We start from the raw sequence: 57,671 nt of genomic DNA, 5'->3' as shown, positions 1-57,671 counted from the left end.
AAAAGCCGGTGTCGCCCACCAGGTTTTGAAACGGGACCCGGTAGATTGCACTTAAGACCTTCGCAATGAACGCCGCACTGGATAAGACCAAGGCGCCCCTTAGGGTTTGAGTTACGTTGCGTGCCCCCATGGCCGCCCTCCTTTACTGTGACCTTATTTACTCGTCGATGATTGGTCGGTCGACTTTTGCGGGGCCGTGGTCTGCACCACGATGTCGCGTAACGCCGACACGAACTGTTGCACTTGTGGCAACCAGTCATCGACCGTCATCTTCGGTTGGATGACCAGCTTCACGTGCAGCCGGTCGTCGTTGATGGTGACCGTCGCCTTCAGCTCAGTTGCGGCCAAGGCCTTGAAGACGTCTTCGCCGCCGAGAATATCGGTCCCCTGTTTAGAGACCGTGACGAAGACATCGCCGTTGACCCGCCGCAGCTTTTCAATCAATGCCAAGTCGGCAGCCAGCTTCAACTGGCCAATCGTTAGCAACTGGGCCACGGGCTTCGGGTAGTCGCCAAACCGGTCAATCAGATCAGCTTGAATCTCACTGACTTCATCGTCACTATCCAACTGCCGAATCCGCTTATACATCTCGATTTTCTGTTGTTCGTCTTCGATGTAGTCGCTCGGCAGGTAGGCTTCCACACCCAGTTCTACGGTGGTATCCGTCTTCGGTTGCGCCGTTTGTCCCCGCTTCTTGGCCACGGCATCGCTGAGCATCTGGGTATACAAGTCGTACCCCACGGAATTGATGAACCCGTGTTGTTGCTTCCCCAGCAAATTACCCGCGCCCCGAATCGAGAGGTCCCGCATGGCAATTTTAAAGCCGGACCCTAATTCGGTGAAGTCCTTGATGGCCTCCAGGCGCTTTTCACTGACTTCGGTCAAGACCTTATTCGGTTGATAGGTGAAGTACGCGTAGGCCACTCGGTTGCTTCGGCCAATCCGTCCGCGCAACTGATAGAGCTGTGACAGGCCCATCCGGTCGGCATTTTCCACGAACAAGGTGTTCGCGTTCGGGATATCGATTCCGGTCTCGATGATGGTCGTGGTGACCAACACGTCGTATTCACCGCGCAGAAAGTCAAAGAGGCCCCCTTCAAGCTGGGCCTCGGTCATCTGCCCGTGAATGTAGCCAATCTGCGCTTCCGGCACCAACGCCTGAAGCTGACTAACGGTCTTCTCGATGTCGTCCACCCGGTTATGCAGGTAGAAGACCTGACCGCCCCGTTGCATCTCCCGGCGAATCCCGTCTTGAATGGCCCCCGCATTTTGTTCCATCACGTAGGTCTGAATCGGGAACCGGTTCGCCGGTGGCGTCTCGATCACGGAAAGGTCACGGACCCCGAGCATTGACATGTGCAAGGTCCGCGGAATCGGCGTTGCGGTCAACGTCAACACATCCACGTTGGCCTTCAATTCCTTCAACCGTTCCTTATGCTTGACCCCGAAGCGTTGTTCCTCATCGACCAGCACCAAGCCTAAGTTCTTGAACTTCACGTCTTTCGACAATAACCGGTGGGTCCCCACCACGATGTCGAGTTTCCCACTTTCCAGGTCCTTTAATGATTGGTGGATCTGCTTGGTGGTCCGGAACCGGGAGAACATCTCGACGTTGATGGGGTACCCTTCAAAACGGCTGACCATGATGTCATAGTGTTGTTGCGCCAAAATGGTCGTTGGCACCAGAAAGGCCACCTGTTTGCCGGCTTCGACCGCCTTAAAGGCCGCCCGTAACGCAACTTCGGTCTTCCCGTAGCCCACGTCACCGACTAAGAGCCGGTCCATCGGCCGCGACTTCTCCATGTCGTGCTTGACTTCCTTGATTGACCGTAACTGGTCCGGCGTTTCCACGTACGGAAAACTTTGGTCAAAGTCGATCTGGAGACTATCATCCGGCGGGAAGGCATAGCCCTTTTCTGCCGCCCGCTTGGCGTAGAGGTCGACCAATTCATCGGCGATATCTTCAATCTTTGCGGCGACCTTGCGCTTAGTCTTGGCCCACTCGGAGCCGCCCAACTTGTTGATGCGGGGCTTCTTGTCTTCCGACGACACGTACTTTTGAATCAGGTTAAGTTGGGTGACCGGAATAAACAACTGCGCGTTGTCCTGATAATCGATGGTCATGTAATCCTGATGGACCCCATCGACGGTCAACGTCTGCATCCCGATGAACTTCCCAATCCCGTGGTTGACGTGCACCACGTAGTCACCGGGTTTTAAATCAGTGTAACTCTTTAAACGTTCCGCGTTGGCCATGTTCTGCCGTCGCGGCCGTTTCTTCGTAATCTTTTGAAACATCTCGGCTTCGGTGATGACCACCAAGTTAGCTTCCGGCAATTCAAAACCGGTCTGCAGCCGTTCCGGGACCAACTGGGTGATTCCTGGCTGGAGATTCTCCCGCTTGGTCAACACCACTTGAATCTCAAAGTCGTCTAGCGTTTTTTCAATCTTCGCCAACCGTTCTTCGTCCTGAACCAATAGCACCACGGTCTGCTTCTGGTGGTGCCAGCGGTCGATTTCAGTCTTCATCACGGGTAACTGGCTAAAGAACTGTTGCATGGCCCGCGTCACCACGTTGGTCACCGCCGTGAATCGGAGATTCCCCATCCCCTTTTGAAACAGGGCCAGCATAATCTGCGCATGGGGATCATCGCGCACGATGGGCCGGAGTTCCCCGCCGAAGGTCTGCTTGGCAAAAATCTGGTGGTGGGCCAGCTTATCAGTCGCCCAATTGGCTTCGTCTTCTAAGAGCTGACGTTCACCATCTTGCAATCGAGCGTAATCGCCGAATAGCACGGTCCCGTCCGCCGCCAGGTAATCCAAGATCTGGTGATGGTCCGGAAACAAGTAATCGGCAAATTCCATCAGTTGCGGGTCGATGGATCCCTTCTTCAAGCCATCGATCAATGGTTGGACCTGGGTGGTCAACGTCGTGGCATCGTCCGCTGATAGCTCAGCGGTCTGCGTCGCTAACGCCTGGCTCAACGCCTGGGCCCCTGCCGTCCGTTCCGCTGCCGTTAAAATAAAGTCGGTCGCGGGTAAGATTTCAACTTGGTCGATGTTTTCCACACTGCGTTGCGTGGCTGGATCGAAGTATCGCAGCGAATCCACTTCGGTATCGAAGAAGTCGATGCGGACCGGATAGTCCGTGCCCAACGGATAGATATCGACAATTGACCCGCGGACCGCGAAGTCCCCGGGTGCTGCGACTAATTTTTGGGGCGTATAGCCCATGGCAAAAAGCTGTTGCTGTAACTGTTCTAGGTCCATGTCGGCACCCACTTTGACGGCAAATCGTGCCGCCGCAAAGTTCGCGGGGGCCGGTAAGAAACGCCGCAAGCCCGATAAGGCCGTGACGACTACGACCGGCCGGTCACTTTGTAACGCCCGTAAAGCAGCGATCCGTTCCGCCCGGTACTCTGGTGAACTGGTCGCGACTTCCGCCGCTAACAATTCTTCCACCGGGAACTCGTACAATTCGTCGTCACCTAAGATATTGGCCAGGTCTTCCACCAATTTCCCGGCGTGGTAGAGAGTATCCGTCACGTACACGATCGATCGTTGCTGGTCATGAAGGAGGCTAGCAATCAGCAACGTCTCGGCCGAACCGTTGAGCCCGGTCACGAGTTGTCGCTGACCCGGCGCAACCGCCTGCCGAATCGCCGTGTAGGCCGGTGTTTGGGTCAAAAATCCTTCTAAATTCACACGAATAACTTCCTATCTTAGTTGTACTGGTTCATTAACTGCGTAAATTCGGTCCCCGCAACCCAGTCTTCCAAGGCAGCAACGGCGTGGTCACTGGCTTGATTGAACAATGGTTGTTGCTCGGCCGTAAAGCGCCCCAACACGTAATCCACGACGGTGTGCTGTTGCGGGTGGGCAATGCCGACTCTGACCCGAGCAAAGTTCTGAGTGCCTACGTGCGCAATCAAACTCTTGATGCCGTTATGGCCACCGGCAGAGCCGTGGTTCCGGAGCCGAATCCGCCCTAATGGCAAGTCCATATCGTCTTGGACGACAATCAAATCACTGACGTCTACTTTGTAGTACTGCATCAGCGGGTGAACGGCCCGACCCGACTCGTTCATAAACGTCGTCGGTTTCACGATCATCACTTTTTCACCGTTGACTAGGCCCGTGCCGTACCGAGCGTTCATCTTGCGGGTCGTCAGGTCAATTTGGTGAGCCCGGGCAAACGCATCGACCACCATAAAGCCGGTATTGTGGCGCGTATTATCGTACTGGGGCCCAATGTTACCCAAACCAACAATCATTTTCATTTTAATTAAGTTCTCCCTTAGCATGCGTTAGATTTTAGACTAGAAACAAAATAGCTGGACGGAAAAATTTCCCGTTCAGCTGGCTGTTAGCCTTACCGTTCTTAGTCAACTGCTCCCAGTATAGCACAGTCCCTAGGCAAGTTCATCCACCACGACCGGGCACAGTCGTTCACCTGGTATTCCCCCTTAGTTTGTGAAATTTCCTCGTTCCAGTCGTAGTCGCTGGTTACGGAACATGTTATACTTACTGATGGGTATTATAGCGTACCTGGATGTCAAAATTTATTAGGAGATGAAGAATTTGACTGCTAAGAATCATCAAAAAGTTGTTTTAGTCGGTGACGGTGCCGTTGGCTCGTCTTACGCCTACTCAATGATGAACCAAGGTATTGCCGAAGAATTCGTAATTGTGGATGTGATTAAGAAGCGGACTGAAGGAGACGCATTGGACCTTGAAGATGCCCAAGTCTTTACCGCTCCTAAGAAGGTTTACTCCGGTGAATATTCTGACGCTAAGGATGCTGACGTTGTTGTCATCACTGCTGGTGCCCCACAAAAGCCCGGCGAAACACGGTTGGATCTGGTCAACAAGAACTTAAAGATCTTGTCTTCCATTGTTAAGCCAGTCGTTGATTCCGGTTTCGATGGTATCTTCGTCGTTGCTGCTAACCCAGTCGACATCTTGACCTACGCTACTTGGAAGTTCTCTGGCTTCCCAAAGGAAAAGGTTATTGGTTCCGGGACTTCTCTGGACACGGCCCGCTTACGGGTTGCTTTGGCCAACAAGATTGACGTTGACCCTCGCGACGTGAACGCCTACATCATGGGTGAACACGGTGACTCCGAATTCGCCGCTTACGACGAAGCAACGGTTGCCGGCAAGCCATTGAAGGCCATCGCCAAGGAAAAGGGCTTGACTGACGATGATCTGACTAAGATCGAAGACGCTACCCGGAACAAGGCCTACGAAATCATCAACCGCAAGGGCGCAACTTTCTATGGGGTTGCCACCTGCTTGATGCGGATCACGCGCGCTATCTTGCGTGATGAAAACGCCGTCTTACCTGTTGGGGCCGCATTGAACGGCGAATACGGGTTGGATGACATCTTTATCGGAACGCCGGCGGTCATCAACGCTAACGGTTTGGCTAGCGTGGTTGAAATCCCACTTTCCGACAAGGAAAAGGAAGCTATGGCTAACTCCGCCGCAACCTTGAAGAAGGTTACGAAGGATGGCTTAGCTGCCCTTGAAAACAACTAATTACCACCGTTAAATGCGTCCCGCGAACTACTGGTTTACAGGGCGATAGCAGGCTACCTTGACAGAACATGTTGAGGTGGCCTGTTTTTTTGTGGCGTACAGGTTCCCCGCCCCAGCGGGATTTCTCCACCAAACTAACTCTTCAAGCTGAATGATAATGCCCAGCCAGGATAATTCATCAGCAAAACTTTCAGCCTGCCAAAGTTTTTTCAAAATGAGATGAAGCCTGTTATATCAACGTTGCAACCCCTCACAAAAACTGCGTTTACATTGTCTTTTAAGGCTATTTGAAGTAACCTGATGATATGATATTGGTGACAGTTAAGGATGACGATTTTTCCTCCACTGGCTCATTTCTAGGAGGGGTAATAATATGAAAAAACGAAAAGCAATCGTGATTGGCCTGGTCACCGCCTGTGTTGCGGTGGGCGCCATTTACGTTGGAGAAGCACTCCATTATTCATCCGCTAACGCCTTTTTTAAGGATACAGAAATCGCGGGCGTTAACGTTGGGGGCAGCACAGCCCAACAAGCGGCAGCCAAACTCAAAAGTGCAATGCGTAACCAATCGTTGACGTTGAAGGACGGTAACCAAACCGTTGCCACGTTCAAGACCCAGCAAGCCAACCTCAAGGTCACGTCAACGAAGGCCCTTCAACAACTTATCAATCGACAAAACGTCTGGCAGTGGCCGGCGCATTTGACGACTGCGACCGCGGATAGTTTGAAACTCAACGCTAGCGATCAAAACCAACAAAGCATTTTAGCCCTTGCCAAGCGGCTGACGGCGAAAGCCAACACCAGTCGTAAGGCGGCAAAAGACGCTTCGTTCACCTATCAAAACGGCCATTTCAACGTGACGAAGGAAGTTAAAGGGAACCAATTGGACGCTACTAAGGTCGCCGCGTCCATCACCGCCGCCATCGAAAAGGGAACCTCGACGGTCAACGTGGCGGGTGACTACAAGCAACCCAAGGTGACGACAACTAGCAAGACGTTCAAGACAGCCAAGACCACGGCCGAAAACATCACCAAGCAAAGTTACGTGTACAAGTTAAGTGGCCACAAGATTACCATCCCGGCGGCCACTCTGGGCAGTTGGTTGACCTTTAAGAACGACAAGTTGACGACGAATACCAAGGCCATCAAGACCTACTTGACTAAGCTCAGCCACAAGTACGGGACCATCAACAAGACCCGGTCCTTCAAGTCTACCAAGCGGGGCACGGTCAAGGTCAAGGCAGGTTTGTATGGTTGGAGCATCAACGTCAAGAAGGAAACGCCGGTCCTCAACAAATTGGTCTTAGCTGCCAAGGGGATGTCCCGGACCCCTACGATTCAAGGATCCGGTTACCACAGTAACGGTACGGATATCGGCAACTCCTACGTGGAAGTTGATAAGAAGAACCAGCACATGTGGGTCTACAAGAACGGCAAGGTCGTTGTTTCTACCGACGTGGTCACAGGTAAACCAACTTCAGGGAACCACACGCCATCTGGGGTATGGGTCATCTGGAGTAAGCAACGCAACACTACCCTCCGCGGTGAAAATGACGATGGCTCCAGCTACGCGTCGAAGGTGAAGTACTGGATGCCCGTTGATGACACCGGAGTCGGAATTCACGACTCCTCCTGGCAACCAAAGTATGGGGGCAACTGGTACGTTAAGCACGGCTCCCACGGGTGCATCAACACGCCACCTTCCAAGATCGCGTCAGTTTACGCGAACGTTAAGGTCGGCACGCCCGTCATTATCTTTTAATTAAATTCTCAAAAAGTCAGGTCAAGGTGACCTAGTATGATCACCCTGACCTGACTTTTTTGTGATCCACCCCAATTCGCGCCACTCCTGATTTAGATGGTCACTCACAGTGGGGGAGTTCCCCCCACCTTTACCAACAATTTACTACCGTATTTCGACCGGATATGGTATGATTAGGAAAGATTATGAGAGTTTTTCTAATTTTTTAGGAGGTCATCTGCTATGTTGCTTAAATCCCTAGTGAAACCGAAAGAACGGTTAGTGACGGTTCGCGAGGATATTACCCTGGAACAGGCCTTAAAGGTCTTGGAAGATTCCGGATACCGTTGTGTGCCGATTCTCGATGAAACCGGGCAAATTTTTCGGGGAAACATCTACAAGATGCACATTTACCGCCATAAATCACGGGGCGGCGATATGCAGTTACCCGTGACATCCCTACTGAAGAATGCGACCAAGTTCATTTCTGTGAACGCCGCCTTCTTCAACGTCTTCTTTTCCATTAAAGATTTACCTTACATCGCGGTGTTAGACGACAAAAACGCCTTTTACGGTATCTTGACGCATACTCGCTTGATGGACATGCTGTCCCAATCCTGGAACGTCAACATCGGCAGTTACGTGTTGACGGTGGTCTCCGCCGGTGAACGCGGTGACCTTGAAGGCATGGCTAAAGTCATCACCAAATACACCTCGATTGCCAGTGTGATTAGTCTGGACGCTCAGGAAGGCGAACTGGTCCACCGCACCATGTTCACCTTGCCCGCCGAGGTCGATGAAGACAAACTCAACCGCATCGTCCACGCTCTAGAACGTAAGGAGTTCCACGTACCTGAAATTGAAGACCTCCGCCACGAAAGTTAACTAACGCTAACCAAAATAACCTGAGACGATTTGTGACCAAATCGTCTCAGGTTATTTTGGTGGCCGCACCAACGTCAAAACGCGCCCGCTACTGCACGCGCGTTTGCCGGTTCGGCTGTTGATTGTTATGTAATTTACTTTTATTTCGATTAGGCCGTTTCTTCCGGGACCGATCCGCTAAACCAATGCTGGTCGCTAGCGCGGCATCGACCGCTGCCATCGTCTTGGCATCTAGATGTGTCACCTGATCTTTTAATCGTTGCTTATCGATCGTCCGTACCTGCTCAAGCAAAATGACGGAATCCCGCTCGATACCGGTATCATCCGCCGAAATTGCGACATGGGTCGGCATCTTCGGCTTCTCGATCCGGGCGGTGATTGCCGCCACGATTACGGTTGGACTATAGTGGTTCCCCACGTTGTTTTGAATCACCAACACGGGGCGCATGCCACCCTGTTCCGAACCAACGACCGGTGATAAATCGGCGAAGAAGACGTCACCGCGTTTTATTTCAACACGGGCCATGGGCCGCCATCCCCTATCTTCAATTATAGTTAATGTTGTGTCATCCGAAATTGAGTTAACCGGCGCTCCGCTTCTTCCTCGCAGGGCGTAAAGGCGCGCGTTAAATCCCGATTGATCAACGCCATCGCCTGGTAACCAATAATCAATGCCAACCGCTGTGCAGCTGCCGCGGGTAACGGAACTAACGCCTGACGCCGAACACGGCGAGAAATCTGCACCCGAATTTTAGGGTGGACTGCTTGTTGAGACCGGATCATGGTAACCCTCCTTGTTATGAGACAACCTTCCCATATAGTTTACCACGAATCGCGTACCCGCGAAACGACAATCCTTGTCAACGACTTATCTGCTGACCTAATTACGTCGTAAGCCCAATCCCCCGGGCACACCAACTGGTTTAGCCACCAGCCAAACGTTCCGCATGGTCAAAACGGCTGACCGAGATTTAATTCACATACCGCCGGGGTAACCGACTGGTAAAACCACAAGCAATTTCATAATGAATCGTGTCACAGTAATCGGCTACGTCCTGCAACGTGATCTGCCGCTGGCCATTTCTCCCGACTAACGTGACCCGGGTGCCCCGCACGAAGTTTTGGGGTAACCGAATCATCAACTGGTCCATGCAGATCCGGCCGATAATTTCACAGAACTGGCCGCCAACTAAAACGTGGAACCCTTGCAAACGGCGTTCGTAACCGTCAGCGTATCCAATCGGAACCGTCCCGACCCATTCGTCGGTTGGCGCGGTGTAGGTCGCCCCGTAGCTCACGGATTCCCCAGCTCGTAGACGTTTGGTATAAACCAGTTCACTTTCCAAGCTCATGGCTGGTTGTAACGGATACGGCGTGGTTGGAATCGCCGTACCGGACGGATTCAAGCCGTAACCGGCGACTCCGAAACGAACCATGTTGCCGTTGCAAGCGTCGTGCCACAGACTGGTCGCTGAATTCGACACGTGCACGTAGCGCGGCCGGAACGGCAAAATCGCCACCATTTCCTGCCACTTGGCTACCTGTTGCTTGAAGTAGGCCTGGTCGGGATCATCGGCCGTCGAGAAGTGGGTAAAGATGCCCTCGAAGTTGAAGTCATCCGCCTCGGCCCCCAAAAAGTTCAGGGCGGCTTGTAACTCAGCAGTGGTTCGGAACCCAATCCGCCCCATTCCAGTGTCTAAGCCCAAGTGCACGTTCAGCGGTCGGTTCGGTACCGTTAATTTTAAGTAACGACTGGCCTCGCGCATCCAGTTCAAGTCGGCCACCGTCGCCGAAATGCGGCTCTGGGCCATCAACGGTGCATCGGCTGGTCGGGTCACGCCTAACACCAAGATGGGCTCATTGAACCCAGCTGCCCGTAACTCTAACGCTTCATCTAAAATTGCAACACAAAACCCGGTCGCACCAGCATCTTTGGCGACTTGGGCCACCTGCACGGCACCGTGGCCGTACCCGTTAGCCTTCACGACCATGAATAATTCACAGTCGGCCTTTAAGCGGCTGACTTCTGCTTGAATATTCGCGTGTAACGCCTGACAATCGATCACCAACTGGGTTGGCCGATGTTGTCCTACTGCCATTATGACTGCCCTCTTTCTAAAATAACCTGCGTCATCACCACGGTCGCGGTATGCGAGATCGACACGTGGGCAACGCCCCCAAACGGTTGAAACTTCACGACGGGCCGCCCGGACTCATCGTCACGCACTTCCAGGTCTTGGAAGCTAAACGCGTGGCCGATACCCGTGCCGAGCGCCTTACCGTAGGATTCTTTCACGGACCAGCGCCCCCCCAAATACTCAATGGCGCGTGACCCACTTAATTGCTGATAGTCCACTAATTCACCGGGGGTCAGGACCCGCGCTAAAAAATCGGGGTAACGGGCCACGACTTCCTTGACGCGGGCGAGATCCGTGATATCGATACCGGTGCCATAAATCATGGTGTCACCCCCTAAACATCTAAGCCATATTTTACCACAGCCATCGCTCGATGGGGGCGGTGTTTGATTGGTTCCCCCGAAATATCCCCCAACTGTCCCCGGGAGTAGGCGGTAGACTGCGTCCTAATCTACCAGCCACCGTGTCCCCCAGTTGACAGCCCCTTGCTCTGCGCTACAATGGACCTTATACCTTTTATGAAGGAGTTGGCCTTATTTGAGTAAATTTATCGGTCTGACAGCGGACGTCTTTTTAGATCCCACGTCCGTCATCAATCAACAACGTGCCGATTTCGTCCCCCGCGCGGCCGTCAATGCCGTGTTGGCAGCCGGCGGCATTCCCGTTAGCCTGCCCTACCTTCCCGAAGACCGGGTCGATGCGCTTTTGGAAAAATTGGACGGTGTGATTTTGACTGGCGGCACGGACCTTGACCCGACCTTAGTCGGCGATAACCCCCTTCCCCAACTAGGTCGCACTTACCGGCCCCGTGATCAGTTCGAGATGACTTTGGTCACCCAGGCAGCCGCGCGGCAAATTCCCATCCTAGGCATCTGCCGGGGCATGCAGGTCTTAAACGTCGCGCTGGGCGGGTCGGTCTATCAAGACTTGCCGACCCAATACCCTGGCAAACCACTCTTGCAACACCACCAAAGCGCGCCGGGGGACCTGCCGACTCACCGTGTCACGATTCAGCCGTCCGCGTTGCAAGCGGCCATCGGCACCCACCCACTGGTCAACTCGCGCCACCACCAAGCCGTGAAGGCTCCGGCCGCGGCTTTACGAGTGGTCGCCACCGCACCTGACGGGGTCATTGAAGGGATCGAGTCGTCTGACGCCTTATTGCAGGGGGTCCAGTGGCACCCTGAAAACCTCTGGACGACCCGTCCGGAACAACAAGCCCTGTTTCAGGCTTTTGTTGACCGACTCAACTAAATCATTGATAAAGTAAAACTGGTAATCCTCACGGGGATTACCAGTTTTTTTCATCCCGGACGCGTGGTCATCCTTAATCGTGTGCCCACACGTCACCGCGCGACCGGGACTGATCTTGAGTCATTTCCTATTCCGCCGCAGCACTTGGGTGGACCAAATCCTTGGCGACTAATCGTTCGGCAATCTGGACGGTGTTCCAGGCTGCCCCCTTCAAGAGGTTATCCGAAACGGCCCAGAGATTGAACGCGCCCGGGTTCTCCAAGTCGGGCCGAATCCGGCCGACGAAGGTCTCGCGCTTGCCCGTGGCGTTGATGGGTTGCGGGTACACCTGGTGGGCCGGGTCATCTTCCAAGACCACGCCCGGAGCGGCCTGAATCGCCGCTCGTAAATCAGCGACCGTGGCATCAGGTTTACCGGTGTCAATCCAGATGGATTCCCCGTGGCTGATGGGGACGGGGACCCGCACGCAGGTTGCGGTGACCTTGATCTTTGGTGAATCCATGTCCCCCAACATGATCTTCTTGGTCTCGTGAATCATCTTCCATTCTTCGTGGGAGTACAGATTATCTTCCAAGACGTCGATTTGCGGCAACAAGTTGAAGGCTAACGGGTAATGGTGTGCCTCACCCTTGGTCGGGAAGATTTGCGCTTGCATCTCCTTATGGTCGAGGTAGTCTTGCGCTTCTTGGTAGAGCTCCGTCAACGCCGTTTGTCCGGCGCCAGAAGCGGCTTGGTAGGTCGACACGATAATCTGCTTTAAGCCCACCGCCTGGCGAATCGGCTCCAAGGCCACCATCATCATGATGGTCGAACAGTTGGGGTTGGCAATGATGCCGTGATGCTGGGCTAAAACGTCCTCGTTAACTTCCGGAACCACCAACGGAATTTCCGGATCCATCCGAAAAGCACTGGTGTTATCGACACACACCGCCCCGCGCTTGACAGCTTCCGGCAAAAATTTCTTCGACACGGATCCGCCAGCTGAAGCCAGCACCAGATCCACCCCCGTAAACGATTCGGGCGTCGCTTCTTCCACGGTCACGGGCGTGCCTTTAAACGTTAAGGTCTTCCCCGCTGAACGCTTCGACGCCAACAAATGTAAGTTGGCGACCGGAATCGTCGAGTCCGCTAACTGTTCAATCATGCGGGTGCCCACAGCGCCCGTCGCACCTAGAATCACAACCGTATACCCTTCACTCATAAACCTGTCATCCCTTCATTAATTCTCTAAACTCATTTGTCAAACGCGCTGGGTCAACTTTTCGGTAAAGACTGCCAAGCGCTGCATAGCCGTTTGGATATCGGCCATCGACGCCGCGTACGAAATCCGGAAGTACCCTTCGCCGCTGGCCCCGAAACAGTTGCCCGGAGTCACGCCGACCTTGCCGTCTTCGGCTAACTTTTCCGCAAAGGCCACGGAACTCAGATGAAACGCGGCCGGAATCTTGGAGAAGGTGTAAAACGCGCCGGCGGGCGTCAACGTCTCGTAACCCAACTCGTTTAGCTTAGCGACCACAAAATCACGCCGCTTTTCGTACGCCTCTTGCATGGGCTGCGCGTCGGCTAAGCCAGTCGTTAAGGCCTCTAATGCCGCGTACTGCGCGGGGTTCGACACGCTGGTCACGGCGAACCCATGGAGCTTAGTGGCGTTGGCGATAAAGTCCGCCGGGCCCACGAAGTAGCCGACCCGGTAACCGGTCATCGCGTGCGACTTCGACAAGCCGTTGACCAAAATGCTCCGACCCGGTAAGAGTTCGGCCATCGACACGTGTGGCTGCCCGTACGTCAATTCGGCGTAAATCTCATCGGTCAGCACGTACATCGCGTGTTGTTCGACCACCGCGGCAAGCTCTTCCAGTTGCGCGCGGGTGTATTCGAACCCGGTCGGATTGCCCGGAAAGTTTAAAATCAAGGCCTTGACCTGGTTAGGCCCTTCGCGGTCGATGACCGCTTGCAGGCGCTTGCCGGTCAAGCGAAACCCGTCTTCCGTGGTGTCGATTTCAACGGGGATCGCCCCGAAGAGCTTGACCACGGCCATGTACAGTGAAAACGTCGGCGTCGGAATCAAGACCTTATCGCCGGGGTTCAACATCGCCCCTAACGCTACGAAGATGGCTTCCGTCGCGCCCACCGTGACCAAGACTTCGGTTTTAGGGTCGTAGTTCACGTCAAAGCGTTGTTTCAGGTAACTACTGATAGCGGTCCGCAGGGGTAAGATCCCCTTTTGGGGCGCGTAATGGGACTTGTTGTCCACGATACTTGTGATGGCCGCTTGCTTGACGTGTTCGGGCACGTTGAAGTCCGGTTCCCCTAACGTCAATTTAATCAAGTCAGGAATTTGCGCGAAGTAGCGAATCGGCGAAATTCCGATAGGTGCGATTGTTTGGTTCACAATGGGACGCACGTTTGAATCTAATTGGGGCATTGGCCCTCACCTCGTTCATTAAAATTTAGTCGTTACTGGTCAGTTAAATCAGGTTCTCTAACCCCACAATCAAATCGTGGCGCGTCATCACCGCATCTAGCGCCAGCCGGACGCCCGTCATGAACGAACCCCGGTCGGTGGTACTTTGTTTGATGGTCAAGGTCTCACCCGGTCCCCCGAAAATGGCTTCTTCGTCCGCCACGAAGCCGGGCAGGCGAATCGCGTGAATCTTGATGCCGTGATAATCGCCACCCCGATCACCCAAGTCGTCTTGTTCATCAGGATTATGCGTCTCGGACTTGCCTTGGGCCTGGTAAATCAGTTTGGCGGTATTCAAGGCGGTGCCGGACGGGGCGTCGCGTTTATCGGCGTGGTGGTACTCGACCACCTCAGCGTGGTCAAAGTACTTGGCGGCTAGTTGAGCGAACTTCATCATCAAAACGGCGGAAACGCCGAAGTTGGCGGCGATGACGCCACCGACTTGGTGGTCGGCGGCTAGTTGTTGTAATGCCGCCGTCTGCTCTTCACTCAACCCACTGGTCCCAATAACCGGACGAATCCCGTATTCAATGGCGGTCTTGGTGTTGGCATAGACCCCACTGGGTAAACTAAAGTCGAGCCAGACATCAGCGGGCACGGCCCAATCCGTCAAAGTATTGACGACCTTGACGCTAGCGTCCAAACCGTAGGCGGCTGGATCTAAGTTGGTCACATGGGGGTTGAACACCCCAACGAGTTGTAAATCGTCGGCCGCTTGAATCATGGCCAGCGCTTTTTGCCCCATAGCGCCCGTGAAGCCGGACACGATAATCGAAATCATTGGCGCACTCCTTCCTGAGTCCCTAAGGCCTGGTATAACGTGGCCTTTTCCTGGTCAGTCAACGCCAGGATCGGTAACCGGCACCCACCGACCTGGTAACCCTGGTCGTTCAAGACCGCCTTGACCGGTGATGGTGACGGGTACATGAACAATGCCGCCATCTTCGGGGTCAGTTCCCGCTGGATGGCCCCAGCGTGCTGGACATCCCCCGTTGCCAAATCGTGATACATGGCTGTCATCTGCTCACCATACAGGTGGGAAGCTACCGACACGACCCCGGTCGCGCCAATCGTCTTGGCGAACAACGCTTGGGCGTCTTCGCCGGTGTAGACCAGGAAGTCGGCTGACACGTGGTCTACGATGGTCTGCACAGCCAACGATCCACACTGCTTGATCCCCGCAATATTCGGAACTTGAGACAACGCGATTACCGTTTCCGGTGTCATGGTGACGCCCGTACGACCCGGGATATTATAGATGATGATGGGTAAATCAGACGCCGCCGCGATGGCCTTGAAGTGGGCCTGCATCCCCCGTTGATTAGGCTTGTTGTAGTATGGGACGACCTCTAAGGCGTAATCGATGCCTTTGATTTGGGCTACCTTGCGGGTGAAGTCGATGGTCGCCTGGGTGTTATTGCTCCCAGCCCCCGCAATGACGGGCACCCGGCCAGCCACCATTTGGCCGAAGCGGGTGTACAGTTCTAATTTCTCGGCTTCCGTTAAGGTCGGCGTTTCCCCCGTCGTGCCCCCGATGACGAAGCCCTGGCTACCGGTCTGAAGTAAGTGTTCGGTCAGGCGTGCTAACGCGTCGTAGTTCACGGCCGAACCATCCGCCGTGAACGGAGTGATGATGGCCGTCAATAAAGTTGCTGTTTGTTCCATAATTACGCCTCCATTATGCTTGCATGCGTTCTTCTAAAAAGCCACAAACCGCGTGGACCCCGCCATGATAGCGGCCTCATGAGGCTGAAACTCGGCGGTATGTAAGGCCCCCGGGCTATCGACACCCAACCAAAACATGGTGCCCGGGATTTTAGCCAATAGGTAGCCGAAGTCCTCACCAGTCATCGCCGGGCGGGTCTCTTGATAGGTGACCGTTGGCTCGTGTTGCATATAGGTGATGAACCGCTGGGTCAACGCCGGATCATTCTCGACGGGATAGTACCCCCCCTGCGTAAAATCGACATCGATGGTCGCGTTGTAAGCCGCGCCGATTCCAGCAGCGACTTCACTGACCCGCTGGCGAATCCGCAGTAACATATCCTGGGTCAAGCCCCGAATCGTGCCCTCGATGCGGGCGGTGCCGGCAATCACGTTGCGAATCGTGCCGGCGTTAACCTTGCCCAAAGTGATCACGCCACAACGCGTGGGGTCGATATCACGCGAGATGATGGTCTGCAGTTGGAGGATTAAAGCCGCGGCGATGACCACCGCATCGGTGGCCTGTTGTGGAAAGGCCGCATGGCCGCTCTTGCCGTGGACCGTCAAATTGACCTCGGTAGTCCCGGCGAACAAGGTCCCCAAGCGACAGCCGATGATCCCGGTCGGTAAAGTCGGATTGTCGTGTAAGCCATAGAACTCATCGACCTGATAATCCCCGGAGAACAGGCCCAAATCGTAGGCTAATTTACCGCCACTTTGGCTTTCTTCGGCTGGTTGAAAGAAGAAGACTAGGTTATCTTTGGGCTGATGGTCGGCAAAGTAGCTCAGAATACCTAAGGCCACCGTCGCGTGTAAATCGTGGCCACAAGCGTGCATCACGCCCGGGTGTTGCGAGCGAAACGCCACGGTCGTGGGCTCGGTGACCGGCAAGGCATCGATGTCCGCCCGATAGCCGATGGTCCGTTGCGGGTCGGCCCCCGCCACTCGAACCAGTAAGGCCGTTTGTAACCGTGGGTCTTCGTGGACTGTCAGATAGGTCTGCGGCAAGGTCGCAATGACCTGTTTCAGGTAGGCCTGCGTTTGGGTCTCCTGCAAAGCTAACTCCGGAATCTGATGCAGATGGCGCCGAATCTTGATCAATTCTGGTTCCGTTAAGGTCATAAGCGTCTCAGATCCTTTTCAATGTGCGTCTTAGCTTCCGTCTGCTGATCTTTGATTTTCAAAACCTTGGCGGGGACGCCCGCCACTACGGCATTTTCGGCCACGTCTTTGGTGACTACAGCTCCGGCACCGACGACCGCATTATCGCCAATCGAGACCCCTTCGAGGACCACGGCGTTGGCGCCAACCGTGACGTTATCGCCAATCGTGACTGGCGTGGCTGAAGCGGGCTCGACTACCCCGGCGAGGACGGCGTTGGCGCCGATGTGGGCGTTTTGTCCCACGATGGCGCGGCCACCCAAGACGGCCCCCATATCAATCATCGACCCGGCCCCAATCCCGGCCCCGATATTAATGACAGCGCCCATCATGATGACGGCATTATCGCCAATCGTCACTTGGTCGCGGATGATAGCGCCCGGTTCGATGCGGGCGTTGACGTGTTCAATCGGCAGCATCGGCACCGCCGAATTCTGGGCGGTTACTTCTAAGTGGTAGTCGGCTGGTTGCTTGTCCGCTAAGAGCGGTTCAATCGCGCGGTAGTCGCCCACCAGGATGGCGAAATCTGGGGCCAAAAAAGACTGCACCCCGCTCGGAATCTGGTCAGCGGTGTAATGCCCCTGCACGGTGACCTTGACCGGTGTAACCTTTTTAGCATTCCCAATGTACGCAATAATTTCTTCAGCACTCATTTTTTGCATTCTCTTTTTCTCCTATCTTATAGGTACGATTGGTCCAAACGGGTCAAATCCGCATAACTTTCACGGGCGACCACGCATTTGGCCTGCCCATTTTCCACGAAAACGACCGCTGGACGTGGGTTACGGTTATAGTTCGACGCCATCGAGTACCCGTAGGCTCCCGTGGCGAGCACCGCGACCAAATCGCCGGGAGCCACGGCCGGCAGGTGCGCCTGGTCGATCAAGATATCCCCGGACTCGCAGTACTTCCCGGCCAGATGGACCGGAGCCACTAACGGCGCGTTGAGATGGTTGGCACAGACCGCCTGGTAGTCGGCTTGATAAAGTGCTGGGCGAATGTTATCGCCCATGCCACCATCGACCGCCACGTACGACGTCAGTTCCGGGATGTCCTTGCGCGACCCTACCGTGTACAGGTTGTAGCCGGCCGGACCCACGATGGACCGACCGGGTTCAAGCCAAACCTCCGGCAACGCCAGGCCACGTAAGGCCACGCGTTTTTTAAACGCCGCGGCGATGTGGTCGATGAACGTTGCCGGACTCAACGGCTGGTCGACATCCGTGTAGCGAATCCCGAAGCCCCCACCAAGATTCAAGACCTCGGGAACGTAATCGAAGCGGTCCCGCCAATCAGCGGCAATGTCGACTAGTTTGTTGGCCAGCAGTTCAAATCCCTGTACCCCAAAAATCTGGGAACCAATGTGGGCGTGAATCCCTATCAGGTGCATCTGGGGGATGGCCAAGACTTGTTGGACCGCTTGGTCGGCCTGACCGGAATCGACGTCGAAGCCAAATTTACTATCGACCTGACCGGTCTGGATGTATTGGTGCGTGTGGGGCGTGATGCCCGGCGTCAACCGCAGCATCACCCAACACGTCGCGTTCTTTTCTAATAAAACGGTGTGCAATAACTCAATCTCGTAAAAGTTATCTAAGATGATGACGCCCACCTGCGCGTCGACGGCCTGTTCCAACTCCGCTCGCGATTTGTTGTTGCCGTGGAAACTAATACGTTCAGCGGGTAAGCCCGCCTGTAACGCCGTGTACAACTCACCGCCGGAGACCACGTCGGTGTGGATCCCCGTTTGGGTCACCAACTGGTACATCGCGACTGTAGCGAAAGCCTTACTGGCGTAACTGACTTGGTAACGCAATCCGTTAGCCTGTAAGCTCTCTTTAAAGGCTTGAATCTGCTGACGTATCGCCGCCACGTCATAGACCACTAACGGTGTGCCGTAGGTCTGCGCCAACTCAACGGTGTCGACGCCTCCCAGAAGTAAATGTCCCGCCGCGTTGGCGGTTAAAGCTGGTTTTTGCATATCGCGATACCTACCCTTCCATTGGGGTTCCGGGGACTAAAAAAGGATCTCTTTGCTCACGAAAACAAAGAGATCCCAGAATTATGCAAATTCTGTATCTTCACTCGTCGCAAGCGCCCCGTAGCCAATTGTTTAATGCTACGACAGTTCGGATCCTCTTGGTGACCCGTCCCAGCTCACTAGGGCCCGTATTCCCTAGCGCTTCGGCGACCGTCCCTTTCCATGCGGTCATGGTCCATACAGGGACTCACACATGTACTGATGTTGGTCGCAACCTCTATTGATGTAATTGAATTAAGATTATAGCAATTCTCATAATCCGTCAAGGGGTCTCATCATTTTTAACCTAGTTCTCACACTTTACAAGCCAATTTATATCGGTCAGACTTGATTTAATCCCAAAAACTGCTAAAGTCGTCATTAAAAATAAATTAGGTTTTTTCAACCTATGAGGTGATAAATGTGAAAGTCGTTAAGTTTGGTGGCGGTTCATTAGCCACCGGCCAACAAGTTAATAAGGTCGTCAATATCATCAAAGCTGATCCGGACCGGCAAGTCATCGTGACCTCCGCCCCTGGCAAACGGTTCAAAGGGGATACCAAGGTGACGGACTTGCTGATTCAATACGCGACACAAGTTCAACAACAAACGGATTACCAGCCCACCGTCCAGGCGATTTTAGCCCGGTACCAAGCCATCAGCGACTACTTTGAACTCCCCGCCGACACCCTGAACCAGATTCAAGCTAAGCTGACCGGACTGGCCACCACGACCTTTACCGATGCGGACCACCAACTAGCCGCCTTCAAGGCTCACGGCGAATGGCTCAACGCCATTTTGATTGCGGCCGTGTTGACCCACCAAGGCATTTCTGCCAAGTTCATGGATCCCAAGACCGCAGGCATCCGCGTTTCGGGTCAGCCCAACGACGCCGACATCTTGCCGGAGACCTACACCAACCTGGCGCAATTGCACGCCGGTGATACCCGGTTGGTCTTTCCCGGCTTCTTCGGTTACACCCCCCAAGGCAGCCTATTTACCTTTGCCCGCGGCGGTTCTGATATCACCGGAGCCATCTTGAGTCGCGGCTTTAGTGCTGACTTATACGAAAACTTTACCGACGTCGACGCCATCTATGCGGCCAACAACCACGTGGTCGACCACCCGGCCATCATCCAGAAGATGTCCTACCGGGAGATGCGAGAACTCTCCTACGCCGGCTTCTCTGTATTCCAAGACGAAGCCATCATTCCGGCGGTCCAAGGACAAGTCCCCGTCAACGTCAAAAACACCAACAATCCCGAGGCGCCGGGCACCCTGATTGTGCCGTCGCAGTTCGTCTTCAATCCCGCTTGTCCCATCACCGGGATTGCCAGTTCGAACCGTTTTTCGGCGCTCTACTTACACCGCTACCTGTTGAACAAGGAAGTCGGCTTCACGCTTAAGCTCCTGGAAATTTTCCAGCGATACAACATCTCTTACGAACACATGCCTTCCGGAATCGATGACCTGACCATCATCTTCGACCGGAGTAAACTGGACGAAGCCACCATCAAGCACCTGTGTGCCGACGTCCGCAAAACGTTGGCTCCGGATTACATGGAATGGATCGACGACTACGCGATCATCATGGTGGTCGGTGAGGGCATCGCCCACAACGTCGACACCATCGGTAAGGTCATCGATTCACTGACCGAAAATAATATCGCCATCCACATGATCAACCAAGGGGCGTCCCGGATTTCTATCATGCTTGGCGTTCAAGCCGGCGATGCCGACAACGCCGTCCGCCAAATCTACCAGACCTTCTTTCAACCTAGCGAGGTGACCACTCATGATTAACCTATTGCGAGCTCACGGCTCCGAAAACCAATTCTTCATTCTTGACCAGACCCAACTTTCAACGCCTTTGACCGACACCGAACTCAGCCACTTGGCCCAAGTCATTTGTCAGCCCCACGCGACTTCTTTGGGCAGTGCCGACGGCGTGTTAGTGGTCAACACCACCACCCACCCCGACTGTCTGGGCGAGATGCGCATCATCAACGCCGACGGTAGCGAGGCCAAGATGTGTGGAAACGGATTGCGGACGGTGACCCGTTATTTAGCCGAAAAATCCAACCAGACCCAATTTAAAATTGCGACCCCGTTCATGGATTTGGCCGTGGAACAAGCGCCTGATTTAGCGCCCAACGTCCCGGCCTTTAGCGTGCAGATTGCCCCCATTTCAATGGCGGCTTCCGATTTACCGTTGCACTACCACGACCAAGCCGTTTTGAATGATCAGGCCGTGCCCGAATTTTTACCCGACCAGACCTTCACGGCCATTGCGGTGCCCAACCCGCACCTCATCAGTTTTGTCGATAAAATCGATGAAGCCGCTCTAGGCCAATTAGGGCAAACGCTGAACGCCCCGAACCCCCATTTCACCGAGGGCGTCAACGTCAGTTTCGCGGAAATTCGGGGGACCAACCACCTTTTCGTGCAGACCTACGAACGGGGCGTGGGCTTCACCAACGCCTGTGGGACCGGAATGTCCGCTACCAGTTTGGCCTTCGCCCGGCAGTTCCCAAGGGCGTTTGATCCCACCACTCCCATCACCGTGCAAAATCCCGGCGGGGTCGTTCAAACCCGGGTGCACCTGGGGAAAACGGCGGCCACCAGTCAGCTTCACTTGATTGGTAATGGCACGTTCACGGCCCGCCTCACCCTGAGTGAAACGGCGCTCCATCAGGCCGATATCACCCAAGTTTTGGTCACCCCAACCACCGAAGAGGCTGCCTACCAGGCCTTTGTCGCCAGCACGGTTCCCGCTACAAAATAAGCTATAATGGCAAAAAAATCCCCCAGCAGGCCAACGCTTGCTGAGGGATTTTCTCAATCATTCTCTTTTTTAGGTGAAGCTAGTCTTTTTTCCGAATCGTAAAGCCGTGCTTACTGCCTTCGGAACGCCGACCACCATTGTCGCGCCGCCGGTCACGGTTGCCACCGCGGTGTTCGTTGCGGTCACTGCCGCCACGCCGGTTTCGGTCGTAGTGCCGGTGTTCGCCGCCACCCCGATGGTTGTTGCCCCGGTGATAACCGCCGCCACGGTGGTAACCACCACCACGCCGCTTGCCACCGCGCTTAGGCAATGGCCGTTCTGGCGTGATCTTGACGGGCACCTGACTGCTGTCGTCCTTGGTGACTTCGTTCAACAAGGCCGCGGCAATATCCGCTGCGTCGTATTCTTCCAACAAAGCATCCGCTGCCTTGCCGTACTTTTCGGTATCCGTCTTCGAAATCAAATCGCTGACGGCTTCCTTAGCCACGCCTAATTGGCCTACAAAAGCCTCTTCAGCCGAAGGTGGCTTCAATGGTAACATCCGCACCCGGGTCAACTTCTCGATTTCACGTAAGTAACCCATTTCGTTTGGCGTCACGAAGGTCATGGATACCCCGTGATTCCCGGCCCGGCCAGTCCGGCCGACCCGGTGCACGTAACTGTCAGGATCTTGTGGGATATCGTAGTTGTAGACGTGAGTCACATCGTTGATGTCGATTCCCCGCGCCGCTACGTCGGTCGCCACTAAGATGTCCAATTTACCGTGCCGGAACTCATTCATGATTTGGGTCCGACGCTTTTGCGTCAAATCCCCATGAATCCCAGCAGCGTTGTAGCCCCGGGCTTTAAGACCGTTGGCGATTTCGTCGACCCGACGCTTAGTCCGCGTGAAGACGATGGTCAAGTCCGGATCTTGGACGTCGAAGAACCGCGTCATGATATCGAATTTCTCAAAATCACGAGACCGGACGTAGTATTGATCGATCAAATCGGTGGTCAATTCCTTGGCCTTGATCTTGACGTGCTTCGGGTCCTGCATGAATTGCACCCCGACCCGTTTGATTTCGGGTGGCATAGTCGCTGAGAATAGCATGGTTTGCCGTTCTTCTGGCAATTGCTTGATGATGTCTTCGATATCATCCAAGAAACCCATGTTCAACATTTCGTCGGCTTCGTCCAGGACCAGCATTTGCACGTGGTCCAGTTTCAGCGTCCGGCGCCGGATGTGGTCTAATAACCGACCAGGAGTCCCGACCACCACTTGAGGATGGTTCTTTAAACTCTTGATTTGCCGGCGAATATCCGCCCCACCGTAAACCACTTGGACGTTGGCCCGTTCAGTCCGGCCTAATTTATAGATTTCTTCTTGAGTCTGGATGGCCAGTTCCCGCGTTGGGGAAACGACAAGGGCCTGCACGTTAGGATTTTTTTTGTCAATCTTTTCCAGAATGGGGAGTGCGAAGGCGGCCGTTTTACCGGTCCCCGTCTGAGCTTGGCCAATCACATCTTGGCCGGCTAACACCATGGGGATGGTCTCAGCCTGAATTGGGGTCGCTTCTTCGTAACCTGCTTCAGTCACAGCTTTCAGTAGGTCTTCGGAGAGACCCAGTTCTTTAAACTTCAAGTATAATTTCCTCCTAAATGAGTACGTCACCCTAGCGCTTCGTTAGTCTTGGAAAAAATCCGTTTTCCATAATAACGACTAACGATTGGCTAGGGCGGAGTAAGTTCGTTTCTTAAATTTTACAACTTAACCATCATACATCGTCACATTAAAATAAGCAACTTCCAAGACTCCGGGAAATTGCTTACATTCAAACTATTTTTCATTTTCTTGGCTCGGCAGTAATTTTGCCAAGACATTTTCGAGGTGAATCCCGTGCGAGGCCTTCAATAGGATCTGGTCGTTGGCCGTCAAAGTGGTTTGTAAGGCGGCCGTCACTCCCGCTAAATCGTCACTAGCAAAATGCGTCACTGGTAAATCCGGCGCCTGGGTGGCTAGTGCCTTTTGTAAGGCCTGCATCTGGGGGCCCACCAAGTAGACCTGCGCAAACTGACCGGTCGCCAGCGCGTCAGCTAAACCGGCATGTAAGGCTGGCGCCTGGTCGCCCAGTTCTAACATGTCACCTAACACCACGAGCCGCCGCCCGTTTGGCTTGAGCGGAGTTTGGGCAAAGGCGTGCAGGACCTGCCGGACCGCCGTGGGGTTGGAATTGTACACGTCACTGAGAATCCGTTCGCCCTGCTTTCCACTCATCCACTCGGCGCGGTTCTCCGTCAACGAGACTGTTTTAAGGGCCCGTTGCGCATTTTCCGGTTGAATCCGATAAATCGTCCCGACCGCGAGCGCCGCCAACGCGTTCTTAACGTTGTATTCCCCAATCATAGGTAACGTAAAAGTCACGTCCGGCCACTTGTTGGTCGTAAAACTGGTGCTGGTGGCCGCACTGGTCACGTCGGTAGCGTAATAGTCATCATCGTCGTGCCGACCAAAGGTGACCTGTTGCTGGGGCAAATCCGTCACCCGCTCACGCAACAACGGTTCGTCACCGTCGTAAACGAAGAGACCATCATCGCTAAGGCCGTGGGTGATTTCAAATTTGGCGTCCGCAATCTTATCGCGGGTCCCAAAGAACTCGATGTGGGCTTCCCCAATCATGGTCACAACGGCCACATCCGGCATCACCAGCTTACTCAAGAAGTCCAATTGCCCCGGGCGGTCCATCCCCATCTCGACGACTAACATCTCGGTGTTGGGTTCCATCGATAGCACCGTCATCGGCACGCCGATTTCGTTGTTGAAGTTAGCGTGGGTCTTGGTCACGTTGAACTGGGTGCTTAAAATCGCCGCAATCATATCCTTGGTCGTGGTCTTCCCGTTACTGCCAGTGACGGCCACCACCCGGGGATTGATTTTGGTTAAATAGTATTGGGCCAGGGTCTGCAAGGCGATCAGTGAATTTTCGACTTGGAGCACCGGAAAGTCAGCCGGCGCCTGGGCGAGATCCTGCGCCCACAAAGTTGCGACCGCACCATGATCAATCGCTGATTGAACAAACTGGTGGCCATCTTGTTCCCCGGTCAACGGGATAAAGAGTCCCCCCGGTTGCAGGTGCCGACTGTCGAACGCAACACTGGTCACGTTCACGTCTGCCCACTGGTCATAATCATTGATTGCTCCAATCGCGTGGGCAATCTCTGCAAGTTGCATCTTCATCTTATTTACTCCCATTTTCGCGGGATGCTTAGGTCCCGCGTCATTCTGAATACCGGCGTCAAACACCGCCGGCCTAAAACTCTGATTTCCATTATACCATTAATTGGCTCAGACTAATAAAAACCCCTGACGGTCACCGTCAAGGGTTCGATTATTAGTTAACGTCAGTCGCGGTCTTATGAGCCGCGCTTGCATCATAACAAAGTTAGATTAAATCCGCAACCGCCCCAAAGGCCTGATTGTCATGAATCGACAACGCCCATTCTCGGGTGGTCAGGTCGTAGCGTAAACTCGCGACTTCCTTGGAGTCGGCGTACACCTCTTCTTGTAGATGCCAAGTTGCCTGGCGCTCCGGGTGTTGAACGGCGCGCACCGGAATCATGTAGACTCGGTGGCGTTCGACCAGCTGATCAAAGGCGATGACCGCCCCGTCCAACAACCCTTCCGTCAGCTGTAACAAGATTTCGTGGGGCACATCGCTGATGGCTAACGGCCGGGCGAAGACCCACCGGTTGTTGTGCATCGACCGCAAGTGGCGCTTAATGCTCACGTCGAGCACGTGGCCGAAGTTGGGTAACTTCCGGTAATAAATCTTGTAAAAGCCGTCGCGCAGGGTCAAAAATGCGTAGTTGTTTTGGAGTTTAGCATAAAATGGCGTCCGCAGATGGGTTTCCATGTGTCCCAGATACAGCAATTCAGCAATCTCACTGGGCAACAGAAAATCTAGATCATCTGCATGAACGTAATCCAGCCACTTGACGGCTTGTTGGTGCTTCGCTAAGAGGTAGCGGCGTACCTGGGCTTGACCGGTCACCGTTTGAAAACGCGTGTGCGGATTCAACGTGACCGCGTCGCCCACTTCCGGATTCAGAAGCAGCAACTGATTGGGGACTTCCGGCACCCCATTTAAAAAATCAGCCGGTGAAATTCCTAACGAGTAAACCATGTTCGTGACGGGCTCTAAACTGAGATAGACAAAATTTCCACGCATGCGCTTTTACACTCTTTCTACTGAAGTTCCCTTTCCATTGTACACCGAAAACTTGCCCAGCTTACCGTTTGCATTGTTACATTTTCTCGAGGCGTTCGATCCGTTTGGCAATTGGCGGGTGGGTCGCAAAGAGGTCGCCAATCTTGTGTTGATGCTTAAACGGGTCACCGATGTACATCGCCGCACTGCTGGGGTCGGCGGCTTGCATCGGTTCGCTATCGTCAATCTTACGCAATGCCATGATCAACCCTTGGGGGTTCCGCGTTAATTCGACGCTCGAGGCGTCCGCCAGGTACTCGCGATTACGCGACAACGCCATCTGGGCGATACTAGCAGCTAACGGTGCCAAGAAGATCAACAGGATGGACACCACCAACTGGAGGATGCCCCCCGCCGAGTTGTCGTCGTCATCGTCACGCCGGCCCGCGCCGAACCACATCAGATTCGAGGCCAGGTTGACCAGAAAACTAATGGCCGCGGACAACGCCAAGGCAATCGTCTGTAAACGAATATCGTAGTTGCGCACGTGTGAAATCTCGTGGCCAATCACGCCCTCGAGTTCCTCGCGGTTCAAGCGTTCCAACAGCCCCGTAGTCACGGCTACCACCGACTTTTCGGGACGGTTACCGGTCGCAAAGGCGTTGGGACTGGGGTCGTCGATGATAAAGACCCGCGGCATGGGCACCTGCCCTACCATGGCCATGTCTTCGATCAGGTGCCAGAGTTGTGGCGCCTGGTCGACCGAGTGAATCTCCTGGGCGTGGTTCAAATCCATGACCACGTTGGTCGAATTGGCGATCATCAGGCCCATGTAAATGGCCGTGACGATGGCTGCCCAAAAACACCCGGCTAACCAGCTACCGGCAAAGAGGTCGCCTAAGGCCGCACCCAACACAACGACTAACGCCGCAAAGCCGGCCATGACGTAGCCCGTACGCCGTTTATTCATGGCAATTTGTTCATACAACATCACAATCGCCTACTTACTTATCGCCGTTCAGGTCGTCAAAGTTGACCTTCGGCGTCGTCTTTTCTTCTTCCGGCACTTCCAAGTAGGCTTCCTGCTGGAAGTGGTGAACCTTCGCCACCAAGTTAGCCGGGAAGGATTGGACCTTCATGTTCAGACTGGCCACGGTACTGTTGTAAAGTTGCCGCGAATAGGCAATCTTATTTTCCGTGTTGGTCAGCTCTTCCATTAAATTACTGAACTACGTGTTCGCTTTTAGATCCGGATAGTTTTCCGCAACCGCGAATAGCGACCGCAAGGACCCAGACAAGGCGTTGGAAACTTCCATGGTCTGTTGCCGGTCCCCCGCCGGCACCTCCGTCAATTGATTCCGCAGGTTGACCACTTTGGTCAAGGTCGCCTGCTCGTATTTGGCGTACCCCTTCGCGGTGGAAATCAAATTAGGAATCAAATCATTCCGTCGTTTGAGTTGCACGTCGATTTGACTCCACGATTCTTGTACGTGCGTGCGGATCTGGACGAAACCGTTATATAGGGCCACGTACCAGATGACCAACACGACCACGATAATAATGGCAATGATCCAAGCCATCGCTACCACTCCTCCAATTAAATTTGTTAGACTAATCATAACAAACGCGGTAGACCGGTACCAGCATCTACGCGCTAATTTAGAAATTCCTTTAGGAGGTTCACCACCTATGCAGCATATCCTATTCGTTTGTCTGGGCAACATCTGCCGTTCCCCCATGGCCGAAGCCATCGCCACTCAGACCATCGACCAACACCACTGGCAAGACCAGTTTCGTGTTGAGTCGGTTGCAACGAGTCCCGAAGAAGAGGGGAACCCGCCACACCCTGGTGCCTTGAAGGCCATGCGCGCTCACGGTCTCGACGCCAGTGCCCACCGTTCGCGCCCCATCACGGCGCAAGACTTCGACTGGGCGGATACCATCATCACCATGGACCACGCCAACGTGGCCAACTTGAAACGCATGGCGCCGTCTCCTACCGACGCGGCCAAGGTCCAGTTGTGCTTGGACATCTTCCCCGACAGGCGGGGCCAAGCCATCGATGACCCTTGGTTCACTCACAAATTCGAGTTGACCTACCAGGAACTGGCCGCGGCCGTCCCGGCGTGGTTGACCAAACTCCAAAATACCGATTAAGCCAGCAGGCCACTAGCCAAAACCGTAACGTATCGTTGCTATTCTTGCTAGTGGCCTGTTCGCAGTTATTTTTGTTTATCTGTCGGCTCCGACGTATCCCTAGACGTCTGATCCTTGTCACGATGGTTCTTCCATAACAGGAACCCAATGATGGCTAACAGCAGCAGGATGATGAGGCCGCCCGCTAAGAACCACCAGAAGTAGCTCGGCGCTTGCGGCTGGTTGTAGCGATTGGCGAACTGCTTCAACTGTTGTTGCGTCACCGTGAAGTTTCTGACGAAGTGCCAGTGGTAGCCGCCCTTGGCCGTGGCGTCCAACGTCATGGTGTATTGGCCCGCTTTCAACTGGGTGTTGCCCCAAGGAAGCGAATAGGTAAAGTGGCTGTTGGGTGCCATTGCCAGGTTGCCCTTGGTATTTTGCAGGAGAATTTTACTGCTGTTGAGTTTGGTAACCTGCGTCTTGATCTTCAGGTTACTCATAATGCCCGGTTCCGGGTTTTGGAGTTTGGCGTTGACTTGGTTGAGCGAATTGCGCTGCCCCGCTTCTACTGATAGTAGATTCAGGTTTGGGGCCACGTCGACGGCTGCTTCGCGCAACCGGACGCCAATGACGTAGGCAAAGCTGTTGGTCAACGACACGCCCTTACTTGACTTGTCAGCGTCCTTCCCCAACTTACGGACGTTGATGCCGCCCAGAATCATCCCGTTAATCCGTTTGGCTGGCATGGTCAAATGAACCGACACGTCTTTGGTCTGCTTCGCGGGTACCGTGACCGTCGGCACCTTTTTCGCCCCGAAGACGTCCTTGATGCTGACCTTAAGTGACGAATCCAACTGCGGGTTAGTTTGGCTATAGTCGATCACCCCGTTGTCATTGGTCACCGCCTGATTCACGTTGACCTGAAAACGCTGGGATTTCTTGGTCTGGTTGGTGATGGCGACCGTCAGCTTTTCGTGTTGCTTAGGTTTCACGCGCAACGCAAAGTACGTTGCGCTACTGTCGTCTTGGTTCTTGGGCAACACGGCATTGACCGTATAACCCACGCTGTCCGCGTGACTGAGTTGCGGCCAGCCTAAAAAGGTTAACCCCACGGCCCCTAATATTAACGCCCATTGCCAAAATCGTTTCATGATTCCCCGCCCCCATAATTGACTCCAAGATGCCCTTATTATAGCAAACTCTAACCCCCGTGTCCCTAATACTAAGTCGCCTATCCGAGGGATTATTTTCGTGACGGAACAAACTAAAAACGGACCAGCAATTAACTGCTGATCCGTAGTGTGTTCCAAGTTGAGTTCGAAGTTAAGAAGCTGGCGTCGTTGCGGCTCCTGATGGGGCGTTGGTCAACGTCCAGGTCAGATTCGACGTGTAAGTGCCCGCAAGGTTATTTTGCGCTACGTTTAGGGTGGCGTTAGTGTACGGCATATTCCAGGTTCCTAAACCAGATTTAACTGCCGCTGTCGCCACTGGAACGTTACCCGATGAACCGTCAGTATTTAGTATTACATTGCTAACCGTTGGCATGTTGGCCGTTGCATCCGCATTATTATCCGTAGTTTCTGATGTTGGTGAACCTGCAGTCAAGTTAAGGTTGCTGGCTTTCAAGACGTCTCCATTTGTAGATGTCATTGGCCCACTTGCTACGGTCACGTTCCACCCAGTCGCAATCCCAGGGTTAATTACCGTTACGGGAGCCAGTGTATTGGCCGTTACATAATGAGCCTCACTCGTGGAGGTGTCGATGGTCTGCGTTCCAAATTGAAACCCCGGCACGCTCTGCAATTTAATCCCGCCAGCTAGTCCGTTAGTGTTTCCATCACTACTATCACCCGAGAAACTTTCAGCATTTAACGTCACATTCGCCGTGGTAGTCGATGTCCCAGAAACGGGACTACTGGAACTAGAACTAGAACTAGCGTCGTCGGCATTTACCGTAATTCCGCCAGCTACCAGGAACCCCGCTAGTGTCGAAGCCGCCACTAGTAGGCGTAAAATTTTCTTAGTCATCATTGCTCACTCCTCAGTTTATGAACACCGGTTTTACCGGCTTAGCTGTCACAACCTCATCTCTCTGTCAGGCGCTCCCTGGCCCCTGTAATCCAAAAGTCAATGACTCGGTAGTGCCAGCAGAAATTCATTTCCACCTTTTAGCAGACGTATAATAAATTAAATCAGTACCTGCAGTCCTTAAGTAACCCCACCAGCCAGTCAAATAAACTAATGGGACATCCCAAACCTTTTTCGCATCATCCGATAATTCAGTAACCTGATTTTCTGTTTAAAGTGGCATGGATTCCTAATCTACCGCGATTTAGCCAATTTTGTAAGTTAACCTACATTTTCGAAATACTGATCGATCAGCGACTCCGCGTCAAAATTAAACGGTTACAAAACCAAATCACCAAGGCCAGCTCGTTCAAGCCATCGATGGTTTATAAGTATAATAGCACGCTCACCTACCATTGTCCATAATTTGTCTGGTGGGTAATTGGCATTTTTATGTTTTTCACCGTTCACTTTGCCAACGGGGCCCAAATCATGCCCGGCAATCAGCGTGATGATGGGCTTTAATCACGACCCTGTATCGCTTGTCCCCGACACTAAAACGGCCCACAATTAAAATTTTAAAGTCTCTGCTAAAAGCCGTTACAGTGTAAACGAGTTTACTGTTAAAACGAAACCGTCCGGACCAGCACTCATGCTAGTCCGGACGGTTATTTGGTTAGGTTTAATTATTGAAGCTACCGGCGAAGCCCTTCCGAACGGATTCTGGCGCTTGCTTGTATGGCATCTTTTGCACGTACTTGCCCCGAATCATCAAGCGGTTGGCCCCAGTCGCATCACAGGTAATCAGCGTCACCAGCTTACGCTTAGTCTGGTTGACTACCTGCACGTCGGTCGGCGGGATAAACTTGCGGACCGTCACCTTGTATTGATAGACCGTTTTGGCGTTGGTCAAATAGATGCTCTGGCCTAACTTGGTCTTGAAATAAAGAGGACTGAACAGCACCGTGTGTGACACCATGTGGTGACCAGCTAACGGGTAGTTACCCTCCCCCATCTTCTGGTCGGGCCGCATGGTCCCCGCTGTGAGGGCCAGAACTTCGTTACTGACTCCTTTGCCGATCGGCAAATGGATATTCGACTGGGGCAAGAGAATCTGTCCCACCACGTGAATATCCTTAGACTTCAACCGGGCTTTCGCCACCGTTGAAAAGTCGAGTGATTTTACTTTTTTAAAGTCATAAGTGGCTTTCTTCTTTTGGTTGCGCCGGACCGACCCGGTCATGACCTTGGGTTGATAGGAGGACACCATCCAGGTCTTGATCTGTTCGTTAAAGATAAGTCCCAACGAGACCAGGATCAAGAGTAGGAAAATCAGTGTGCCCCACCAGCGGCGGCGCTCGTTCTTTTGACGCATCCTAACCCAACTCCTTCCCCAATTCCCCTTGATTTTACCGCAATTGGTCGAAGAAAGTCTATAGCTAGCCGATGAGCCCCGCAAAAATCACCGCCGCGGCCTTGAAATTTGGCTACCGCTGGACCGAATCGATCAGTTCCTGCAAACTCGCCACGTGGTAGCGGTCCATCACGGCCGGCAGCTGGTCGATGATGTCGACACAGGCCGTCGGGTTGCCGTACGTCGCCGCGCCGATTTGGACCGCATTGGCACCAGCCAGATAAAACTCCAACACATCTTCAGGCGTGAAGACCCCGCCAACCCCGATGATGGGTAACTGTGTGTGCCGGCGGACCTGGTGAACCATCCGCACGGCCAGCGGGTGAATCGCCTTGCCCGACAAGCCACCCGTGCCGTGAGCTAATAAAGGCTTGCGCGTAGTCAAATCATACCCCAGCCCCGTCAAGGTGTTGATCAGCGTCAAGCCGGCGGCCCCGCCTGCTTCGGCCGCCTGGGCAATCGGCACGATGTCGGTCACGTTCGGCGTCAATTTCACGAAGACCGGCTTAGTCACCGCATCCGTCACCTGTCGGGTCAACGTTTCGACCGTGTGCGGGTCCGTGCCAAAAACCAACCCGCCCCGCTCCACGTTAGGACACGAGATGTTGAGCTCTAACCACTTGACGTTGGGCGCGCTGGCCACTTGTTGGGCCACCGCAACGTATTCGGCAAACGTCGCCCCGGCGATACTGCCCATAACGGGTAAATCCGGGTAATGCGTCGCCAGCCACGGCAACTTCTCCGTCATTACCGTCGTAACGCCCGGGTTCTTCAACCCGATAGCGTTCAGCCAGCCCCCACTGGTCTGCGCTGTAGTCGGGGCTGGGTTCCCTGCCCGCGGGTCTTGAGTGGTCGACTTGATGACGAACGCGCCTAACTGGTCGAGCGCAAGATCTTGGGCCATCTCCTGACCGTACGCGGCGGTACCACTAGCTGGCATCACCGGGTTCTGCAGGGGCACCCCTGCCAGTTGGATACTTAATCGTCCCATACTTTTCCTCCTATTATTAAAGCGCCTGGGTAACAAACGAGCGCGATTCCAAGACCTGTAGAATCGCCGCGACGGTATCGAGTGCCGTGAACAACGGAATGCCGTGGGTGATCGAGGTGTTGCGAATCAACGTCCCGTCATCGGCAGCGTGTCCTGAATCGGAAATCGTGTTGATGACGACCTGAATCTCGCCAGCTTCCATTTGTTGCAAGAGGTCGTGTTCGCCGGTCGCAATCTTATCGACCGTTTGGACCGGTAGCTTGTGCTGTTGTAAGCACGCCGCGGTCCCGGGGGTCGCCAGTAACTGGTATCCCAGGTCGTGAAAGCGTTGAGCCAGTTGGACGGCTTCCGGCTTATCGGCGTCCTTGACGGTGATCAAGACGTGGCCGTGACTCGGCACGTGAAGTTTCGCCGCTTCAAATGCCTTGTAAAGGGCCTTGGCCAGAGTCCGATCACTGCCCATGACCTCACCGGTAGACTTCATTTCTGGGCCCAACAGACTGTCGACTTGGTTGAGTTTCGAAAACGAGAAGACTGGCGCCTTGACGTGAACCAATTTGCCAGGTTGGACCAAGCCGTCCTGGTAACCCTGCTCGGCCAGTGACTGGCCTAAAATCACCCGGGTAGCGACTTGAGCCATCGCGATGTTGGTGACCTTGCTCAAGAACGGCACCGTCCGGCTGGCTCGTGGGTTGACTTCAATGACGTAGACTTGCTGGTCGTGAATCACGAACTGGATGTTCATCATCCCCACGCAGTTCAAAGCCTTCGCCAGTTGCTTGGTATAGTGCACGATTTGGTCTTGGACCGCCGCCGACAACGATTGGGGCGGGTACACGGCCATCGAGTCACCGGAATGGACCCCGGCGCGTTCGATGTATTCCATGATGCCCGGAATCAACACGGTCTGGCCGTCACAAATCGCGTCGACTTCGCACTCTTGCCCGACCAGGTAACGGTCGATCAAGACTGGGTGGTCGTGCGAGACCCGCACGGCGTTATGCATATAGTGGTCGAGGTCGGCACGTTGGGTCACAATCTCCATCGCCCGACCACCCAAGACGTAACTGGGCCGCACTAACACGGGATAGCCGATTCTATCAGCAATCGCGAGGGCCGTTTGTTCATCGCTGGCCGTCGCCCCTTTGGGTTGGAGAATCTGCAGGTCTTCGATCACCTGGTTAAAGGCGTCACGATCCTCGGCGCGGTTGACGTCTGCCACGCTGGTCCCTAAGATTTTAACGCCTCGGGCAGCTAGGGGTTCTGCCAAATTGATGGCCGTTTGTCCGCCGAACTGCACGATGACGCCTGCGGGGTGTTCCAAGTCGATGACGTTCAACACGTCTTCTAAGGTCAACGGATCGAAGTATAGCTTATCGGAGATGGAAAAGTCGGTGGAGACTGTTTCGGGGTTACTGTTCATGATGATGGCTTCGTAGCCCGCCTTTTGAATCGCCTTAACCGAATGGACCGTGGCGTAATCGAACTCGACGCCTTGGCCGATGCGAATCGGACCGGACCCTAAGACTAAGACCGATGGCCGCTTCGTGACTTCACTTTCGTTTTCCGTTTCGTAAGTCGCGTAGAAGTACGGCGTCGTGGACGCAAACTCGCCCGCACAGGTGTCGACCATCTTGTAGACTGGCGCCAGGTGGTGAGCCAAACGTAACTTACGAATCTGGTCGGGCGTTTCGTACCAAAGGTCAGCCACCGTGGCGTCGGCAAAACCGTTGCGCTTGGCGGTGGTCAAGACAGCCATGTCGTTTACATGGCTGGTCAGCGCCTGCTCCAGTTCCACGATGTGCGCCAATTTGTCCAAGAATAACGGGTTGATCTGGGTGAGCGCAGTCAATTGGTCCAACGAATAGCCACGGCGCAAGGCTTCGGCCAGGTAAAACAGCCGGTCATCTTGCGCGTGGACCAGTTTATCTTCCAGCGTGGCGGTCGTGACACTTTCTAGTGCCGGTTCACTGATGTGGTGAACGCCAATCTCTAGGGAACGGACCGCCTTCAACGTTGCTTCTTCAATGTTGCGGCCAATCGCCATGACTTCACCGGTGGCCTTCATCTGGGTGCCTAGGCGCCGGTCGGCCTGGGTGAACTTGTCAAACGGCCAGCGGGGAATCTTGCAGACTACGTAGTCCAACGCCGGCTCGAACGCTGCGTAGGTGGTCCCGGTTACCGGGTTCTTAATTTCGTCAAGGTGCAGACCGACCGCAATCTTAGCGGCCATCTTCGCAATCGGATACCCGGTCGCCTTGGAGGCCAACGCCGACGAGCGACTGACCCGCGGGTTGACTTCGATGATGTAGTACTTGAAGCTCTGTGGGTCGAGGGCCAGTTGGACGTTACAGCCCCCTTCGATTTTCAGTGCGCGAATGATCTTCAACGCCGCGTCCCGTAACAGCTGAACTTCGCGGTCCGCCAAAGTTTGGACCGGCGCGTAAACGATGGAGTCCCCCGTGTGGATGCCCACCGGATCGAAGTTTTCCATGCTGCAGACCACCAGTGCGTTGTCGGCGGCATCACGCATGACTTCGAATTCGATTTCCTTGTAGCCGGCAATGCTTTGTTCAATCAAGACTTGGGTGACCGGTGATAAGGTCAACCCGTTTTCGGCAATCTGGCGCAATTCTTCAGCGTTGGCAGCAATCCCACCCCCGGTACCGCCCATGGTAAAAGCGGGCCGCACGATGACCGGGTAGCCGGTCTTGTCCGCAAACGCTAACGCGTCGTCGACGGTGTGGGCAATGCCCGAAGCCGGGACCGGTTCACCGAGTTGTTGCATCAAGTCCTTGAATTGCTCGCGGTCTTCGGCCTGGTCGATAGCGCTCAACTTGGTGCCCAGAAGCTCGATTCCCAAATCATCTAACACGTGGGCGCGCGACAATTCCATGGCCATGTTTAACCCCTGCTGGCCGCCCAACGTGGGCAAGATGGCGTCTGGGCGTTCCTTGCGCAGAATCTGCGACACGAACTCTAACGTGATGGGTTCCAGGTAAACTTTATCGGCGATTTCCTTGTCGGTCATGATGGTTGCCGGGTTCGAGTTCACCAACACCACCTGGTAGCCCAGCTCCTTCAAGGCCAAGCAGGCTTGGGTCCCCGAGTAGTCAAATTCGGCGGCTTGGCCAATGATGATGGGACCGGACCCAATCACCATAATTTTATGAATATCGGTTCGTTTGGGCATTTTAATTGCGCTCCTTTCGCTGGGCCTTGGTGGTGGTCATCAGGTCGATAAACTCGTCAAAGATATGGACCGCGTCGTGCGGACCGGGCGCGGCGTCCGGGTGGTACTGGACGGAAAACGCTGGGTACTGGGTGTGGCGCAAGCCTTCGACCGTGTCGTCGTTGATCTCTTCGTGGGTCACCTCAAGGGCCGTAGCTGCCAACGAGTCGCGAGCGACCGCGTAGCCGTGGTTCTGCGAAGTGAAGTCGATGCGGCCGGTCTGCAGGTCTCTAACCGGATGGTTGAACCCGCGGTGGCCGAATTTCATTTTAAAAGTGTCGGCCCCGTTAGCTAAGGCAAACAATTGGTGCCCCAGGCAAATCCCAAATAGTGGGACTTGTTGTTCAACGGCGCGAATCATTGGTAAGGCGCTCGGCACGTCCTTGGGGTCGCCGGGGCCGTTGGTCAACATCACGCCATCGGGATTCAACGCCATGATCTCCCCGGCCGTGGTGTTGTACGGTAACACGGTCAAATTACAGTGACGTTTCGCCAGTTCGCGTAAAATCGAGTGCTTGAGGCCAAAATCGACCACCACTACGTTCAAGCCGGTAGCGGGGTTCGGATAAGCGTTGGCCGTAGAACTCTCCGCCACCTCTAAGGGCGCGTCGGTCGCGGGCGTTTGCAAGTCGTGCACCACCTTATCGGTCACCGTGTCGACGATGGCCGCGCGCATGGCGCCTTGCGTCCGGATATGCTTGGTCACTGCGCGGGTGTCGATGTCGGTGATGCCCGGAATCTGGTTAGCCGTCAGGTAATCGGCTAACGTCTCTTGGGCCCGCCAGTTACTCGGGCGGCGCGCCACCTCGTGGACGATGACGCCCCGGCACGTGGGTTTGATAGATTCATGGTCGTCGCGGTTGACACCGTAGTTACCAATCAAGGGGTAGGTGAACATCAGGAGTTCTCCGTTATAGGATTGGTCGGTAATGGATTCTTGGTAGCCACTCATCCCCGTATTGAACACTAATTCACCGCTGGTGGCCGCACTTGCCCCGAAGCCGGTACCGGCATACACGGTGCCGTCCGCTAACACTAAGTATCGTCGCATCTTAATCTTCCTTTCTGTAAGCCACCCGGCCGCCCACTAGTGTCAGCAGGGTCGTCCCCACCACGGGCCAGCCGATAAACGGCGAGTTCTGCGCTTTGGATAACATTTGGTTGCCATCGATGACTGCCGGATGCGCTAGGTCAAAGACTGCTAGATCGGCCGGTGCCCCGACTTTGAGTTGCCCCGCCCCCGGCAAATTAAAGAGCTGGGCTGGTTTGGTGCTCATCAAATCGACCAGTTGGCCCAGCGTCAAAATTCGTGGTTGGACCAACTGGGTGTACAGGACGGCAAAGGCGGTCTCTAACCCGGTGATGCCAAACGCCGCGGTCGCCATCGAGCCCTTTTTATCGGCGCGGGTGTGCGGCGCGTGGTCAGTCGCCACCATGTCGATGGTGCCGTCCAAAACCCCGGCCAGTAATGCGGCCCGATCCCGCGGCGCGCGCAACGGCGGGTTCATCTTGAGTTGCGGGTCGTCGTGGACGATGTCCTCGTCCGTAAGCAACAGGTGGTGGGGACTGACCTCACAGGTCACGTGGATACCGGCCCGTTTGGCATCGCGGATCACGCGAACGCTTTCGGCGGTCGAGACATGACAAACGTGGTAGTGCACGCCACTGGCTTCGGCCAACATCAAGTCCCGTGCCAGTTGCGCCGATTCGGCTACGTTGGGGATACCGGGCAACCCTAAGCGTTACGCAATCGGGCCGGCATTCATCACGCCATGGGCCGTCAACGAGTCGTCTTCGACGTGGGCCGCTAGGGGCAATCCCGCCTGCGCAGCCCCACGCATGGCCTGTAGCATGGTGCCAGCCGTTTGGACGCCTGAACCGTCGTTACTGACGGCAAAGGCCCCAGCCGCTTTGACCCCAGCGAAGTCGACCAGCTCATCCCCGGTTCGATCGGTGGTAATGCTGGCGTACTGGGCGATGTGGACGTGTCCTTCGGCCTGGTTGCGGGCGACCTGTGCGGCCACCCGTTGCGGCGTATCCGGCACCGGGTCGACGTTGGGCATCGCGCCCACGGTGGTGAACCCACCTCGCGCCGCGGCCAACGTTCCGGTCGCCAGAGTTTCCTTCGCCGTGAACCCGGGGTCACGCAAATGCACGTGGACGTCGACTAAGCCGGGACTCACGAAAGCGCCCCCCACATCGAAGCGTTGGTCGATGGTACTTGCTTCGACCGCAACTTGCGGGGCGATAGCGGCGATGCGTCCCGCTTTAATCAGGATTTCCATGGACCGTAACTGCCCGTCACGCAGAATCTTAGCGTTGGTAATCAGCACTGTCGTCATGGCTAGACCTCCAACGGCGCGTGCGCCAGTAAGCCGCGGTGCGCCAGCAGTTGAGTGATCATCGCCATCCGCACGTAAACGCCGTTAGTCATTTGTTGGAAGATCCGCGATTGCGGCGCTTCGACCAGGCTGTCGGCCAGTTCGACGCCACGGTTGACCGGTGCCGGGTGCATGATGATGGCGTGAGCCGGCATCCGCTTGGCCCGTTCAACCGTCAGCCCATAGCGTTCGTGATACGCCTGTGCATCGAAGCTGACATTATTGGCCTGGGCCAAACGTTCGTGCTGGACCCGCAGCAGCATCATGACGTCCACGTCTTCCACGAGGTCGTCTAAATCACGATACTCGCCGTAAGCTGTGAAATCTTCCGTCAGCCATTCCTTGGGGCCGTTGAAGTAGACCGTCGCGCCCAGTTGCGTCAAAAGCCGCATGTTGGACCGGGCCACCCGCGAATGGTCGATGTCTCCCACGATAGCAACCTTGAGGCCGGCGAAGTGCCCGAATTCCTGGTAAATCGTCAGCATGTCCAGTAAGGATTGCGACGGGTGCTGGCCACTACCATCCCCCGCGTTGATTAGACTCAGCGTGAGATTTGCCGCCACTAACGGGTCGTAGTAGGCGTTTTGTGGGTGGCGAATCACGGCTAAATCGACGCCGATGGCCTGGACCGTCTTTAAGGTGTCGAGCAACGTTTCGCCCTTGGTCATCGAACTAGATTGGGCGTTAAAGGCCAAGGGTTGCAACCCTAAGCGCCGTTCGGCCATCTCGAAACTGGTATGCGTCCGGGTGCTATTTTCAAAAAAGAGGTTCATCGCGTAGACCGGCCGGGTGAGTTCGACCGTTTGCCCGTTTTGAAAGGCCTGGGCCTGCTTCAACAGCGCCATCATGTCTTGATTACTGAATTGATCTACACTTACCAGATTGTTTACTTGGTCCATGATTGTCGTCTCCTTTAAGTTTTCTGCCAACTGGCCGCGGTCAACCAAAATGGCCAACGACGTCCGGGCCGGACGCCCAACTGTTGTCAAGGCATCCAAGGCCGCGCGGACCGTCCGGCCAGTAAACAGCACATCATCCACTAAAATCACGTGTTGGTCGGTGATGCCGACCGGTAAATCCGTCCCGGTCACCTTGGCTGGACCGGGCACGTCGATTGTGTGCGGCCGGTCATCGCGGTACAAAGAAATGTCTAACGTTCCCACCGGTACCGTCACGTGCTCCAACTGTTGCAGTCGCGCCGCAATCCGTTGGGCTAAGTAGATTCCCCGGGTCTTGATGCCCACTAACACGAGTGAGGCCACGCCTTGATTCTGTTCGATGATCTCATAGGTCATCCGTGCCAACGCCCGGCGCATCCCTAAGGCATCCATCACGTCTCGTTCCATTCGTGTCACCTACTTTCTGTTCGTTGTCGCCAAGTCAGGGCACAAAAAAGTCCCCACACTTCGCCTGTGAAAGTGTTAGGGACTTCCTCAAAAAACACGTTCCCTTCTCAGTCTCACAGGACTAATTTAAAGGCGCTGGTTTAATTGGACTAAGTGTACCCAACTCTATCGGGGATGTCAATAGGCAATCTTTGGGTCGCCACTCACACCCCATTAGTTCGTGGTGATGTCACTGCCAAAGTACTTGACCGATAATTTTTTCAATGTCCCATCTTGACGTAACTGCTTCAATACGCGGTTGAACTTGGTCCGCAGCTTAGGATTTTTCTTATTGAACAACGCCGAAATCTTGGCCGGTGCTTGCTCCTTGTTGGTCAAAACTCGATATTTCAAGCCGTTTAAATTATTGCTCTTCTTGTAGGTCAACAGGGCTGATTCGGCGTTGATGGTCGCGTCTGCGCGCCCTTGACGTACCAGGTCCAAGGTTGACGATAACTCACCCGATGGTAAAATCTTGGCCCCAAGTTTCTTGGCCAATAGTTCGTTATCCGTCCCGGTTCCTTCGGCCAGTTTCTTGCCCTTCACGTCACTCGTTGTTTTCAAACTTGTGTTGCTCTTAGCCGTCACTAACGCGTACTTCGAATAAACGTACGGCGTGGAGAACAGGTACTGTTTCTTTCTAGCTGGGGTCTGAGTGATGTTGTTGACCACCACGTCAAACTTAGAACTGCCCAAACCGGCAACTAAACTATCCCACTTGGTCGGAACGAACTTAGTTTTCAACCCCATTTTCTTGGCGACAGCTTTAGTCAAATCCACTTCAAACCCGGTTAGTTTACCGTTCTTACGATATGAATACGGCGGATAAGTGCCTTCCAAGCCAACGGTCAACGTTTTAGACGTCTTCAACTCAGACTGATAACCACTATTGGCCGAACTTGATGACTTTGAACCGCAAGCCGTCAATAAACTCCCAACGGTCACGACCGCCAAGCCCAACGCTAACACATGCCAAATCTTTCCTCGTTTCATTTCCACACGCTCCTCACAAATTTTTAACTCATCACGTTAAGATGTTTTTCCAGTCGCAGTCAAATCCGCAAAGGTCATCGCCGAAATAAAAGCTAAAATCCGGTGATTCGTCGTGGCAAAGAAGTCCTGGCTAGACCCGTCGAATAAAATCTTCCCGTGCTCGATAAAAATGATTTTATCGGCTACCTGCCGAGCAAAAGCGAGGTTATGGGTGACGATGATCATCGATTGTTTTTCCTGCGCAATTTGGAGCAACACCTTCAGCACCCCTAGTTCCAGTTCCGGGTCCAAGGCACTGGTCGGTTCATCCAAAAAGATGTATTCCAGCTGCATCGCTAGTGACCGAGCAATGGCCACTCGTTGTGCCTGACCACCCGACAACTGATTCGGGTAACTATCGGCTTTGTCTGCCAAGCCGACCTTGGCCAACAACTGTTTGGCCGTAGTTTGGGCACTGTCCTTGGCTTGATGCCGCACGTAGATTGGCCCTTCCGTCACGTTCTTCAAGACCGACAGATGGGGAAACAGGTTATACCCTTGAAAAACCATTTCCGTTTGCCGGCGAACCTTCAAAATGGTGGCCTGCGAGACGGGCTGGCTCAAATCAATCTGAAGGCCGTCAAAGTCATACTGGCCGCTTTCGGGTCGTTCCAGAAAATTCAGAGACCGTAACAAAGTTGATTTTCCTGACCCGGACGGACCCAAAATCACCGTGGTCTGTTGTTCCGGAAAACTAGTCGTCAAACCATGCAGCACCTGTTGGGAGCCAAAACTCTTGGTCAATCCTGTAATTTTTAGCATAGCAGCCTCCTTACTTGGTCACGACATAACGCGATGTGACCTTCTCCAGGTATCCCTGTAGCCAAGTCAACACGGTACAGCAGATGGCGTAGTAGACCGCCACTAACATGTACATAATCAGGGGTTGATAGTTCTGGGCCGCAATTTGTTGGCTGACTTCGAACATTTCCACGATGGTGATCGATGCGGCCAGCGACGTGTCCTTGACCAGGCTAATGAAGCTGTTGGCCAACGGCGGTAACGAGATGCGGACGGCTTGGGGCAAGATGATCCGAAATAATGCCATGCTACGGGTCATCCCAATGGAGTACGCGGCTTCCCATTGGCCTTGATTGATGGACAAAATAGATGCCCGAATCGTTTCCGAGCAATAAGCCCCAGTATTGAGTGAAAACGTCAGAATTCCAGCGAAAACCGGGTCAAGTTGAATCCGTTGGGCGTAAAACCCTGAATTTTCAGATATGGTAAGCCAAAGTAAACGATAAACAATTGGACCAGTAACGGCGTGCTCCGAAAGACCCAAACGTAAAAGCGAAAAATCAGTTTCAAAATCAGGAAAGCGCCCCGTTTTTGGGACAAGCGAATCAGCGCGGTGAGTAATGCAATGACTAACCCAATCGCAAACGAAACCACCGCGATGGGAATCGTATAGGTCAACCCCGCTTTAATCAGTTGGGGACTAGCTGTTTGAACGATCTGCCACAAGCGCATCGCCTCCCTTAGCCTGCGTAACTTGTTCCAACCCCTGTTTCAAATCGGCAATCAAATCGCTGGCGTCTTCCAACCCCACTGACAACCGAACCAGCTGGTGGGTGATGCCCGCCGCTACTTGTTCATCGGGGGACAGTTCCGCGTGCGTCATCTTGTACGGTAGCTCAATCAAACTTTCCACGGCGCCTAAGCTTTCCGCCAGTAAAATCAACTTAAGACTCTCCACAAACTTGATGCTGTCAAGACCGGGCGCTAAGTCGAAGGAGACCACGCCACCGTAACCATCCGTTTCCGCCGTGGCGATTTGATGGTCCAACGTGCCGTCCAAACCGGGGTAGTAGACCTTGCTGATCTCGTCACGGGAATCTAAAAATTCCGCAATCTTTTGGGCATTGCTAAGGTGCCGGTCCATCCGCACGGCCAGCGTTTGAATCCCGCGCCGGACCAAGTTCGCGTCCTCCGGGGATAAGACCCCACCGATACCGTTTTGGTTGAAGTAAATAGCGTCACCCAACTCGGTGGTCTTGGTGACCACTAATCCGGCAATGACGTCGGAATGGCCGCCTAAGTACTTGGTCGCCGAATGCAAGACGATGTCGGCGCCTAAATCTAAGGGGCGTTGTAAGTATGGGGTCAAGAAGGTGTTATCCACGATGGTCAAAATATCGTGGGCCCGGGCTACCGCCGCTACAGCCTTCACGCTGGTGACCTTCAGCAACGGGTTGGAGACCGGTTCGAAATAAATCGCCTTGGTGTTGGGCCGAATCGCCGCCTTGATGGCGTCTAAGTCTTGAGTATCCACCGCGGTGAAATCGAGTTGCCAGCGTTTAAAGAACTCGTTGATCAGCCGGAAAGTCCCGCCGTAAATGGTGTCGGCCACGATGATGTGATCGCCGGGCTTAAAGATAGCCAGGACCGCGTGAATGGCGGCCATCCCCGACGAAAAGGCAAACCCGCGCGCCCCGTTTTCCAGGTCAGCAATCTGGTCTTCCAAATACCCCCGCGTGGGGTTCCCTGACCGGGAATAGTCCCAGTTCAACGTGGCTTCCACGCTGGGGAACTTGTAGGTCGACGAGGTGTAAATCGGCACGTTCACCGCACCGGTGCTGTTGTCGTGTTGGTCTTGGCCGTGAATCAATTTCGTGTTGAATTTTGTCATGCTAAACTTCCTCTCAAATGGTGTTTTTCAGTTGCGACTTACGCTTGGGCGCCCCAAACTTTCTTGGCGGTTTTAACGGTCAACGTGACCTTGCGCCACTGGTCGTTGGCACTCAGGTGATTGCCCTCTTCCGTGGAGGCAAACCCACACTGTGGTGACAACCCTAATTGGTCTAACGGCACATACTGGCTGGCTTGTTTAAGACGGGTGGTCAAGGTCGCGGCGGCTTCCAATTCTGGCTTTTTGGTGGTAATCAAGCCTAAGATGATTCGCTGGTCCCGTCCGTTAGCCGCAATCTTAGCTAACGGTTCAAACCCGCCGGAGCGTTCGTCGTCGTATTCCAAAAAGTAGCCATCGATATGCAACTGCGCCAGGTAGTCGGCGACCGGATCATAGGCGCCGGCCCCCGCCCAATTGGAATCGTAGTTGCCCCGACAGACGTGCATGGTCAGCGTCAAGTCGTCCGGCTTGTTGTCGGCAATCGCGTTGATGGCTTTGACCGCCGCTTCACACAGGGGCTTTAATTCCGGTTTGATGACTTTATCGGAAAAGCTGGCCCACATCCCCCAGGAGGTGTCGTCGAGTTGGAGATAGCGACAACCCAAGTCATAAAAGTGTTGGACGGTGTCCTGGTAGGCTTTGATCTCATCGGCTAAGAAGGCGTCGAAATCATGGTCATAGTACTCGTCAAAGATTTCGGCCGCTTCGTTGGGGAATAGTACTGACGGACTCGGAATCGTTTGTTTGGCTGTAATGCCTTGGGGCACGATGCCGTTCAGGTAGGTGAAGGCCTGGAAAAACGGGTGGTCGGGGTTGTATTGCAAGGGGCCGGTAATCCGAATACCGCCCTTACGCGTTTCCTGGCCATTAAAGATGAACCCGTGCGCCGGGGTAAAGAACTCGGCCCCGGTCAACCCGGCCAGAAAGTCCAGATGCCACCAGCTCCGCCGCAACTCGCCATCGGTCACGTCCTTTAAGCCCAGGTCGATTTCCTTGCTGACTAACCGTTCGACTTCTTGGTCCTCCACTTGGGTTAACCCGACGCGGTCTAAGTCCCCCGCCTGGTAAGCGGCACGCGCCCGCTTGAGGCGTTCGGGGCGTAAGAAGCTCCCCACAATATCGAAACGGTTAGGAAATTTTATTTGGGTCTGTACAGTCATGATGCAACATCCTCCTTTTTGATGATCAAGCCATAAAAAAACGCCCTTGACTATGACTAGTCAAGGGCGAACGATTGTCGCGGTACCACCTTAATTCTTACCCGGCTCACACCGGATAACTTACAAAGTACAACGTGAGTTATACTCGGGTTGGATAATGGGAACCAGGCCAAGACCGCCTCACCGCAAGGGCTCAACGACCTATCGCTCAAAGACCATTCTTCACCCTGACGACATCACCCAGTTCCATCACCCCTGGGCTCTCTTGGCATGCCGGCCAGTGCTACTCATCTTTTCACCGCGAACTATCATTCAATTTTCATTGCTATCTCATTTGAATGTCATCAATTTAAAACTTATTCGCGAACTTGTCAAGCCGTGCCACAAAAAACACCGTCCCTTGCAAGCTCATTTTCTCGCGCTCCTCGCTCGCCAACACTCACGTTAGGCCCCATTAAAAATATTTTTATTTTTGGCGATTCAACACTGGCTGAGCGGTCGGCCCATTATTACTATCTGGTCGTCACTAATCTCTAAACCATCAGGTCACCTAGTTCGTCTAAATTTCACGAAAAAAAGCTTCAATTCAGCAATGAATTGAAGCTTTATCAGCATCTTTAATAATATTTATCTCACGACTGAACTCTACTCGTCCGTAACCTCCGCCTGCCGCATAATCCGACTGACCGTCGCAATGTCGTGCGGCGTCGTCCGGCAGCAGCCACCGACGATTTGTGCGCCATTGGCCAACCAATCCCCGACGTAATCATCGAACTGGTGACTGCGAGCGGTCCGTTGCCAGGTCTTGGTCGTAGGGTCGTACTGGTCGCCCGAATTCGGGTACACGATCAGTGGCAAATCAACAGCTGAAGCCAGCGTTTTGAGGGCGGGCGTAATGTTTTCCAAAGCCGTACAGTTGACACCGACCGCCACCGCGTTGAGTTGCTGGGCGACCCACTGCGCCGCCTCAGCCAGTGGCGTCCCATCACACAGCGTTTGCGGGTCGGCAATGCTGAAGCTGACCCAGAACTTTTGTTGCGGGTGTGTCTTAGTCAGCAGATCAACTAACGCTTGGACCTCTTCTAGTTTCGGCATGGTTTCCAAGGCCATCAAATCGACCCCGACCCCCGTGATCAAATCAAGGCGTTCGCGATGAAACTCCTGGTAGGCCGCCGGTTCCAAATGGTACTTGCCAGTGTACTCACTGCCATCTGCCAGATAAGCCCCGTAGGACCCGATACTGCCAGCAATTACAGCCTGAAATCCAGGGTGACTAGCCGCGTAATCGGCCCGGGCGTCCTTAGCAATCTGGACCGCCTGTTGAATCAACTGCCGCGCTTTTTTGGCGGCAATGCCCGCCTTCACGAAGGCCGGTACGTTGGCCTGATAAGTATTAGTAATCGCAATCTGGGCACCGGCCGCAAAATAACTTTGATGGACCGCCGCAATCGCGTCTGGGTGGTCGAGCATTGCCGTGGCCGACCATAACGCGCTATCGGTCGCTACGCCGCGCTTTTCGAGTTCCGTGGCCATCGCGCCGTCTAAGACGACCGGGCCTTGATCCAATAAAGTTTTCAGTGTTAAATCCTGCATTTAAATTTCCTCTCTACCTGTGACTTATGTTATTCTTATAGCATTGTCGATTTCCTCATTCTATTTTAATCATCTTAGGCTAATCAACGAAATCTTGCAAGTAAGGAAGGCCTTTGTACCATGTCAAAAGAAACCCATTTAAACCGCCAAATGGAGCCCCGTCACGTGTTGATGATCTCCTTAGGTGGGGTAATCGGGACGGGACTGTTTTTAAGTTCCGGTTATACGATTCATCAGGCCGGCCCGATTGGGACCCTGATTGCCTACACGGTCGGTGCCCTACTGGTCTACCTCGTGATGCTATGTCTGGGTGAGCTGGCCGTTGCGATGCCCTACACCGGGGCATTTCACGTTTATGCCAAGCGCTACATCGGACCGGGGACCGGCTTTACGGTCGCGATCCTCTACTGGCTGACCTGGACGATTGCCCTAGGGTCGGAATTCACCGCAGCTGGACTGATCATGCAAAACTGGTTCCCGCACGTGGCGACCTGGATCTGGAGCCTGCTGTTCATGGTCGTCATCTTCACCGTTAACGCGCTATCGGTCCGCTGGTTTGCCGAAGCAGAATTTTGGTTTGCCAGCATCAAAGTCATCGCCATCGTCGCGTTCATTATTCTGGGCGGGTTGGCGATGGTCGGCCTACTGCCGCTACACGGCCACAGCAGTGCGCCGTTTCTGACTAACTATTACGCGCACGGCTGGTTCCCCAACGGTTTTGGCGGTGTCTTCACCACGATGTTGACCGTGAACTTTGCCTTTTCGGGGACCGAACTGATCGGCATCACGGCCGGTGAGGCCAAGAACCCCGCTAAGACGATTCCAACGGCCATCCGCACCACGCTCTGGCGGCTCATCATTTTCTTCGTCGGCAGTATGTTCGTCATGGCCGCTTTGATTCCGTACAAACAGGCCGGTGTCACGCAAAGTCCGTTCGTGCTGGTCTTTAAATCGATTGGGATTCCCTACGCGGCCGACCTCATGAACTTCGTGGTGTTAACGGCCATCATGTCGGCCGCTAATTCCGGGCTGTACGCCTCCACGCGGATGCTCTGGTCACTGGCCAATGAACACACGATTCCGGCAGTCTTCAAAAAGACGACCCGGCGTGGGGTCCCACTGATTGCGTTGATTACCAGTATGCTGGGCGGGATTTTGGCCCTGTTGTCTAGTATTTACGCGGCCGGTTCGGTCTACCTGGTCCTGGTTTCCATCTCGGGATTGGCCGTTGTACTAGTCTGGATGGCCATCGCGCTATCCGAGATCAACTTCCGCAAGGCCTACCTTAAAAGCGGGCACTCACTGGACGAGTTGGCATACAAAACGCCTGGTTACCCACTGATTCCCTGGCTCGCCTTTATTTTGAGTGGTCTGTCCTGCCTGCTGATCTGGTTCGATCCCAATCAACGAATCGCTTTGTACTACACGATTCCATTCGTGGTCCTCTGTTATCTGGGCTACTACGTGAGTCAACACCTCAAAAAGCACCGGGCTAATCATTAACGCCATCTATAAGCCCAGGTTCGTTTCCCGCCCGCGGAAGCAACCTGGGCTTTTTGTTGTTCCCGCTCTTAGCAGGCGAGTCCTGTTGCATCGCCAATTGCCTACAACTAGTTTTACATGACTTGATGGCACAAAAAAAGCCACCAGCAAAAGCTGATGACCTCTAAAATTCGGTTTAGTTGTTGGTAAGACCATACTTCTTGTTGAACCGGTCGACCGCACCATCGGCTTGAGTAAACTTTTGCTTACCCGTGTAGAATGGATGTGAGTCAGACGTTACTTCAACCCGAATCAATGGGTAGGTGTTGCCATCTTCCCATTCGATGGTTTCGTCAGAAGTTGCCGTTGAACCAGAAATGAACTTGAAACCAGTACTGGAATCTTGGAAGACAACTTGGTGGTAATCTGGATGGATACCTGTTTTCATAATAAATACGCTCCTTTTGCCCTGACCCCTCTATGGACCAGAGATTGATTTTAATCGTCAACCGTCACATTATAGCATGAAACGGTGTCCTCATCAATGTTAATCTTGAACGTCTTCGACTAAGGCTGCGACACTAATACTCACACTAGCATTCAGCCCCGTTAATTTCTCAACGATGCGGTCATACCCGCGCAAAATGTTGTCAGCATTGTCGATGACCGTGGTACCTTGCGCCATCAAACCGGCGATAACCAACGCGGCACCCGCCCGGATTTCACCGGCTTGGACTTCGCTACCCTCTAACTTGCTGGATGGATCCACGATAATCATATCGTTTTCCGAGCGAATGTGAGCCCCCATCTTCCGCAACTCGGCAATGTGCTTGATGCGCTTGGGGTAAATCGTATCAATCACGGTACTGCTCCCCTGCGCACACATCAACAGCGGTGTCAGTGGCTGTTGCAAATCCGTCGCAAACCCCGGGAAGGGCATGGTCTTGACCTTAATCGCCTTTAAGTGCTCAGTATGGGGCACGAAAATACTGTCTTCGCCAATCTCTAAGTTTACGCCCATCTCGATCATCTTCGCCGTAAAGGCTTCTAGGTGTTCGGGAATGACGTTCTTGATGACCACCCCGTCACCGACGGCCGCAGCCATCGACAAATAGGTCCCGGCTTCAATCCGGTCCGGAATGATGGTGTGGGTATTCATCGCCCGCAACGTGCTGACCCCTTCGAGGCGAATCACATCGGTCCCGGCGCCCCGCACGTGAGCACCCATGTTGTTCAAAAACGTGGCTAAGTCAATAATTTCGGGTTCTTTGGCGGCATTTTCAATCACCGTGGTGCCCTCAGCCTTAACGGCGGCCAGAATTGAATTGATAGTGGCCCCCACAGAAACCACGTCTAAAAAGACGCGGGCCCCGTGCAAACCTGCCGGACCCGTGGTAATGTGCACCGTATTATCTCGCTCGCTAACCGTGGCGCCCAACGCCTTGAAGGCCTTGATGTGCTGGTCGATTGGCCGGGGACCGATGTTATCACCGCCGGGGAAACTTAACGTTGCGCGTTGGAACCGGCCCAACAATGAGCCCATGAAGTAATAGGACGCGCGCAAACTTTTAATGGCTTTACTAGGAAGTGGGGCCTCCACGATTTCCGTTGGATCAATGGTCAAGACCCCATCTTGGAACGTCGAATGGACGTTCATCGATTTTAAAATCAGCATCAGGTTGTGCACATCCAGGATATCCGGAACCATGTCGAAACGAACCGGCGTGTCCGCTAGAATCGCGGCCGGGATAAGTGCGACTGTGCTGTTTTTGGCACCGCCAATGGTCACCTCACCGGTTAACCGTTGGCCGCCGTGTATAATCATTTTTTTCATCGTGATGCGATCCTCGCTTAAATTTATCTCTCATAGATGACTCCATTACAGTCAGCTTTAATGATAAATAATGCGCGGCAAAAAGACAACCGTTTCCAGGGATTTCAGCAAAATTGTAATATATTGACGCTAGAAAACGCTCCCTAACCGGCTAAAAATCATGTAAAGCGATTCCATGGGTCCACTAAATGGCAACTTCATGAGAAAGACATGAGAAGCCTTGGCCGTTACCATGGGCTTTAAAGGCACAAACGAGCCGAGAAGTAACTTCTCGGCTCGTCGTGACTTCAGTTAGTTTATCTTGAGACAGGTTAGTTTTTGGCCGTTTGGCTGGCAACTGCGACAAAGTCACGGAACAAGCCTTCTGGTCGGTTCGGCCGGGAGAGGAATTCGGGGTGGTATTGTGCCGCCACGAAGAACTTCTTGTTCGGCAGTTCGATGACTTCGACCAAGTGGTCGTCCGGTGAAGTTCCGGAGAAGACCAGGCCCTTAGCGGCCATTTCTGCGCGGTACTGGTTATTGAATTCGTACCGGTGCCGGTGCCGTTCCTGGATGATGTCCTGGTTGTCGTAAGCCGCGGCCGCGACACTACCCGGCTTTAACTTGCACGGGTACAGGCCCAACCGTTGGGTTCCACCCATCTCGTGGACGTCGGCTTGATCAGCCATCAGGTCAATAATCTTGTGTTGCGTATCGGGGTCCATTTCCGTCGAGTTGGCGTCCTTATAACCTAGGACGTCGCGGGCAAATTCGATGCTAGCCACCTGCATCCCCAGGCAAATCCCTAAGAATGGCACATCCTGTTCACGGGCGTAACGAATGGCCGTGATCATGCCTTCGATGCCCCGGTCACCGAAGCCACCAGGGACGATGATACCATCGACGTTACCCAACAGGTCGGCCACGTTGTCTGGCGTAATCTTTTCGGCGTCGATCATGTCTAAGTCAATCTTGGCATCGACCGGGTAACCGGCGTGTTGTAAGGCTTCGTCCACCGAAATGTAGGCGTCATGTAAGGCCACGTACTTGCCGACCAAGGCAATCTTGATGGTCCGCTTCAAGTTCTGCATGTGGTCCACCATCTTGGACCAATCTTGCATGTCCGCCTTAGGTGCGTTGACCTTGAAGTGGTCCAAGACCAACTGGTCAAAGCCCTGTTCCTGTAAGCGCAACGGAATCGAGTAAATCGTCGGCACGTCCCGCGATTCGACCACGGCCGAAGGCTTCACATCACAGAATAACGCAATCTTTTGACGCATGGCATCGGTGATGGGTTGTTCTGTCCGCACGACCAAGATATTAGGTTGAATCCCAATGCTACGCAGTTCCCGGACGGAATGTTGCGTTGGCTTGGTCTTCATTTCATGAGCAGCCTTTAAGTACGGGACCAACGTGGTGTGGATGTAGACCACGTTTTCATCGCCGACTTCACTCTTCATCTGCCGAATGGCTTCCAGGAAGGGTTGGGATTCGATGTCCCCGACGGTCCCACCAATTTCGGTAATCACAAAGTCTGCACCGAGCGTTTTGCCGGCCCGCATGATTTTTTCCTTGATCATCCCCGTGATGTGTGGGATGACTTGGACCGTGGCGCCTAAGTAGTCGCCCCGGCGTTCCTTTTCCAAGACTTCCGAATAAATCTTACCAGTCGTGACGTTTGAGTATTTGTTCAAATCATTGTCGATGAACCGTTCGTAATGACCTAAGTCTAGATCCGTTTCGGTCCCATCATCGGTAACGAAGACTTCCCCGTGTTGGTACGGGTTCATCGTTCCTGGGTCCACGTTGATGTAAGGATCAAATTTCTGAATGGTTACGTTCAGGCCCCGGTTCTTCAACAGTCGGCCTAATGAAGCCGCCACGATTCCCTTGCCTAATGATGAAACCACGCCGCCAGTCACAAAAATATATTTGGTCATTGTCTAGCTCCCTTGTAAGATTATTTAGGGTCGTCTACGGTTGAAACAAATAAAAAGCTCCCTATTCGTTGGAATAGGGAGATAACCGTTCAGTTGTCCTTACTACAAGTAGCAAGGAGCCCAAAAAACATAGTACCTGCTTTTTTGACTTAAGTCAAGGCTAAATCCACAACTTACTTGTTGGAATCGTCGTCTTCCTCGTCGTCATCATCATCGGCTTCGTCGTCATCGGCGGAGAAATCTAAATTGTCGGTTTCTTCATCGTCAGGCGCATCCATCTGGGATAACTGATCTTCGATACCGTCCGGAATCTCTTCCGTCCCGTCTTCTTCATCATCGTTTTCCAGACCTAAGCCGTTCTGTAACTTGTCCAACGAAGCCGCGCCGTTGCCAGTCGCATCGTCGTCATCGTCATCGTTGGCGTAAGTCGCATCCGTATCATCTTCGGGATCATCGTCATCGTAATCGATCACGTCATCGTCGTCGGTGGTATCGGCTAAGAAGGCGTTGACCTTCTTGCGCTTCTTACGTTTTGGTTGGTCCTCGTCATCTTCGGCGTGGACCGTCGCTTCATCGATGGATTCGAACGGATACCAAGTTCGCAGTCCCCAAAGGTTATCACCCAGAGAAATGAAACTACCATCAACGTTCAAATCCGTATAGAATTGGGATAGCCGTTCCCGAATCACCTTATCGCTGTCGCCCAAGTACGTTTGGACGGCGTTAGCTAAATCAGCAAACGCCATCACGTCGCCGTGTTGCGATAAAATGGCGTGAGCAACCTCGATCATTGATAATTCACTTTTGTTCTGGCCCTCAAAGACTTTTAATTCCAAACCGGTGCACGTCCTTTCCACAGTCTACGAAACATAATACTCGCTTACGCCGTAAATTGCAATCTAATCTTGTAGTTTCCGACTAATTGTTCGCCCGCATAGAGGAGATAGTCAATTTTAATGTTCCCGCTGAAGGGCCGTTCCTGAAAATCGGCTTCCAAATACGGGGTCACCGTCTCGATGGGCATGATGCCATACGGGGTCCGGTACCGCGCCGTCACGCGCTTGCCACTGACAAAGTGGAGCCGTAATTCGGCTTCGGCGTTACGGGTCAGGTGAATCTTACCGTCGGGAGTGAACTTCATGGTCACCGGCGTTTGTTTGCCCGTTTCTTGATTGGGTTCCAAATACCGCAGATACATGTTGGCACCCACTTGTACCAGTTGACCGTCCACGTCTAAGCGGTAATCCGAGACATCCTGGTCCTGTTTAATGTGGGTTTCCAAGTGAATGGCGACTGGAACGCCCGCTGAAAGTTGCTCCATCATCGGTCCTTCCTTTCTATTACTCATATCAAGTTCAATTATAGTTCATTTAGTGGTAAAAACCTACAAATTCCCTTTTTCATTTTATGAGCTTTCATTCCCCTGGTATGACGGTGAAAGCCGACCCCACCAAAGCTACCGTCCGGCCTGACGGCGCGCTTGATTTCTAGTATAATAAGAAGATAGAGATTTTCAGGAAAGAAGGCCCGTGTCATGTCCGCTTTGACGTTTTCGGCGAACGCCCTCCAAACGGTGACCACGCCAATCTCCGCTCGCCAAAAGAACCAAGCGTTCGGCTACACCAACGCCCTGCTCGACTTTGTTACCGAACTGGGGCAACCCATCCTACACTTCTGGCAGATGCCCCCGACCGTCATCTTAGGCTTGAAAGATCAGCGTCTGCCTGACCTGGCCGCCGCCATTCGTCAAGTCCAGGGTCACGGGTACAACTGGGTGTTGCGTAACTCCGGTGGCCTGGCTGTGATTGCGGATGAGGGCGTCCTCAACGTGTCGCTGTTCAGTCCGCTGACCACCCCACCGATCAGTGTCGACGCCGCTTACGCGCAGATGTTGGCCTTGGTCCAAGCAGCCTGGCCCGAACTGACCATCACGGCCGGGGAAATCACCCGCTCGTATTGCCCGGGCGATTACGATCTGAGCGTCGCCGGGCAAAAAATCGCCGGTATCTCACAGCGCCGCAACGCCCACGCGCTGGTCACCATGCTCTACCTCAGTGTGACCGGTGATCAACCCAGTCGGGGCCGAGCCATCCAGGACTTTTACCGTGCCGGCTTGGCCGGTCAGCCCAACCAGTGGCACTTTCCAAACGTCGACCCGGCCAGCATGACCACCACGGCCGCTTTGCTGGGGCAACCCGTGACCTTAGCGGACGCGCAACACCGCTTCATCCAGGCTTGTGAGCAAGCCGGCGTTCGGGTCGGGCGCGCCAAATTAGCAAGTCTGTTAACACAACCCCGCTTCACCACAGCGCTGGCCCACGCCACGGCCCAAATGGCCCGGCGCCAACCCCGCCTAAATCTGTAAGGAGGTCTTCACTTTGTCCTACGCTACCGCTTTGTTGCCCCACGAAAAGGTGCTGCGCGATCCCGTTCACAATTATATTTATGTCCGTCACCAGGTCATCTTAGACCTCATCAACACCCGTGAATTTCAACGGCTCCGGCGCATCAAACAACTGGGGACGGCATCCTTGGTCTTTCACGGGGCGGAACACAACCGCTTCGCCCATTGCCTGGGCGTGTACGAAATCACCCGGCAGATCTGCGATAACTTTCAACGCAACTACCCGACGACTACCCCAGGAGATGGCGGCTGGGACGACCGCGAACGCCTGACCGCGTTGTGTGCGGCCTTGCTCCACGATATCGGTCACGGCCCGTACTCGCACACCTTCGAGCACATCTTCCACACCGACCACGAGGCCATCACGGCGGAGATTCTCACGTCACCGACCACCGAGGTCAATCAGGTCTTGCGCAAAGTCAGCCCGACCTTTCCGGCAGAAGTCGCCAGCGTGATTCAAAAGACCTACCCGAATCCCCAGGTGGTCCAGATGATTTCCAGTCAAATCGATGCGGACCGGATGGACTACCTCTTGCGTGACGCCTACTACACTGGCACCCAATACGGAACCTTCGATTTAACCCGGATTTTGCGGGTCATGCGGCCGTACCGTGGCGGGATTGCCTTTGCCATGAACGGGATGCACGCGGTCGAAGACTACGTGATGAGTCGCTTTCAGATGTATCAGCAAATCTACTTTCACCCGGTCTCCCGGGCCATGGAAGTCATCTTGGACCATTTGTTGGCCCGGGCCAACTACTTGTACCAGAGCGGCCAAAGTGACGACAGCTTCGTTCCACACCTCTTGTTGCCCTTTTTCAACCACCAGTTCGACCTGCAGGACTACCTGTACCTCGACGACGGTGTTTTGACCACCTACTTTACGCACTGGCGCCAGTCGCCCGACGACATCTTAGCCGACCTGGCCCACCGTTTCTTGGACCGTAAGCCCCTGAAGAGCGTCGCTTACACGCCCGAGACCAAGCCACTGATTGCCCCTTTGCGCCAATTGATTGCATCGGCGGGCTTCAACACCGACTATTACACGGCGACGGACAACAGCTACGACCTGCCTTATGACGACGCTTACGACCCTAAAGTGGCCCACCCGTTGACCCAAATCGAGATTCAACAACCCGATGGCTCGTTGCTTGAACTGTCCACGGTCTCGGACTTGGTCAATGCCTTACGGGGCAAGTTCTCCGGTGACCAGCGGTTCTTCTTCCCCAAGGAGATGCTGATGCCGGACCAAAGCGCGCCGGAACTCTTCCAGCCCATCTACGACGATTTCAGTCGCTATATCCAGAACAACCAATTGATTCAACCAAAGGAGAACTAAACTTTCATGACGATTAAACTGATTGCAATTGACATCGATGGCACCCTGCTCAACGAAAACAACGAACTGGCTCCCGCCACGATCGACGCCGTCAAAGCCGCCGAATCCCAAGGCATCAAGGTAGTCCTGTGCAGTGGGCGGCCGCTCAGTGGTGTGGCGCCTTACATCAAGAAACTCGGCATCAGCGGTGACGACCAGTACGCCATCACCTACAACGGCTCCGTTGCCCAGAGCGTGACCGGCAATATTTTGATCAACCACTCGTTGACCTTCGACGACTACATCGACCTCGAAGCCTTTTCCCGCAAGGTCGGCGTTAATTTCCAAATCGAAACGCCCGACTACATCTACACGGCCAACAAGAACATCAGTCCCTACACGATCTTTGAAAGCAACCTGGTCACGATGTTGATTCGTTACCGCGAAGTCAGTGAAATGCCGCGCGACGTCACCATCTCTAAGGCCATGTACGTGGCCGAAGCAAAGGACATCGACCGCATCAAGCCATTGATTCCCCAAGACTTCCGCGATAAATACTACGTGGTTCAAAGTACCCCGTTCTTTATCGAAGTCATGAATAAGGCCGCCAGCAAGGGCAACGCACTGCGGGGCTTGGCCGATAAATTAGGACTCACCGCCGACAACATCATGACGTTGGGCGACCAGGGCAACGACTTGACCATGATCGAATACGCCGGCTTAGGGGTCGCCATGGGCAATGCCATCGACGACGTTAAGCAGGCCGCCGATGCGGTCACCCTGACCAACGCGGAAGACGGGGTTGCTGCGGCGATTCGCAAGTACGCCCTCAAGTAACCTTCCGATTAATAGCTTAACGAGTCATTTAAAAACCATCCGCCGATTACCGGTTAGGATGGTTTTTTCGTGCGGATAAGGGTATATTTGAGACGGTTCAAAACTATCAAGGGGATGGATATTATGAAGAAAGTTTTATTGGCAGCAGTCACTGTGTTATTAGTCGCCCCACTGGCCGTTCCGGGGACAACGGCCCAGGCGGCAACCTGGCATAAGGGCGCTCCCAAGATTGCTCGGGGCACCTGGACGGACAAGCGTAACTCTCCAAAAGGCGGTATGTATGACTCGTTACATATTACCCACAAACTCTTCGTACTCAATGACAATGACCCGCATTTAACCCACTTGAAGTACAAAAAAGTCGGCCGCCACACCTACAAATTTAGAGGGTACGAATTCGAACTCGGCAAAACTATCACCACGGCGGGCAACTGGCACTTTATCAGTCGCCACCACGTCCGGGTAACCCTCGACGGCCACAAAATGAACCTTTACCGGTAATTAGTCCTGAAATTCAAACTAAAATGGCGTTGGTGACGACTTGTCACCAACGCCATTTTGGTCGCATCTCATCTCGACTAGCCATCAGCAGCCAAGCGGCCTACGCTTAACGATTGGTGGCTTATCCCGACATCTTCTCTACGAAGGCCATATATCACACTAAATTGGCGTGCCTAAAACACCCCATAAAAGCGATCTTTTAGCTTGGACCAAGAACAGCTTAACATATCACGGGCTATCCATTTAACGGTTCGAACATGGGGAAATCTTCGTACGACACAATGAAAGAACTTCCAATCAGGCGATTGCCCAGTAATTAGGTGCTGGTAACCCTTCAATAATGAGTCGAAGCGTGGTCAAGTCTGCCAGATGAAGATGGTCAACGATAAGCGTCAATTCTCAGTTCAATCCATGTTTGCATTAGTTACTGTGAAACGAAACGCTTCGGTAAAATGTAATTGTAAAAGAGATGTGGCTGACCGATGCTACGTTCCAAATATCAAATTAAGCGTGTCTGATAATTGATGAATTTCGTTGCTTGATGGAAAGTCATTTGTTTGCAAGTAATAGCTTATCATCCCTAACATTACGCCACCAATAACATTTATTTCCAAATCTGACTCTGGACGTTTGAGAGCTGTCTGTAGATTATTACTTAAAGTATCTTTAATACCATCCATTAGTCGCATTTTAGCTTGTGGAATTGTCATTATCGCGTTTATCGGTCTGCTCCAATATCTCATTAATTGTCTAAGTTCCGGTTCTAGTTCACTAAATGCGTCACTTAAGACAATTCCCTGATTTATGAGTAATACCTTTTTTTTCAAGGCCTCATCAAGCCACGTCAGAATATCTTGTAATATGACATCTGTCAGTGCGAATTTGTCCTCATAATGTAAATAGAACGTTTTACGACTAACCATAGATCTGAGTGCAATATCCTTAACGGTAACCTTATCAAAACCATTCTCTATGACTAGGTCAACAAATGATTTTGTGATAACATCGTCAGTTTTTTTCATTCTAAAATCCGTCATATCGAATCCCCCATTACCAATTCTGTCAATTCTGTAACCTTACGGCTCATATTACTGCTCTTTGGAGCATTAAGACACAAATCAGATTAATTTGGCCATGTTTTTAATTTCAACATTAATTTAAACTACCCATAGAATAAAAAAGGGGGTAATGAACATGGTCAGTGTATTTAAGAGAAAAAGTATCTGGATCTGCATGTTAGTCGCTACTATATTAATTGGATTATTTGCCTTTGCACAAGTTGGCGCTAGAAGCACAGTTAAGGTTCGGCATTTACCACTAGCTTTAGTCGTCAACGATAACGGAAAAGATGCTAAGAATGTGGTGAAGAAATTACGGAAAGAGAGTCGTAAGAAAAATTCTGAAATCAAATGGGTCAATGTAACCCACACGAGTGAACTCACTAAAGGTTTTGCATCCGGAAAATACTACGGG

48 protein-coding genes, 5 pseudogenes and 1 riboswitch (2 of these 54 cut by a window edge) are annotated in these 57,671 nt (G+C 53.6%); of the genes and pseudogenes, 13 read left to right on the top strand and 40 right to left on the bottom strand.

Going from position 1 to position 57,671, the window contains the following annotated elements; all coding sequences use genetic code 11:
* The 3 genes in view from H3M12_RS05775 to pth are tightly spaced (at most 23 nt apart) and all read right to left on the bottom strand, a layout consistent with a single transcriptional unit that may run on beyond the window.
* Positions 1-130, bottom strand: partial view of a polysaccharide biosynthesis protein gene (locus tag H3M12_RS05775; protein ID WP_129032654.1) — the start only. It extends 1,451 nt beyond the left edge of the window; 130 of the gene's 1,581 nt are visible here — the first part of the coding sequence; its start codon is at positions 128-130; its stop codon lies off the left edge, out of view.
* A 23-nt stretch (positions 131-153) separates the two neighbouring features.
* Positions 154-3,705 carry a transcription-repair coupling factor gene (gene mfd, locus H3M12_RS05770; protein WP_182150506.1) on the bottom strand — a complete coding sequence of 1,184 codons (3,552 nt, stop codon included), beginning with the start codon at positions 3,703-3,705 and terminating at the stop codon, positions 154-156.
* A 17-nt stretch (positions 3,706-3,722) separates the two neighbouring features.
* On the bottom strand, positions 3,723-4,280 hold the full coding sequence (gene pth / locus H3M12_RS05765; protein ID WP_129032656.1) for an aminoacyl-tRNA hydrolase: 558 nt from the start codon (positions 4,278-4,280) through the stop codon (positions 3,723-3,725).
* Between the two features lie 292 nt (positions 4,281-4,572).
* On the opposite strand from pth, the gene H3M12_RS05760 reads away from it, so the two are divergent.
* From H3M12_RS05760 to cbpA, 3 genes are all read left to right on the top strand, one after another.
* Positions 4,573-5,541 (top strand): L-lactate dehydrogenase, encoded by a 969-nt coding sequence (locus H3M12_RS05760; protein WP_182151037.1) that lies wholly within the window; start codon positions 4,573-4,575, stop codon positions 5,539-5,541.
* Between the two features lie 373 nt (positions 5,542-5,914).
* Entirely contained in the window at positions 5,915-7,303 is a 1,389-nt protein-coding gene (locus tag H3M12_RS05755) for a L,D-transpeptidase family protein (RefSeq protein WP_129032658.1), read from the top strand.
* 222 nt (positions 7,304-7,525) lie between these two features.
* On the top strand, positions 7,526-8,167 hold the full coding sequence (cbpA, locus tag H3M12_RS05750) for a cyclic di-AMP binding protein CbpA (protein ID WP_129032659.1): 642 nt from the start codon (positions 7,526-7,528) through the stop codon (positions 8,165-8,167).
* 88 nt (positions 8,168-8,255) lie between these two features.
* On the opposite strand, the gene H3M12_RS05745 is transcribed toward cbpA, so the two are convergent.
* The 4 genes from H3M12_RS05745 to acpS form a co-directional block, all read right to left on the bottom strand.
* The gene (locus tag H3M12_RS05745; protein ID WP_129032660.1) at positions 8,256-8,693 is read right to left on the bottom strand and encodes a type II toxin-antitoxin system PemK/MazF family toxin; all 438 of its coding nucleotides are present in this window, start codon (positions 8,691-8,693) and stop codon (positions 8,256-8,258) included.
* 29 nt (positions 8,694-8,722) lie between these two features.
* Entirely contained in the window at positions 8,723-8,950 is a 228-nt protein-coding gene (locus tag H3M12_RS05740) for a hypothetical protein (protein ID WP_129032661.1), read from the bottom strand.
* Positions 8,951-9,138: 188 nt separating this feature from the next.
* The gene (alr, locus tag H3M12_RS05735; protein WP_129032662.1) at positions 9,139-10,266 is read right to left on the bottom strand and encodes an alanine racemase; all 1,128 of its coding nucleotides are present in this window, start codon (positions 10,264-10,266) and stop codon (positions 9,139-9,141) included.
* Positions 10,266-10,628, bottom strand: coding sequence for a holo-ACP synthase (acpS, locus tag H3M12_RS05730; protein WP_129032663.1), 363 nt, complete (start codon positions 10,626-10,628; stop codon positions 10,266-10,268). Before acpS ends, alr begins: the two co-directional genes overlap by 1 nt.
* Positions 10,629-10,842: 214 nt before the next feature.
* Between acpS and H3M12_RS05725 the strand changes: the two genes are divergently transcribed.
* The gene (locus H3M12_RS05725) at positions 10,843-11,559 is read left to right on the top strand and encodes a gamma-glutamyl-gamma-aminobutyrate hydrolase family protein (protein WP_129032664.1); all 717 of its coding nucleotides are present in this window, start codon (positions 10,843-10,845) and stop codon (positions 11,557-11,559) included.
* Positions 11,560-11,686: 127 nt separating this feature from the next.
* On the opposite strand, the gene H3M12_RS05720 is transcribed toward H3M12_RS05725, so the two are convergent.
* The 7 genes and pseudogenes from H3M12_RS05720 to lysA form a co-directional block, all read right to left on the bottom strand.
* A complete protein-coding gene (locus H3M12_RS05720) occupies positions 11,687-12,760 on the bottom strand; it encodes an aspartate-semialdehyde dehydrogenase (RefSeq protein WP_129032665.1) in 1,074 nt (357 codons plus the stop codon).
* 39 nt (positions 12,761-12,799) lie between these two features.
* A complete protein-coding gene (locus tag H3M12_RS05715; RefSeq protein ID WP_129032666.1) occupies positions 12,800-13,984 on the bottom strand; it encodes an aminotransferase class I/II-fold pyridoxal phosphate-dependent enzyme in 1,185 nt (394 codons plus the stop codon).
* Positions 13,985-14,027: 43 nt separating this feature from the next.
* Positions 14,028-14,804, bottom strand: a complete 777-nt coding sequence (gene dapB, locus H3M12_RS05710; RefSeq protein WP_129032667.1) for a 4-hydroxy-tetrahydrodipicolinate reductase — start codon at positions 14,802-14,804, stop codon at positions 14,028-14,030.
* The gene (gene dapA / locus H3M12_RS05705; RefSeq protein ID WP_129032668.1) at positions 14,801-15,688 is read right to left on the bottom strand and encodes a 4-hydroxy-tetrahydrodipicolinate synthase; all 888 of its coding nucleotides are present in this window, start codon (positions 15,686-15,688) and stop codon (positions 14,801-14,803) included. Before dapA ends, dapB begins: the two co-directional genes overlap by 4 nt.
* 13 nt (positions 15,689-15,701) lie before the next feature.
* Positions 15,702-16,849, bottom strand: a pseudogene (locus tag H3M12_RS05700) (N-acetyldiaminopimelate deacetylase).
* Positions 16,846-17,550 (bottom strand): 2,3,4,5-tetrahydropyridine-2,6-dicarboxylate N-acetyltransferase, encoded by a 705-nt coding sequence (gene dapD / locus H3M12_RS05695; protein WP_182151035.1) that lies wholly within the window; start codon positions 17,548-17,550, stop codon positions 16,846-16,848. Before dapD ends, H3M12_RS05700 begins: the two are co-directional and overlap by 4 nt.
* Positions 17,551-17,567: 17 nt before the next feature.
* Positions 17,568-18,869, bottom strand: coding sequence for a diaminopimelate decarboxylase (gene lysA, locus H3M12_RS05690; RefSeq protein WP_129032671.1), 1,302 nt, complete (start codon positions 18,867-18,869; stop codon positions 17,568-17,570).
* A 103-nt stretch (positions 18,870-18,972) separates the two neighbouring features.
* Positions 18,973-19,157: riboswitch (Lysine riboswitch) on the bottom strand.
* Positions 19,158-19,331: 174 nt separating this feature from the next.
* Here lysA and H3M12_RS05685 point away from each other — a divergent pair.
* Together H3M12_RS05685 and dapF are read left to right on the top strand one after the other, a co-directional pair.
* Entirely contained in the window at positions 19,332-20,711 is a 1,380-nt protein-coding gene (locus H3M12_RS05685; RefSeq protein WP_182151034.1) for an aspartate kinase, read from the top strand.
* Positions 20,704-21,693, top strand: coding sequence for a diaminopimelate epimerase (gene dapF, locus H3M12_RS05680; RefSeq protein ID WP_129032673.1), 990 nt, complete (start codon positions 20,704-20,706; stop codon positions 21,691-21,693). The genes H3M12_RS05685 and dapF overlap by 8 nt, the downstream gene beginning before the upstream one ends.
* A 79-nt stretch (positions 21,694-21,772) precedes the next feature.
* On the opposite strand, the gene H3M12_RS05675 is transcribed toward dapF, so the two are convergent.
* The 5 genes and pseudogenes from H3M12_RS05675 to H3M12_RS05655 form a co-directional block, all read right to left on the bottom strand.
* The gene (locus H3M12_RS05675; RefSeq protein WP_129032674.1) at positions 21,773-23,317 is read right to left on the bottom strand and encodes a DEAD/DEAH box helicase; all 1,545 of its coding nucleotides are present in this window, start codon (positions 23,315-23,317) and stop codon (positions 21,773-21,775) included.
* 195 nt (positions 23,318-23,512) lie between these two features.
* Positions 23,513-24,910, bottom strand: a complete 1,398-nt coding sequence (locus tag H3M12_RS05670) for a UDP-N-acetylmuramoyl-tripeptide--D-alanyl-D-alanine ligase (RefSeq protein ID WP_182151033.1) — start codon at positions 24,908-24,910, stop codon at positions 23,513-23,515.
* A 205-nt stretch (positions 24,911-25,115) separates the two neighbouring features.
* Complete coding sequence (locus H3M12_RS05665; protein WP_129032676.1) at positions 25,116-25,901, bottom strand: hypothetical protein; 786 nt, start codon at positions 25,899-25,901, stop codon at positions 25,116-25,118.
* A gap of 76 nt (positions 25,902-25,977) precedes the next feature.
* Positions 25,978-26,871: a zinc metalloprotease HtpX gene (htpX, locus tag H3M12_RS05660; RefSeq protein WP_129032677.1), complete on the bottom strand. Its 894-nt coding sequence runs from the start codon at positions 26,869-26,871 to the stop codon at positions 25,978-25,980.
* Between the two features lie 13 nt (positions 26,872-26,884).
* Positions 26,885-27,460: pseudogene (locus H3M12_RS05655) on the bottom strand (LemA family protein).
* A gap of 109 nt (positions 27,461-27,569) precedes the next feature.
* Here H3M12_RS05655 and H3M12_RS05650 point away from each other — a divergent pair.
* Complete coding sequence (locus tag H3M12_RS05650; RefSeq protein WP_129032678.1) at positions 27,570-28,037, top strand: low molecular weight protein-tyrosine-phosphatase; 468 nt, start codon at positions 27,570-27,572, stop codon at positions 28,035-28,037.
* A 65-nt stretch (positions 28,038-28,102) separates the two neighbouring features.
* Here the strand turns inward: H3M12_RS05650 and H3M12_RS05645 are convergent, their stop codons facing one another.
* From H3M12_RS05645 to mmuM, 15 genes and pseudogenes are all read right to left on the bottom strand, one after another.
* The gene (locus H3M12_RS05645; RefSeq protein WP_129032679.1) at positions 28,103-29,167 is read right to left on the bottom strand and encodes a DUF916 and DUF3324 domain-containing protein; all 1,065 of its coding nucleotides are present in this window, start codon (positions 29,165-29,167) and stop codon (positions 28,103-28,105) included.
* A gap of 172 nt (positions 29,168-29,339) precedes the next feature.
* Entirely contained in the window at positions 29,340-30,044 is a 705-nt protein-coding gene (locus H3M12_RS05640; protein WP_182151032.1) for a WxL domain-containing protein, read from the bottom strand.
* Between the two features lie 721 nt (positions 30,045-30,765).
* A complete protein-coding gene (locus tag H3M12_RS05635) occupies positions 30,766-31,458 on the bottom strand; it encodes a class A sortase (RefSeq protein WP_182151031.1) in 693 nt (230 codons plus the stop codon).
* A 112-nt stretch (positions 31,459-31,570) separates the two neighbouring features.
* Positions 31,571-32,488: a dihydroorotate dehydrogenase gene (locus tag H3M12_RS05630; protein WP_182151030.1), complete on the bottom strand. Its 918-nt coding sequence runs from the start codon at positions 32,486-32,488 to the stop codon at positions 31,571-31,573.
* Positions 32,489-32,504: 16 nt separating this feature from the next.
* Entirely contained in the window at positions 32,505-35,681 is a 3,177-nt protein-coding gene (gene carB, locus H3M12_RS05625; protein ID WP_182151029.1) for a carbamoyl-phosphate synthase large subunit, read from the bottom strand.
* Between the two features lies 1 nt (position 35,682).
* Positions 35,683-36,771: a carbamoyl phosphate synthase small subunit gene (locus H3M12_RS05620; protein ID WP_129032683.1), complete on the bottom strand. Its 1,089-nt coding sequence runs from the start codon at positions 36,769-36,771 to the stop codon at positions 35,683-35,685.
* A 1-nt stretch (position 36,772) separates the two neighbouring features.
* Positions 36,773-38,062 (bottom strand): annotated as a pseudogene (locus H3M12_RS05615) (dihydroorotase).
* 2 nt (positions 38,063-38,064) lie between these two features.
* Entirely contained in the window at positions 38,065-39,000 is a 936-nt protein-coding gene (locus H3M12_RS05610; protein ID WP_233449235.1) for an aspartate carbamoyltransferase catalytic subunit, read from the bottom strand.
* 69 nt (positions 39,001-39,069) lie between these two features.
* Positions 39,070-39,396, bottom strand: a pseudogene (locus H3M12_RS12875) (bifunctional pyr operon transcriptional regulator/uracil phosphoribosyltransferase PyrR); the annotation flags it as partial.
* A gap of 264 nt (positions 39,397-39,660) precedes the next feature.
* The gene (locus H3M12_RS05605) at positions 39,661-40,479 is read right to left on the bottom strand and encodes a transporter substrate-binding domain-containing protein (RefSeq protein ID WP_129032685.1); all 819 of its coding nucleotides are present in this window, start codon (positions 40,477-40,479) and stop codon (positions 39,661-39,663) included.
* A 36-nt stretch (positions 40,480-40,515) separates the two neighbouring features.
* The gene (locus tag H3M12_RS05600) at positions 40,516-41,280 is read right to left on the bottom strand and encodes an amino acid ABC transporter ATP-binding protein (protein ID WP_129032686.1); all 765 of its coding nucleotides are present in this window, start codon (positions 41,278-41,280) and stop codon (positions 40,516-40,518) included.
* 10 nt (positions 41,281-41,290) lie between these two features.
* Positions 41,291-41,985: pseudogene (locus tag H3M12_RS05595) on the bottom strand (amino acid ABC transporter permease).
* On the bottom strand, positions 41,960-43,150 hold the full coding sequence (locus H3M12_RS05590; protein WP_129032688.1) for a trans-sulfuration enzyme family protein: 1,191 nt from the start codon (positions 43,148-43,150) through the stop codon (positions 41,960-41,962). The pseudogene H3M12_RS05595 and the gene H3M12_RS05590 overlap by 26 nt, the downstream one beginning before the upstream one ends.
* 38 nt (positions 43,151-43,188) lie before the next feature.
* Positions 43,189-44,310, bottom strand: coding sequence for a 5-methyltetrahydropteroyltriglutamate--homocysteine S-methyltransferase (locus tag H3M12_RS05585; protein ID WP_129032689.1), 1,122 nt, complete (start codon positions 44,308-44,310; stop codon positions 43,189-43,191).
* A gap of 645 nt (positions 44,311-44,955) precedes the next feature.
* Positions 44,956-45,903: a homocysteine S-methyltransferase gene (gene mmuM / locus H3M12_RS05580; RefSeq protein ID WP_129032690.1), complete on the bottom strand. Its 948-nt coding sequence runs from the start codon at positions 45,901-45,903 to the stop codon at positions 44,956-44,958.
* Positions 45,904-46,023: 120 nt separating this feature from the next.
* Here mmuM and H3M12_RS05575 point away from each other — a divergent pair, with 120 nt between their 5' ends.
* A complete protein-coding gene (locus tag H3M12_RS05575) occupies positions 46,024-47,406 on the top strand; it encodes an amino acid permease (protein WP_129032691.1) in 1,383 nt (460 codons plus the stop codon).
* Positions 47,407-47,581: 175 nt separating this feature from the next.
* On the opposite strand, the gene H3M12_RS05570 is transcribed toward H3M12_RS05575, so the two are convergent.
* The 5 genes from H3M12_RS05570 to H3M12_RS05550 form a co-directional block, all read right to left on the bottom strand.
* Positions 47,582-47,833 (bottom strand): type B 50S ribosomal protein L31, encoded by a 252-nt coding sequence (locus H3M12_RS05570; protein ID WP_129032692.1) that lies wholly within the window; start codon positions 47,831-47,833, stop codon positions 47,582-47,584.
* A 99-nt stretch (positions 47,834-47,932) separates the two neighbouring features.
* Positions 47,933-49,219: a UDP-N-acetylglucosamine 1-carboxyvinyltransferase gene (locus H3M12_RS05565; RefSeq protein WP_129032693.1), complete on the bottom strand. Its 1,287-nt coding sequence runs from the start codon at positions 49,217-49,219 to the stop codon at positions 47,933-47,935.
* 311 nt (positions 49,220-49,530) lie between these two features.
* A complete protein-coding gene (locus tag H3M12_RS05560; protein ID WP_129032694.1) occupies positions 49,531-51,138 on the bottom strand; it encodes a CTP synthase in 1,608 nt (535 codons plus the stop codon).
* Between the two features lie 173 nt (positions 51,139-51,311).
* Positions 51,312-51,974: a DNA-directed RNA polymerase subunit delta gene (rpoE, locus tag H3M12_RS05555; RefSeq protein ID WP_129032695.1), complete on the bottom strand. Its 663-nt coding sequence runs from the start codon at positions 51,972-51,974 to the stop codon at positions 51,312-51,314.
* Positions 51,975-52,018: 44 nt separating this feature from the next.
* On the bottom strand, positions 52,019-52,459 hold the full coding sequence (locus tag H3M12_RS05550; RefSeq protein WP_182151053.1) for a DUF1934 domain-containing protein: 441 nt from the start codon (positions 52,457-52,459) through the stop codon (positions 52,019-52,021).
* Positions 52,460-52,672: 213 nt separating this feature from the next.
* Between H3M12_RS05550 and H3M12_RS05545 the strand changes: the two genes are divergently transcribed.
* From H3M12_RS05545 to H3M12_RS05530, 4 genes are all read left to right on the top strand, one after another.
* The gene (locus tag H3M12_RS05545; RefSeq protein WP_129032697.1) at positions 52,673-53,503 is read left to right on the top strand and encodes a lipoate--protein ligase family protein; all 831 of its coding nucleotides are present in this window, start codon (positions 52,673-52,675) and stop codon (positions 53,501-53,503) included.
* A gap of 13 nt (positions 53,504-53,516) precedes the next feature.
* Positions 53,517-54,881 (top strand): HD domain-containing protein, encoded by a 1,365-nt coding sequence (locus H3M12_RS05540; protein ID WP_129032698.1) that lies wholly within the window; start codon positions 53,517-53,519, stop codon positions 54,879-54,881.
* Between the two features lie 6 nt (positions 54,882-54,887).
* Entirely contained in the window at positions 54,888-55,697 is an 810-nt protein-coding gene (yidA, locus tag H3M12_RS05535; RefSeq protein ID WP_182151027.1) for a sugar-phosphatase, read from the top strand.
* Positions 55,698-55,820: 123 nt separating this feature from the next.
* Complete coding sequence (locus H3M12_RS05530; protein ID WP_129032700.1) at positions 55,821-56,198, top strand: hypothetical protein; 378 nt, start codon at positions 55,821-55,823, stop codon at positions 56,196-56,198.
* A gap of 485 nt (positions 56,199-56,683) precedes the next feature.
* On the opposite strand, the gene H3M12_RS05525 is transcribed toward H3M12_RS05530, so the two are convergent.
* Positions 56,684-57,235 carry a TetR/AcrR family transcriptional regulator gene (locus H3M12_RS05525; protein ID WP_129032701.1) on the bottom strand — a complete coding sequence of 184 codons (552 nt, stop codon included), beginning with the start codon at positions 57,233-57,235 and terminating at the stop codon, positions 56,684-56,686.
* A 157-nt stretch (positions 57,236-57,392) separates the two neighbouring features.
* Between H3M12_RS05525 and H3M12_RS05520 the strand changes: the two genes are divergently transcribed.
* Positions 57,393-57,671 carry the 5' portion of a YhgE/Pip domain-containing protein gene (locus tag H3M12_RS05520; RefSeq protein WP_182151026.1) on the top strand. It continues 1,002 nt past the right edge of the window, so the window shows 279 of its 1,281 coding nt (coding positions 1-279); it begins with the start codon at positions 57,393-57,395; its stop codon lies beyond the right edge, outside the window.

The organism is Levilactobacillus suantsaii (assembly GCF_014069315.1).
GTDB classification, from domain to species: Bacteria; Bacillota; Bacilli; order Lactobacillales; family Lactobacillaceae; genus Levilactobacillus; species Levilactobacillus suantsaii.
Note: the sequence above shows the minus strand (reverse complement) of the source record. Positions and strands in the feature narration are given on the sequence as shown.

Coding starts and splice junctions, on each gene's coding strand:
- H3M12_RS05600 (WP_129032686.1), bottom strand. CDS start 41,280: ATGCTAAAAATTACAGGATTGACCAAGAGTTTTGGCTCCCAACAGGTG.
- H3M12_RS05575 (WP_129032691.1), top strand. CDS start 46,024: ATGTCAAAAGAAACCCATTTAAACCGCCAAATGGAGCCCCGTCACGTG.
- H3M12_RS05645 (WP_129032679.1), bottom strand. CDS start 29,167: ATGAAACGATTTTGGCAATGGGCGTTAATATTAGGGGCCGTGGGGTTA.
- H3M12_RS05670 (WP_182151033.1), bottom strand. CDS start 24,910: ATGAAGATGCAACTTGCAGAGATTGCCCACGCGATTGGAGCAATCAAT.
- acpS (WP_129032663.1), bottom strand. CDS start 10,628: ATGATTTATGGCACCGGTATCGATATCACGGATCTCGCCCGCGTCAAG.
- yidA (WP_182151027.1), top strand. CDS start 54,888: ATGACGATTAAACTGATTGCAATTGACATCGATGGCACCCTGCTCAAC.
- H3M12_RS05635 (WP_182151031.1), bottom strand. CDS start 31,458: ATGCGTCAAAAGAACGAGCGCCGCCGCTGGTGGGGCACACTGATTTTC.
- dapB (WP_129032667.1), bottom strand. CDS start 14,804: ATGATTTCGATTATCGTGTCCGGCTTCACGGGCGCTATGGGGCAAAAA.
- H3M12_RS05545 (WP_129032697.1), top strand. CDS start 52,673: ATGTCCGCTTTGACGTTTTCGGCGAACGCCCTCCAAACGGTGACCACG.
- H3M12_RS05755 (WP_129032658.1), top strand. CDS start 5,915: ATGAAAAAACGAAAAGCAATCGTGATTGGCCTGGTCACCGCCTGTGTT.
- H3M12_RS05640 (WP_182151032.1), bottom strand. CDS start 30,044: ATGACTAAGAAAATTTTACGCCTACTAGTGGCGGCTTCGACACTAGCG.
- pth (WP_129032656.1), bottom strand. CDS start 4,280: ATGAAAATGATTGTTGGTTTGGGTAACATTGGGCCCCAGTACGATAAT.
- H3M12_RS05585 (WP_129032689.1), bottom strand. CDS start 44,310: ATGACTGTACAGACCCAAATAAAATTTCCTAACCGTTTCGATATTGTG.
- H3M12_RS05715 (WP_129032666.1), bottom strand. CDS start 13,984: ATGCCCCAATTAGATTCAAACGTGCGTCCCATTGTGAACCAAACAATC.
- H3M12_RS05550 (WP_182151053.1), bottom strand. CDS start 52,459: ATGGAGCAACTTTCAGCGGGCGTTCCAGTCGCCATTCACTTGGAAACC.
- H3M12_RS05530 (WP_129032700.1), top strand. CDS start 55,821: ATGAAGAAAGTTTTATTGGCAGCAGTCACTGTGTTATTAGTCGCCCCA.
- H3M12_RS05650 (WP_129032678.1), top strand. CDS start 27,570: ATGCAGCATATCCTATTCGTTTGTCTGGGCAACATCTGCCGTTCCCCC.
- H3M12_RS05565 (WP_129032693.1), bottom strand. CDS start 49,219: ATGAAAAAAATGATTATACACGGCGGCCAACGGTTAACCGGTGAGGTG.
- carB (WP_182151029.1), bottom strand. CDS start 35,681: ATGCCCAAACGAACCGATATTCATAAAATTATGGTGATTGGGTCCGGT.
- H3M12_RS05665 (WP_129032676.1), bottom strand. CDS start 25,901: ATGCGTGGAAATTTTGTCTATCTCAGTTTAGAGCCCGTCACGAACATG.
- H3M12_RS05620 (WP_129032683.1), bottom strand. CDS start 36,771: ATGCGACGATACTTAGTGTTAGCGGACGGCACCGTGTATGCCGGTACC.
- dapF (WP_129032673.1), top strand. CDS start 20,704: ATGATTAACCTATTGCGAGCTCACGGCTCCGAAAACCAATTCTTCATT.
- mmuM (WP_129032690.1), bottom strand. CDS start 45,903: ATGCAGGATTTAACACTGAAAACTTTATTGGATCAAGGCCCGGTCGTC.
- H3M12_RS05525 (WP_129032701.1), bottom strand. CDS start 57,235: ATGACGGATTTTAGAATGAAAAAAACTGACGATGTTATCACAAAATCA.
- dapA (WP_129032668.1), bottom strand. CDS start 15,688: ATGGAACAAACAGCAACTTTATTGACGGCCATCATCACTCCGTTCACG.
- H3M12_RS05720 (WP_129032665.1), bottom strand. CDS start 12,760: ATGAGTGAAGGGTATACGGTTGTGATTCTAGGTGCGACGGGCGCTGTG.
- H3M12_RS05760 (WP_182151037.1), top strand. CDS start 4,573: ATGAAGAATTTGACTGCTAAGAATCATCAAAAAGTTGTTTTAGTCGGT.
- H3M12_RS05560 (WP_129032694.1), bottom strand. CDS start 51,138: ATGACCAAATATATTTTTGTGACTGGCGGCGTGGTTTCATCATTAGGC.
- alr (WP_129032662.1), bottom strand. CDS start 10,266: ATGGCAGTAGGACAACATCGGCCAACCCAGTTGGTGATCGATTGTCAG.
- H3M12_RS05745 (WP_129032660.1), bottom strand. CDS start 8,693: ATGGCCCGTGTTGAAATAAAACGCGGTGACGTCTTCTTCGCCGATTTA.
- H3M12_RS05570 (WP_129032692.1), bottom strand. CDS start 47,833: ATGAAAACAGGTATCCATCCAGATTACCACCAAGTTGTCTTCCAAGAT.
- cbpA (WP_129032659.1), top strand. CDS start 7,526: ATGTTGCTTAAATCCCTAGTGAAACCGAAAGAACGGTTAGTGACGGTT.
- H3M12_RS05590 (WP_129032688.1), bottom strand. CDS start 43,150: ATGACAAAATTCAACACGAAATTGATTCACGGCCAAGACCAACACGAC.
- H3M12_RS05740 (WP_129032661.1), bottom strand. CDS start 8,950: ATGATCCGGTCTCAACAAGCAGTCCACCCTAAAATTCGGGTGCAGATT.
- H3M12_RS05605 (WP_129032685.1), bottom strand. CDS start 40,479: ATGAAACGAGGAAAGATTTGGCATGTGTTAGCGTTGGGCTTGGCGGTC.
- htpX (WP_129032677.1), bottom strand. CDS start 26,871: ATGTTGTATGAACAAATTGCCATGAATAAACGGCGTACGGGCTACGTC.
- lysA (WP_129032671.1), bottom strand. CDS start 18,869: ATGCAAAAACCAGCTTTAACCGCCAACGCGGCGGGACATTTACTTCTG.
- dapD (WP_182151035.1), bottom strand. CDS start 17,550: ATGCAAAAAATGAGTGCTGAAGAAATTATTGCGTACATTGGGAATGCT.
- H3M12_RS05610 (WP_233449235.1), bottom strand. CDS start 39,000: ATGGACCAAGTAAACAATCTGGTAAGTGTAGATCAATTCAGTAATCAA.
- H3M12_RS05630 (WP_182151030.1), bottom strand. CDS start 32,488: ATGGGACGATTAAGTATCCAACTGGCAGGGGTGCCCCTGCAGAACCCG.